Annotated in this window: 49 protein-coding genes and 1 riboswitch; of the genes, 29 read left to right on the top strand and 20 right to left on the bottom strand. The window is 60.0% G+C overall.

Annotated elements, in window-relative coordinates; translation table 11 throughout:
- The first annotated feature begins 276 nt into the window (after positions 1–276).
- The 3 genes from DW003_RS06525 (at position 277) to ettA (ending at position 3,116) form a co-directional block, all read left to right on the top strand.
- The gene (locus DW003_RS06525; protein WP_022094448.1) at positions 277–555 is read left to right on the top strand and encodes an autorepressor SdpR family transcription factor; all 279 of its coding nucleotides are present in this window, start codon (positions 277–279) and stop codon (positions 553–555) included.
- On the top strand, positions 548–1,252 hold the full coding sequence (locus tag DW003_RS06520; protein ID WP_117655297.1) for an SdpI family protein: 705 nt from the start codon (positions 548–550) through the stop codon (positions 1,250–1,252). The genes DW003_RS06525 and DW003_RS06520 overlap by 8 nt, the downstream gene beginning before the upstream one ends.
- Before the next feature lie 184 nt (positions 1,253–1,436).
- Positions 1,437–3,116 (top strand): energy-dependent translational throttle protein EttA, encoded by a 1,680-nt coding sequence (gene ettA, locus DW003_RS06515; RefSeq protein WP_055251458.1) that lies wholly within the window; start codon positions 1,437–1,439, stop codon positions 3,114–3,116.
- A gap of 103 nt (positions 3,117–3,219) precedes the next feature.
- Here the strand turns inward: ettA and DW003_RS06510 are convergent, their stop codons facing one another.
- The 3 genes from DW003_RS06510 to DW003_RS06500 all read right to left on the bottom strand — a co-directional run bounded on the left by DW003_RS06510 (position 3,220) and on the right by DW003_RS06500 (position 5,625).
- A complete protein-coding gene (locus DW003_RS06510) occupies positions 3,220–4,167 on the bottom strand; it encodes a hypothetical protein (protein ID WP_118388180.1) in 948 nt (315 codons plus the stop codon).
- A 5-nt stretch (positions 4,168–4,172) separates the two neighbouring features.
- Complete coding sequence (locus tag DW003_RS06505; protein WP_118388178.1) at positions 4,173–4,526, bottom strand: hypothetical protein; 354 nt, start codon at positions 4,524–4,526, stop codon at positions 4,173–4,175.
- A 139-nt stretch (positions 4,527–4,665) separates the two neighbouring features.
- Positions 4,666–5,625, bottom strand: coding sequence for a hypothetical protein (locus DW003_RS06500; RefSeq protein WP_118388176.1), 960 nt, complete (start codon positions 5,623–5,625; stop codon positions 4,666–4,668).
- A 203-nt stretch (positions 5,626–5,828) separates the two neighbouring features.
- On the opposite strand from DW003_RS06500, the gene DW003_RS06495 reads away from it, so the two are divergent.
- From DW003_RS06495 to DW003_RS06475, 5 genes are all read left to right on the top strand, one after another.
- Entirely contained in the window at positions 5,829–7,808 is a 1,980-nt protein-coding gene (locus DW003_RS06495; RefSeq protein WP_233545536.1) for an NAD(+) synthase, read from the top strand.
- A 117-nt stretch (positions 7,809–7,925) separates the two neighbouring features.
- Entirely contained in the window at positions 7,926–9,089 is a 1,164-nt protein-coding gene (locus DW003_RS06490; RefSeq protein ID WP_006234344.1) for a pyridoxal phosphate-dependent aminotransferase, read from the top strand.
- Positions 9,090–9,289: 200 nt separating this feature from the next.
- On the top strand, positions 9,290–10,240 hold the full coding sequence (locus DW003_RS06485; protein WP_006234343.1) for an L-lactate dehydrogenase: 951 nt from the start codon (positions 9,290–9,292) through the stop codon (positions 10,238–10,240).
- Positions 10,241–10,373: 133 nt separating this feature from the next.
- A complete protein-coding gene (locus DW003_RS06480) occupies positions 10,374–11,534 on the top strand; it encodes an Mbeg1-like protein (protein ID WP_117583912.1) in 1,161 nt (386 codons plus the stop codon).
- Between the two features lie 111 nt (positions 11,535–11,645).
- Positions 11,646–12,650 carry a nucleoid-associated protein gene (locus DW003_RS06475; RefSeq protein WP_117583913.1) on the top strand — a complete coding sequence of 335 codons (1,005 nt, stop codon included), beginning with the start codon at positions 11,646–11,648 and terminating at the stop codon, positions 12,648–12,650.
- Positions 12,651–12,894: 244 nt separating this feature from the next.
- On the opposite strand, the gene dapD is transcribed toward DW003_RS06475, so the two are convergent.
- Genes dapD through dapA form a run of 3 tightly spaced genes read right to left on the bottom strand, consistent with a single transcriptional unit; the run spans position 12,895 to position 16,696 of the window.
- Complete coding sequence (gene dapD / locus DW003_RS06470; protein ID WP_082437754.1) at positions 12,895–13,614, bottom strand: 2,3,4,5-tetrahydropyridine-2,6-dicarboxylate N-acetyltransferase; 720 nt, start codon at positions 13,612–13,614, stop codon at positions 12,895–12,897.
- A gap of 39 nt (positions 13,615–13,653) precedes the next feature.
- Entirely contained in the window at positions 13,654–14,394 is a 741-nt protein-coding gene (gene dapB, locus DW003_RS06465; protein ID WP_233545535.1) for a 4-hydroxy-tetrahydrodipicolinate reductase, read from the bottom strand.
- A complete protein-coding gene (gene dapA / locus DW003_RS10070) occupies positions 14,387–16,696 on the bottom strand; it encodes a 4-hydroxy-tetrahydrodipicolinate synthase (protein ID WP_118388172.1) in 2,310 nt (769 codons plus the stop codon). The genes dapB and dapA overlap by 8 nt, the downstream gene beginning before the upstream one ends.
- A gap of 65 nt (positions 16,697–16,761) precedes the next feature.
- Positions 16,762–16,930, bottom strand: a riboswitch (Lysine riboswitch).
- Positions 16,931–17,075: 145 nt separating this feature from the next.
- On the opposite strand from dapA, the gene DW003_RS06455 reads away from it, so the two are divergent.
- The 5 genes from DW003_RS06455 (at position 17,076) to DW003_RS06435 (ending at position 21,128) form a co-directional block, all read left to right on the top strand.
- Positions 17,076–18,263, top strand: a complete 1,188-nt coding sequence (locus DW003_RS06455) for an amidohydrolase (protein ID WP_118388170.1) — start codon at positions 17,076–17,078, stop codon at positions 18,261–18,263.
- A gap of 2 nt (positions 18,264–18,265) precedes the next feature.
- Positions 18,266–18,586 (top strand): hypothetical protein, encoded by a 321-nt coding sequence (locus tag DW003_RS06450; RefSeq protein WP_118388168.1) that lies wholly within the window; start codon positions 18,266–18,268, stop codon positions 18,584–18,586.
- A 164-nt stretch (positions 18,587–18,750) separates the two neighbouring features.
- Positions 18,751–19,194, top strand: coding sequence for an FxLYD domain-containing protein (locus DW003_RS06445; RefSeq protein WP_055309781.1), 444 nt, complete (start codon positions 18,751–18,753; stop codon positions 19,192–19,194).
- Between the two features lie 33 nt (positions 19,195–19,227).
- Entirely contained in the window at positions 19,228–19,650 is a 423-nt protein-coding gene (locus DW003_RS06440) for an XRE family transcriptional regulator (RefSeq protein WP_117637494.1), read from the top strand.
- Positions 19,651–19,748: 98 nt separating this feature from the next.
- Complete coding sequence (locus tag DW003_RS06435) at positions 19,749–21,128, top strand: protein kinase (RefSeq protein WP_158573192.1); 1,380 nt, start codon at positions 19,749–19,751, stop codon at positions 21,126–21,128.
- Between the two features lie 37 nt (positions 21,129–21,165).
- Here DW003_RS06435 and DW003_RS06430 read toward each other — a convergent pair whose 3' ends face one another.
- Positions 21,166–22,299, bottom strand: coding sequence for a glucosaminidase domain-containing protein (locus DW003_RS06430; RefSeq protein ID WP_117776421.1), 1,134 nt, complete (start codon positions 22,297–22,299; stop codon positions 21,166–21,168).
- A gap of 234 nt (positions 22,300–22,533) precedes the next feature.
- Positions 22,534–23,166, bottom strand: a complete 633-nt coding sequence (locus DW003_RS06425; protein ID WP_118388164.1) for an MOSC domain-containing protein — start codon at positions 23,164–23,166, stop codon at positions 22,534–22,536.
- 223 nt (positions 23,167–23,389) lie between these two features.
- On the opposite strand from DW003_RS06425, the gene DW003_RS06420 reads away from it, so the two are divergent.
- Complete coding sequence (locus DW003_RS06420; RefSeq protein ID WP_099431498.1) at positions 23,390–24,646, top strand: ATP-grasp domain-containing protein; 1,257 nt, start codon at positions 23,390–23,392, stop codon at positions 24,644–24,646.
- 84 nt (positions 24,647–24,730) lie between these two features.
- Positions 24,731–25,477: an aspartate/glutamate racemase family protein gene (locus tag DW003_RS06415; RefSeq protein ID WP_233502622.1), complete on the top strand. Its 747-nt coding sequence runs from the start codon at positions 24,731–24,733 to the stop codon at positions 25,475–25,477.
- Positions 25,478–25,602: 125 nt separating this feature from the next.
- Here the strand turns inward: DW003_RS06415 and DW003_RS06410 are convergent, their stop codons facing one another.
- From DW003_RS06410 to DW003_RS06390, 5 genes are all read right to left on the bottom strand, one after another.
- Positions 25,603–26,349, bottom strand: a complete 747-nt coding sequence (locus DW003_RS06410; protein WP_117770124.1) for an energy-coupling factor transporter transmembrane protein EcfT — start codon at positions 26,347–26,349, stop codon at positions 25,603–25,605.
- Positions 26,342–28,093, bottom strand: coding sequence for an ABC transporter ATP-binding protein (locus tag DW003_RS06405; RefSeq protein WP_118388162.1), 1,752 nt, complete (start codon positions 28,091–28,093; stop codon positions 26,342–26,344). Before DW003_RS06405 ends, DW003_RS06410 begins: the two co-directional genes overlap by 8 nt.
- Before the next feature lie 106 nt (positions 28,094–28,199).
- A complete protein-coding gene (locus tag DW003_RS06400) occupies positions 28,200–28,772 on the bottom strand; it encodes a hypothetical protein (RefSeq protein WP_118388161.1) in 573 nt (190 codons plus the stop codon).
- A 408-nt stretch (positions 28,773–29,180) separates the two neighbouring features.
- Positions 29,181–30,983, bottom strand: coding sequence for a C69 family dipeptidase (locus DW003_RS06395; RefSeq protein WP_158573191.1), 1,803 nt, complete (start codon positions 30,981–30,983; stop codon positions 29,181–29,183).
- A 410-nt stretch (positions 30,984–31,393) separates the two neighbouring features.
- Positions 31,394–32,311, bottom strand: coding sequence for a diacylglycerol kinase family protein (locus tag DW003_RS06390; RefSeq protein ID WP_117637502.1), 918 nt, complete (start codon positions 32,309–32,311; stop codon positions 31,394–31,396).
- Between the two features lie 98 nt (positions 32,312–32,409).
- Between DW003_RS06390 and rnd the strand changes: the two genes are divergently transcribed.
- The 9 genes from rnd to DW003_RS06345 all read left to right on the top strand — a co-directional run bounded on the left by rnd (position 32,410) and on the right by DW003_RS06345 (position 41,601).
- Positions 32,410–33,543: a ribonuclease D gene (gene rnd, locus DW003_RS06385; protein ID WP_118388157.1), complete on the top strand. Its 1,134-nt coding sequence runs from the start codon at positions 32,410–32,412 to the stop codon at positions 33,541–33,543.
- A 238-nt stretch (positions 33,544–33,781) separates the two neighbouring features.
- Complete coding sequence (locus tag DW003_RS06380; protein ID WP_118388155.1) at positions 33,782–34,486, top strand: zinc metallopeptidase; 705 nt, start codon at positions 33,782–33,784, stop codon at positions 34,484–34,486.
- 115 nt (positions 34,487–34,601) lie between these two features.
- Complete coding sequence (gene xseA, locus DW003_RS06375) at positions 34,602–36,053, top strand: exodeoxyribonuclease VII large subunit (RefSeq protein ID WP_316242815.1); 1,452 nt, start codon at positions 34,602–34,604, stop codon at positions 36,051–36,053.
- 42 nt (positions 36,054–36,095) lie between these two features.
- The gene (gene xseB / locus DW003_RS06370; protein ID WP_006234311.1) at positions 36,096–36,362 is read left to right on the top strand and encodes an exodeoxyribonuclease VII small subunit; all 267 of its coding nucleotides are present in this window, start codon (positions 36,096–36,098) and stop codon (positions 36,360–36,362) included.
- Between the two features lie 49 nt (positions 36,363–36,411).
- A complete protein-coding gene (locus DW003_RS06365; RefSeq protein WP_117637504.1) occupies positions 36,412–36,747 on the top strand; it encodes a histidine triad nucleotide-binding protein in 336 nt (111 codons plus the stop codon).
- Positions 36,748–36,788: 41 nt separating this feature from the next.
- Positions 36,789–37,679 (top strand): LysR family transcriptional regulator, encoded by an 891-nt coding sequence (locus tag DW003_RS06360; protein ID WP_117637505.1) that lies wholly within the window; start codon positions 36,789–36,791, stop codon positions 37,677–37,679.
- Between the two features lie 119 nt (positions 37,680–37,798).
- Positions 37,799–38,959, top strand: a complete 1,161-nt coding sequence (locus DW003_RS06355; protein ID WP_118388153.1) for an MFS transporter — start codon at positions 37,799–37,801, stop codon at positions 38,957–38,959.
- Positions 38,960–39,079: 120 nt separating this feature from the next.
- The gene (locus DW003_RS06350; protein ID WP_117583927.1) at positions 39,080–40,258 is read left to right on the top strand and encodes an acetate/propionate family kinase; all 1,179 of its coding nucleotides are present in this window, start codon (positions 39,080–39,082) and stop codon (positions 40,256–40,258) included.
- A 164-nt stretch (positions 40,259–40,422) separates the two neighbouring features.
- Positions 40,423–41,601 carry an acetate/propionate family kinase gene (locus DW003_RS06345; protein WP_117637507.1) on the top strand — a complete coding sequence of 393 codons (1,179 nt, stop codon included), beginning with the start codon at positions 40,423–40,425 and terminating at the stop codon, positions 41,599–41,601.
- A 352-nt stretch (positions 41,602–41,953) separates the two neighbouring features.
- Here the strand turns inward: DW003_RS06345 and pta are convergent, their stop codons facing one another.
- Positions 41,954–42,934, bottom strand: coding sequence for a phosphate acetyltransferase (gene pta, locus DW003_RS06340; RefSeq protein WP_089573084.1), 981 nt, complete (start codon positions 42,932–42,934; stop codon positions 41,954–41,956).
- A 231-nt stretch (positions 42,935–43,165) separates the two neighbouring features.
- Here pta and glf point away from each other — a divergent pair, with 231 nt between their 5' ends.
- A complete protein-coding gene (gene glf, locus DW003_RS06335) occupies positions 43,166–44,368 on the top strand; it encodes a UDP-galactopyranose mutase (protein ID WP_117637508.1) in 1,203 nt (400 codons plus the stop codon).
- A complete protein-coding gene (locus DW003_RS06330; protein ID WP_118388151.1) occupies positions 44,361–45,392 on the top strand; it encodes a glycosyltransferase family 2 protein in 1,032 nt (343 codons plus the stop codon). Before glf ends, DW003_RS06330 begins: the two co-directional genes overlap by 8 nt.
- A gap of 376 nt (positions 45,393–45,768) precedes the next feature.
- On the opposite strand, the gene DW003_RS06325 is transcribed toward DW003_RS06330, so the two are convergent.
- The 3 genes from DW003_RS06325 to DW003_RS06315 form a co-directional block, all read right to left on the bottom strand.
- On the bottom strand, positions 45,769–46,770 hold the full coding sequence (locus DW003_RS06325; protein ID WP_117855644.1) for a P1 family peptidase: 1,002 nt from the start codon (positions 46,768–46,770) through the stop codon (positions 45,769–45,771).
- A 100-nt stretch (positions 46,771–46,870) separates the two neighbouring features.
- Positions 46,871–47,452: a nucleoside triphosphate pyrophosphatase gene (locus tag DW003_RS06320; protein ID WP_117638208.1), complete on the bottom strand. Its 582-nt coding sequence runs from the start codon at positions 47,450–47,452 to the stop codon at positions 46,871–46,873.
- Positions 47,449–47,991 (bottom strand): DJ-1 family glyoxalase III, encoded by a 543-nt coding sequence (locus DW003_RS06315; protein WP_117638209.1) that lies wholly within the window; start codon positions 47,989–47,991, stop codon positions 47,449–47,451. Before DW003_RS06315 ends, DW003_RS06320 begins: the two co-directional genes overlap by 4 nt.
- A 626-nt stretch (positions 47,992–48,617) precedes the next feature.
- Here DW003_RS06315 and DW003_RS06310 point away from each other — a divergent pair.
- The 3 genes from DW003_RS06310 (at position 48,618) to DW003_RS06300 (ending at position 52,631) form a co-directional block, all read left to right on the top strand.
- Positions 48,618–49,598, top strand: a complete 981-nt coding sequence (locus tag DW003_RS06310; protein WP_117638210.1) for an EamA family transporter — start codon at positions 48,618–48,620, stop codon at positions 49,596–49,598.
- Between the two features lie 122 nt (positions 49,599–49,720).
- Positions 49,721–51,151: a 6-phospho-beta-glucosidase gene (locus tag DW003_RS06305; protein WP_117638211.1), complete on the top strand. Its 1,431-nt coding sequence runs from the start codon at positions 49,721–49,723 to the stop codon at positions 51,149–51,151.
- A gap of 31 nt (positions 51,152–51,182) precedes the next feature.
- Positions 51,183–52,631, top strand: coding sequence for a PTS transporter subunit EIIC (locus DW003_RS06300; RefSeq protein WP_118377168.1), 1,449 nt, complete (start codon positions 51,183–51,185; stop codon positions 52,629–52,631).
- Between the two features lie 175 nt (positions 52,632–52,806).
- On the opposite strand, the gene DW003_RS10120 is transcribed toward DW003_RS06300, so the two are convergent.
- From DW003_RS10120 to ppk1, 3 genes are all read right to left on the bottom strand, one after another.
- Positions 52,807–53,085 (bottom strand): IS3 family transposase, encoded by a 279-nt coding sequence (locus DW003_RS10120; RefSeq protein WP_199407134.1) that lies wholly within the window; start codon positions 53,083–53,085, stop codon positions 52,807–52,809.
- Positions 53,086–53,263: 178 nt separating this feature from the next.
- Complete coding sequence (gene rlmD / locus DW003_RS06290; protein ID WP_118388149.1) at positions 53,264–54,592, bottom strand: 23S rRNA (uracil(1939)-C(5))-methyltransferase RlmD; 1,329 nt, start codon at positions 54,590–54,592, stop codon at positions 53,264–53,266.
- Positions 54,593–54,677: 85 nt separating this feature from the next.
- Complete coding sequence (gene ppk1 / locus DW003_RS06285; RefSeq protein WP_118388147.1) at positions 54,678–57,104, bottom strand: polyphosphate kinase 1; 2,427 nt, start codon at positions 57,102–57,104, stop codon at positions 54,678–54,680.
- Positions 57,105–57,671 lie beyond the last annotated feature (567 nt).

Raw genomic sequence — 57,671 nt, 5'->3', positions numbered from 1 at the left:
TCTTCGCATTACGCGGGGGCGGCTATTTCATTCGACCTCCAATGTGGATGCCGAGCTCCACAGCCGCGATTACAAGCAACAACAACGTCAGGACATCGTTAATACTCATAGTCCATCTCCTTCTTGGGAAGAGGGAGCTGGCCCATCTGCTTCTGGACCCATTGTATCTAAAAACGAACGAATGTTCTATACATAACATTGCTATTAGATAATTAGACAAACATCTAAATATCGAGTATAGTGTGCACGTCGCGAGAGATAGCGAGAGGAGGTTCTATGCCGGGAGAAGGTTTTAAGGCGCTGGCGGATCCAACGCGGCGGCGCATTTTAGAACTGCTGCGCGAGGGCAATTGCACGGCGGGGGAGCTCGCCGAGCATTTCGACATAAGCAAACCGTCGCTCAGCCATCATCTGGCAACGCTTAAAAACGCCGGGCTGGTGACCGATGAGCGCCATGGCCAAAACATCGTTTACAGCTTAAATACCACCGTCATGCAGGACTTGATTGGCTGGTTTATGGGCTTTACAAACACTGAAGGTGATAAGGATGAATAACGAAAACAAGGGCATTCACGCCACGGGGGTATCGTCGCGCGTGTGGATTGCACTGGTCGCTCTGTGCGTTGCCAATGTCGCAGCGCATCTGATAGTGATGCCGAGCCTGCCGGCGCAGATTCCCACGCACTGGGGCGCGAATGGCGCCGTCGACGGTTGGGGCCCTAGCTGGATGGCCTCCGCGCTCGGCGTGTTGCCTCTGGCACTTCTCGCGATGTTCTACGTCGTGCCACGCATTGACCCCAAGGGCGAGGCGTATCGGACCTCGGGTAAGTTCTATCAGGGCTTCGTAATCGCCTTCACGCTGCTCATGTGTGCCATAAGCTGGCTGGGGGAGCTAACGGTGTGGGGCATCGTGCCGGTGGTAGGAACGGTCAATTTGCTGGTATCAGGCGCTATCGGCTTGCTCTTTATTGGTATGGGCAACTACTTACCGCGCGTAAAGCAGAACTACACGCTCGGTATCAAGACGCCCTGGGCGCTTGCCGATCCCGAGAACTGGCGCCGTACGCAGCGTTTTGGCGGTGCCTGCTTTATGGTGCTGGGCGTTGGCCTGATTGTGATGGGCGTGGCGGGTAGCGTGCTTTCGAGTGAAGTCGTCGCCGCGGTGATTGCGGTTCTGGCGTTTGGTTCAGCTGGAGCTGCCTACGTCTATTCGTATCTGCTGTGGCGCAAATCGCAGCGAGCCGCTCGTTAAGGTTGCGGAAAACTAGCGTACGCAGTTCATAGTATGTTCCGGGGGATTTTTCCCAGGTAGTATTAGGGGGTGTGGGCAACCATGCCCCTTTTTCGTTTAGTTTCAGAGCTGGTTTCCTCATTTCGTTTCCACTAAAGCGAATCAAGAATAGGGAAACAGAAGGTAGAAAGGATAAAACAGGCAAATGGCGGAGTTTATCTACCAGATGTATCAGGCTCGTAAGGCCCATGGCGACAAGGTAATCCTTGACGACGTGACCTTGAGCTTCTACCCCGGTGCCAAGATCGGCGTCGTGGGCCCCAACGGCATGGGTAAGTCGACCCTGCTCAAGATCATGGCCGGTATCGAGGAAGTCTCCAACGGCGATGCCAGGCTTACCCCCGGCTACACCGTGGGCATCCTGCAGCAGGAGCCGCCGCTCGATGACGACAAGACCGTCATCGAGAACGTGCGCATGGCGTTTGGCGATATGATTGCCAAGGTCGATCGCTTCAACAAGATCGGCGAGGAGATGTGCGACCCGGATTGCGATATGGACGCCCTCATGGCCGAGATGGGCAAGCTCCAGGACGAGATCGACGCCGCCGACGGCTGGGATATCGATTCCAAGCTCGGTCAGGCCATGGACGCCCTGCAGCTGCCCGATTCCGACATGCCGGTCAACGTGCTTTCCGGCGGCGAGCGCCGTCGCGTGGCCCTGTGCAAGCTGCTGCTCGAGGCTCCCGACCTGCTGCTGCTCGACGAGCCCACGAACCACCTGGACGCCGAATCGATCCTGTGGCTCGAGCACTTCCTGCACAACTATCAGGGCGCGGTGCTTGCCGTCACGCATGATCGCTACTTCCTGGATAACGTTGCCGAGTGGATCTGCGAGGTCGACCGCGGCCACCTTTATCCCTACAAGGGCAACTACTCCACGTATCTGGAGACCAAGGCCGCCCGTATCGAGGCTCAGGGCAACCGCGACGCCAAGCTCGCCAAGCGCATGGAGGCCGAGCTCGAGTGGGTACGCAGCTCGCCCAAGGCTCGCCAGGCCAAGAACAAGGCCCGTCTGGCTCGCTACGAGGAGATGGAGGCCGAGGCCCGCGCCAGCCAGAAACTCGACTGGACCGACATCCGCATCCCTGTGGGCCCGCGTCTGGGCAACAAGGTGCTCGAGGCCCATCATCTGCACAAGGAGTTCGATGGCCGCGTGCTCATCGATGACCTTTCGTTCACCCTGCCGCGCAACGGCATCGTGGGCGTTATCGGCCCCAACGGTGTCGGTAAGACCACGCTGTTCAAGACGATTGTGGGCCTGGAGCCGCTGACTTCGGGCGAGCTCGAGGTGGGCGAGACCGTCAAGATTTCTTACGTCGACCAGAACCGTTCCGGCATCGACCCCGATAAGAACCTGTGGGAGGTCGTCTCGGACGGCCTGGACCACATGATGGTCGGCGAGACCGAGGTTCCGAGCCGCGCGTACGTGGCGAGCTTTGGCTTTAAGGGCCAGGACCAGCAGAAGCGCGCTGGCGTGCTCTCCGGTGGCGAGCGCAACCGTCTGAACTTGGCGCTTACGCTCAAGCAGGGCGGCAACCTGCTGCTCCTCGACGAGCCCACGAACGACCTCGACGTCGAGACGCTGTCCTCGCTCGAGGCGGCGCTGCTCGAGTTCCCGGGCTGCTCGGTGGTCATTAGCCACGACCGTATGTTCTTGGACCGCGTCGCCACGCACATCCTGGCGTGGGAAGGCACCGACGAGAACCCGGGCAACTGGTATTGGTTTGAGGGCAACTTTGAGGCCTATCAGGCCAACCGTATCGAGCGCCTGGGCGAGGACGCAGCCCAGCCGCATCGTATCCACAGGAAACTTACCAGGGACTAGTTTGATGTGGCAAAGGGACAGCCCCTTTGTCACACGAACTTATGCTCAACCTGGGAAAATAAAAAAATGCGGCGAACGTTTTTGTGACGTTCGCCGCATTTTGCTATTCGTTGGATTCTTCAACCTTGTCGACGGTCCAGGTGGCTCCGAGGCCTCCGGTGGTGTTGCGGCGGATGCGCACGGTGACTTCGTGGCGCTCGCCGGCCTGCGTGTAGCGCAGGGGGAAGATTGCGCGGTTTCGCGCGGCCTCGATGGTGCCGCGTTCGCGGGCGATCCAGTAGTACTCGCCGACGATGCCGAGCGTGTCGGCGCCGTAGGGGAGATAGGTCGACAGCTGGTGTAGCAACGGGCCGGGGCAGAAGACCTCGGTTGCGAAATCGACGGGGAAGTCCTCGGGGATGGTCGGTGCTGTGGGTGCGGGGGCCGGTGCTGCTGCGGGTACCGAAGCCGGTACCGGTGCGGGAATTTGGTCATTGACAGGTGCGGATGCGGACTCGATGACGGGTGCAGACTCGGGCGCCGGTTCTGGCTTAACTGCGGAATCTGTCGGTTCCACGGAGACGGATGTGTCTTCAGTCTCGGTTTTGGCGTCGGCTTGCGGGGCGTCCTCTGCCTCGACAGACGGCTTTGTCTCGACCGGCGTGGATGCCATGGTGGTGATGCCGGCGTTGGCGTTCTCGGGGTCATAGACGACCGTGAGCGAGATGGCGGGCTGCGGTGCCTCGGGCTCCGATGCCGCCTCGGTAGCGTCCTGTTCTGCGAGTTCTTCGGGCTGATCGTCCTCGGCCTCGTTGCCAAAGACATCGCTGTTTTGGAGCGCAGGCGTCTCGGGTTGGTCAGCGGCTTCTTCGGTTGTCGACTTGGGCGCTTCGTTGAGCTCCACAGTTGCTTTCTGCTCGGATATGACTTCGGGATCGGTCGTGGCGGCGATTTCGGGTTCGGCTTCTGCTGCTGCCTCAATAGCGACTTCGATCTCTGCCTCGGGCTCGGGCTTCGGCACAGCTTCAACCACGGGCTCGGGCTCAGGACGCTTAACGTGCTTGGGGCGCACGGCCTTCAGGTCCTTCTCGCCGCGCTTTTTCTTTTGTAGGACTGCTTGGCGCCCTTGGCTGCCTTGGGCTTGTCCTCGCCCTTGGCAAGGGCGGCATCCCAGGCCTCGTTGGCGATGACGGTGGCATACAGGCGACCGCCCTTAAAGACGGTCAGCTTAATGCAGTCGTCGAGCTCCTCGAGCAGCTCGCGCGTGGACTCGAAGCCCAGGTCATAAGCGGCCATGTCGCCAGCGGCGAGTGCCTCTTCGACCTGCGTCATAAACGTTTGCTTGCCGCATCCAATCGCATCGCGCAGCAGGCGATACAGATAGATGTGGTTGCCCAGCGAAAGCGTGGGCGTAACCATTGTCTTGCTCATGGCAAATCTCCTCTTTACACATGTAAAGCATCTTACCATCGCATGGCGCTCGCCATGACGGCGCCCAAGGCAAACGGGCGCGACCGTTGCCGGTTCGCGCCCGTTGTACAGGTCGGTTATCTGTGAGAGGCAAATGTGCTTAGTTGCCCGATGCCGTGCCTTGGCTCGAGTTGCCAGATGCCGTGCCGGACGCGGTTCCGCTCGAGCTGTTCGAGCTGTTGGTGTTACTGCTGTCTGCTGTGCCCGTTCCCGAAGTGGTGTCGCTCGTCTGGTCGCCCGTGCTCGACTGCGAACCGTCAGCCGTTTGGCTTGAGTTGGTCGTGCCGGACGGCGAGCTACTGTTGGCCGTAGAGGAATCGGTGCCCTGCGATTGGTTTTGGGTGTTCGAGGACGAATTGGCAGAGGCAGAGCTGTCTTGCGTGTCGTCCGTCTGTGCCTGCTGATCCTGCGACTGGGTGTTGCCATTTGCATCGCTCTCGGTCGTGCGCGACGACAGGATTGGCTCGGGACGCTCGCCCAGACCCTCACCGGCAGTGGTGATAAGGATGGCACCGGCGCAGGCGATGACCGCGACGATGGCGATGGCGATCGAGAAGATGATGACCTTCTTTTGCGTCTGGCTGCGCTCTGCCGCCGCCTTGGCGCGCAGGCTGTTGGGGGCGACGCGCGCCGTGGTCGCGCGCCCCGCAATCTGGCGCATCTCCTGTGTAGTCGCGGCGCCCAGGTGCTCCTCGGCATCAAACTCAACGGGCTCATAGGCGCCGGCGGGGTAGTCGACGGCGGTGTGCGTGCCTTTGAGGGCTTCGGCGCTGGCAGAGATAAAGTGGCGGTAGACCTGCGAGGACACAACGGTGATGACCGAGCTCACGGCGGCGCCGATCACCGATCCGGCGATACCGATCTTGGAGGCAAGCGCGACGCTCGTGGCAGCAGCTGCGGCGCCGGCGATGATTTGGGGAATGGAAATGTCGTCGAACAGGCCCTTTTTGGGCGCGATGGCCATGGTCTGTCCGATGGAATGGTTCTCGTGCACGCCGTTGTTGAGCGCGGCCGGTGTCATGACGCGCGTGCGCGGCGCGTCGGTGTACTTGGTTGTCATACGGGGTCCTCCCGGTGTAAATCTGCTTCGTTTCGTTTAGCCATCAGGGTACCCACCAGATGTGAATCGTACATGACATTTAACAGATACCATCAACTCATCAATAGCTCACCAAGTTGGTGGGATGCGGTTACACCTGGCGGTTGAACTACAATAGGGCTTGCTAATTGTTGTGAATGACGTCTACGCACGGGAGCATTCTTATGAATCTTCACCTTTCTCAGTCTGATGGCTTTTTGCGTGTGGCGGCGGCGTCGCCGCGGATTCGCGTGGCCGATGTCGAGGGCAATGCCGAGGTTGCGCTGGCGGCTGTTCGCGAGGCTACCGAGCGCGGCGTTCGCGCGCTGGCGCTGCCCGAGCTTAACCTGACCGGCTATACCGCGGCCGATCTGTTCCATAACCGCACATTGCTGCATGCCTGCGAGGCTGCTCTGGTGCATATCCTCGATGAAACCCGCGAGCTGCCGATTGTCTTTACCGTCGGCCTTCCCGTTGCGGTGGCCGAAAACATCTACAACTGCGCGGCCGTGTGCTGTGCGGGCGAGCTTTTGGGCCTTACGGCTAAGAAGTATCTGCCCAACTATGGCGAGTTCTACGAGCGCCGCTGGTTTGCCCCGGCGCCTGCCGATCCCGTGTGGGTTGAATTTGCCGGTCAGGGTCCGGTGCCGCTTGGCTCGGGGCTTGTCTACCGCTGCTGTGATGAGGGCGCCGAGGACCTGGTGCTGGGCGTTGAGGTCTGTGAGGACCTGTGGGTGCCGGCGCCCCCTTCGACCGAGATGGCGCTTGCCGGTGCGACGGTGATTCTCAACCCGTCGGCTTCTGACGAAATCATCGGTAAGGCAGATTACCGCCGCAGCCTTATCTCTAACCAAAGCGCGCGCCTGTACTGTGCCTATGCCTACGCGGATGCGAGTGAGGGCGAGTCCACGACCGACATGGTCTTTGCGGGCGAGAACCTCGTCTACGAAAACGGCTCGAAGCTCGCCGCGACCAAACTGCTTACCTGCGATATGGCCATCGTCGACGTTGACCTTGACCGTCTGGTTGCCGAGCGCCGTCGCTCGACGACGTGGACGCGCGCGGACGATGCGCCGGAGGCCACGACCGTTGAGTTTTCGTTTGAGGGCGTGTTGGCCGAAGAGCCTGTCCTGCGCGATGCACTCGGCATCGACCGTGTCTTCCCCCGCGCACCCTTTGTTCCGGCCGACCATGGTGACCTGGCCGAGCGTTGCGAGACCATCCTCGACCTGCAGACCGCGGGCCTCAAGACCCGTCTTGCCCATACGGGTACCAAGGCGGCTGTCATCGGTCTTTCAGGCGGTCTGGACTCCACGCTGGCGCTGCTTGTGACCGTGCGTGCCTTCGATGCGCTGGGGCTGCCGCGCACGGGTATCACGGCGGTTTCCATGCCTGGCTTTGGCACGACGCATCGCACTAAGTCGAATGCCGAGTCGCTCGCTCGCGACCTGGGCGTGAGCTTCCGCGAGGTTTCGATCCACGCGGCTGTGGAGCAGCACTTCAAGGACATTGAGCACGATCCGACCGTGCAGGACGTGACCTACGAGAACAGCCAGGCCCGCGAGCGTACGCAGATTCTGATGGATCTGGCCAACCAGGCTGGCGGTTTTGTCATCGGCACGGGCGACCTGTCGGAGCTGGCGCTCGGCTGGGCTACCTATAACGGCGACCACATGAGCATGTACGCCGTCAACGCGAGCGTGCCCAAGACGCTTGTGCGCCATCTGGTGCGCTATGCGGCCGATGTCTTTGGCGGGCGTATTGCCGAGGTTTTGCTCGATATCCTCGATACGCCGGTGTCCCCCGAGCTCCTGCCGCCTACGGGCGACGGCGAGATTGCGCAGAAGACTGAGGACCTGGTGGGCCCGTACGAGCTGCACGACTACTTCCTCTACTACCTGCTGCGTTTTGGCTTTGAGCCGGGCAAGATCTACCGCATGGCGCTCAAGAGCTTCGAGGGCGTCTACGACGTCAAGACCATTCACACGTGGCTACGCACGTTCTACCGTCGCTTCTTTGCCCAGCAGTTTAAGCGCAGCTGCCTGCCCGATGGCCCCAAGGTGGGCTCGGTCACGCTCAGCCCGCGCGGCGATTGGCGCATGCCGAGTGACGCCAGCTCGCGCCTGTGGCTCGCCCAGATTGACGCGCTCAATCCGATGGACTAAGGTTGCCAAATTGAACCAAAACAGCGGGTGCAAGCGTTACACTTTTGCAATCTGATGGCCCGTATCGCGCGGCGCTCTTGTCGGAGCGCCGCGTTTTTCATATCGAAAGGTGGCACCATGCAGGCATCGCAGCGTCTCGACCGCTTTGGCGCGGAGGTCTTCGCCTCGCTCAACAACAAACTGCTTGCGCTGAAGGCTCAGGGCAAGACCATTTACAACATGAGCGTGGGCACGCCCGACTTTAAGCCGTACGACCACGTGGTCGAGGCGCTCACGCAAGCGGCCCAGGACCCCGAGATGTGGAAGTATGCCCTGCGCGACCTGCCCGAACTCAAGCAAGCCGTGTGCGATTACTATGAGCGCCGCTTTGGCGTTTCGGGCATTACGCCGTCTATGGTGCAGTCGTGCAACGGCACGCAGGAGGGCGTGGGCCATTTGGGCCTGGCCCTGCTCGATCCGGGTGACACCATTTTGGTTCCCGATCCGTGCTACCCGGTCTTTGAGGCGGGCGCCAAGATTGCCGATGCCAAGCTCGAGTACTATCCGTTGGTCGCCGAGCATAATTACCTGCCCTATGTGGCGGGCATCGATCCCGAGGTGGCCGATCGTGCCAAGTATATGATCGTGTCGTTGCCCGCCAACCCGGTCGGCTCGGTGGGCACGCCCGAGGTCTACGAGGAGATCATCGCTTTCGCCCGCGAGCACGACCTGCTCATCGTCCATGACAACGCGTACTCCGACATCGTGTTCGACGGCGAGCCGGGCGGAAGCTTCTTGCAGTATCCTGGTGCGCTTGAGGTGGGCGTGGAGTTCTTCTCGCTTTCCAAGTCGTTTAACGTTACCGGTGCGCGTATCGGCTTTTTGGTCGGCCGCGAGGACGTGGTCTCTGCCTTTGCCAAGCTGCGCGGCCAGATCGACTTTGGTATGTTCTTCCCGATCCAGAAGGCTGCTATCGCCTGCCTGAACGGTCCGCGCGATGAGGTCGAGGCGCAGCGTCTGAAGTACCAGGAGCGCCGCGATGCCCTGTGCGACGGTCTTGAGGGCTTGGGCTGGGAGCGTCCCAACGCGCATGGCTCTATGTTTGTGTGGGCCAAGCTTCCCGGTGGTCGCACCGATTCCATGGCGTTTTGCGAGGAGCTTATGGAGAAGGCCGGCGTTGTGGTGACGCCGGGCGCGAGCTTTGGTCCTTCGGGTGAGGGGCATGTGCGCATGGCGCTGGTCCTGCCGCCCGATCAGATCGCTTTGGCTGTCGAGGCCATTCGCGAGGCGGGCCTGTATTAGAAAGCTATTCCGCTCGTCAATAGCTCGAAACCGATTTCGTGCAGTTATTTTACGAATCCTGCAAACAATTTCGGCAAACGGTCGATTTTTGGCTGCGAATAGGAGCATAATCAAAGTCCCGATTGGATGTATTGGGATTACGGCAAGCCGCTCGGGTCGTTCCCGGGCGGCTTGTTTGTGGAGAGAGATGGGAGTTTCTAATGGTTAACGAGAAGAAGGTCGCTATTGTCGGCTGCGGTTTCGTTGGTTCGTCTTCGGCGTTCGCGCTGATGCAGAGTGGTCTGTTCTCCGAGATGGTCCTCATCGACGTGGACAAGAACCGCGCCGAGGGTGAGGCCCTGGATATCGCGCACGGCATGACGTTTGCCGAGCCGATGAAGATCTACGCCGGCGATTATTCCGATGTCGCCGACGCCGCCATGATCGTCGTCACCGCTGGCGCTGCCCAGAAGCCCGGTGAGACTCGCCTGGACCTGGTCAACAAGAACGTCAACATCTTTAAGTCCATCATTCCCGAAATTAAGAAGTCTGGCTTCGACGGCATTCTGCTCATTGTCTCCAACCCGGTCGATGTTCTGACCTATGCCGCCATCAAGATGTCCGGCCTGCCCGAGGGCCATGTCATCGGCTCCGGCACCGTGCTCGACACTGGCCGTCTGCAGCAGATGCTTGGTGCCCACGTCGAGGTTGACCCGCGCGATGTCCAGGCCTATGTCATGGGTGAGCACGGCGACTCTGAGTTTGTCGCTTGGTCCAGCGCCCAGGTTGCCGGCGTGCCGCTGAACACTTTCTGCGAGCTTCACGGTCATCTGGAGCATGAGGCTGCCGAGAAGCGCATCGCCGAGGACGTCAAGAACTCCGCCTACACCATCATCGAGAAGAAGCACGCCACCTACTATGGCGTCGCCATGGCCGTCAAGCGCATCTGCACCGCCGTCATGCGCGATGAGCAGACCGTTCTGCCCGTCTCCTCGCTCATGGTGGGCGAGTATGGCCTGTCCGATCTTGCCATCTCCATGCCGACGGTCGTTGGCCGCGACGGCGTCGTCTGTCGCGTCCCCGTGCCGCTGAACGATGACGAGCAGCATGAGCTCACCGCCTCCGCCAAGGCCCTCAAGGATATCATCGACAGCGTCGACTTCTCCTGCTAAATCAAGCTCGCTAGAGCGAAAAGCTACAATGAAGGCGTCCGGGTCCACACGGCCCGGGCGCCTTTTTGGTGCAAAGTAACCTGACCCCAATGCACCATAGTTGCCCCAATGCACCATAGTTGATGGGAGGGCCATGTCGGATTCGCCTAATTTTTTAACCTATGCCCAGACGGCGTTTGATCCGTTTGAGGAGAGGCCGTTCTGCGCGGTGGATAGCCTCGTCTTTGCGTGGTTGTCCTATTTGCGTTTGCCGGGTGATATGGCGGAGCTGACGAACTGGCAGGGCCTAGACGTACGCGAGCTGCTGCGTGCCGAGTGCTACCGGGACATGATTGACGACTTGTGGGACCCGGAGGGGAGCAAGGCCTTGCTGGAGGCCGTGGCAGCAAGTCCTCGCTACCGTGGCGTGCACGTTTGCGGCTATCGTGCCGTGAGCGATGTGGTGGCGACAGAGCAGTTTGCAGCCATGGCGTTCCGGTTTCCGGCGGGGTTTAGCTATCTTTCCTTCCGGGGGACCGACAGCACGATTGTGGGCTGGAAAGAGGACTTTAACATGGCGTTCCGGTATCCTGTGCCGGCCCAGGAATCCGCGGCGCGTTATGTGGACGAGGCGGCGGATGCGATTGACGGGCCGCTTTTGTGCGGAGGTCATTCCAAGGGTGGAAACCTTGCGGTGTACGGTGCGGCGATGTGCTCCGATGTCGCCCGTGCGCGAATCGAACAGGCGTATTCCCATGATGGTCCGGGTTTCGTCGAGGAGTTTCTGAACGGCAACGCCTTTGCCGATCTTTCCGGTCGAATCGACAAGACGCTACCTCGGTCGTCGATCTTTGGCATGATGTTCGAGACGCAGGAGGACTATGCCATCGTTGAGAGCACCGAGTTCAGCCTGCTGCAGCACAATCCCTTTAGCTGGGTGGTTGATGGTCGCGACTTCGTGTACTGTGAGCGCCTGTCCGCCGGTGCTCGATACGTTGATGGCTCCATTCGCGAGATGCTGCTTGCAGTTTCGCCTAGCGAGCGCGAGCGTTTTGTAGATGCGTTGTTCTCCGTGTTTGAGGCTACGGGTGCTGAGCGGTTTGCGGATATCGCTGGGAATCTGCGCGAGAGCCTGCCCGTGATGCTCCAGGCTGCGCAAGGGTTTGACAAGGATACGCGACGCTTTGTCTCGCAGACCATCGTGGCAATTCTTAAGTGTGCGCTGCTGCCCAAACGTCCCGAGTTCAGCGTGCCTTCTAGTGGTAAGAGCCTGGCAGAACAGCTCGAGGTATGGCAGTCCGAGCTCCTGCGCTAGCCATTGGTGCAAAGCAACCTGTCCCCGATGCACCAATCTTCGATGCGCCTGGGGCGGGCTCGACCGCTATACTGGTTCGTGCTCAATTCAATCTAGAACGGAATGCCGTATATGAAAATCAATCATGCGATTCTGCATATCCTGGACTTTGACTCTGCCGTCAACGTTATGAGCCAGCGCGAGCTCGATATCGAGAGCCGTACCGTGCGCAACTTCGTGACCACGCATCTGCGCCGCGCACGTACCTCGGCCGACAATAAACGCGCCGCGTTTGCCGAGAACTCTGCGTTTGGCGGCGAGCTCAAGGGCTATTTCTTTGGCGAGCGCGAGTTCGTAGACCTGTCGCAGCAGATTGCGGAGTTCATTTCCTCCGAGCTTACCAAGGCCGAAAAAGCCGAGTCCACCGATGTGCTCGTGGCCGACTTTGACGACGATGAGGATGCCCGCTGGTTTGCCGTGATGCTGCTGGGCTCCAAGCAGGCCTTTATGCACGAGGTGGGCCGCGAGGAGGGCGAGGTACGCAACGACATCGCGCGCCACTATGCTATCCTGCCGAATCCTTCCCAAAAGGTGCCAAGCTATGCCATCGTGCGTGCGAGCACCATGGAGATCGGCTATGTGGACAAGAAGCGCAAGATTGCCGGCGAAGACCGCATGCTCATTCCCGACGGTCTGCTGCAGTGCGATACGGGCGTGTCGGGCAAGGAGGTCATCGACACCGTGACGCGCGTGGTCGAGGAAGTCGCCGAGGAGCACGGTGCCAATACGGCCGTAGCGCTCGCTAAGGTTAAGGCTGCCGTTGCCGAGAAGGTTGAGGATGACGAGGAGCTGCCGCCCTGGGATATCGTCGATGAGGTCTTTGAGGACGAGCCGGTCATCAAGGAGAGCGTACGCGCGGCGCTGACCGAAGAGAAGGTGCCCGAGCGTGTGCCCGTGGAGCGCAAGCAGGTCGAGCGTGCGGCCGTGCGCAACCACAAGATTCGTACCGATACGGGCATCGAGATCAGCTTTCCGGCCGAGATGGGCTCGAACTCCGAGTACATCGAGTTCGTCAACGAGCCCAACGGCCTCATTTCCATCGAGCTCAAAAACATCGGCAGCATCGAGAATAGATAAACTGCGCTTGGACGCTGCAGAAAAACAAAGGTCGAAACCCTTCGGGACTTCGGCCTTTTTGCTTGGAGCTGAATTGAGTTGCAGACTGAGCATACGTCAGCGAAAACGCCCCTAGGCGAGCAAGGTGACGTGAAAGAGGAGGGAAGCGTACTTCGGTACGCGACCGACGATTGAACGTCAGATTGCCGCTTAGGGGCGTTTGCAGCGTCGAGCCGTTACGCGGTTTGGTAAAACCGCGTAACAATTACAGCTGGCGCAGACCTTCCTCGAGGCCGGTCTTGCTGTCGGTCTTCTCGTCGCGCATCTTGATGACGCGGGCGGGGACACCGGCCACGACGGCGCCGGCGGGGACGTCCTCGACGCACACGGCGCCGGCGGCGACAACAGCGCCCTTGCCCACGCGCACGCCTTCCAGGACCACGGCGTTTGCGCCGATCATGACATCGTCCTCGATGATGACGGGCGTGGCGCTTGCGGGCTCCACGACACCTGCCAGCACGGTGCCGGCGCCGATGTGGCAGTTCTTGCCCACGGTGGCGCGGCCGCCCAGCACGGCGCCCATGTCGATCATGGAGCCTTCACCAATGACGGAGCCGATGTTGATGATGGCGCCCATCATGATGACGGCGCGGTCGCCGATTTCGACGCGATCGCGGATGATCGCGCCCGGCTCAATGCGGGCGTTGATGCCCTTGAGGTCGAGCATGGGCACGGCGGAGTTGCGGCAATCGTTCTCTACGTCGTAGTAGTCGATGGAGTCGGCGTTAGCGTCGAGGATTGCCTTGAGCTCATCCCAGTCGCCAAAGACGGTCTTGCCGCGACGGCCGCCGTAGACGTGCGCATCGCCCCAGGCAACCTTCATGCCGGGCTTCTCGCGCACATACAGCTTGACGGGCGTCTTTTTAGGCGCGGTGGCGATGTAATTGATGATCTCCTGGGCATCCATCTCGGCTGCGTTACTCATATGCTGTTTCTCCTTTGCGTGGGTACGGTAGATAGTTGGTTAGGCAAACATGACCTGGTCGAACGTATAGAAGCCGTGCTCGCGGGTGACGAGCTTCTGCGCGGCTGCCAGGGCGCCGTTGACAAAGATCTGACGGCTCGTGGCGCGATGCGCGAGCGTGACCTCCTCGTCCTGACCAAAGAAGCTCACCTCGTGAACGCCGGCAACGGTGCCACCGCGCAGCGAGTGCATGCCGATCTCCTTGGGGTCGCGCGCGCCGCACATGCCCTCGCGGCCATAGACGGGGTGGTAGCCTGCCTCGGGCTCGGCTTCGACAACGGCATCGAGCAGCAGCTTGGCGGTACCGCTGGGGGCATCGACCTTTTGGTTGTGGTGCGTCTCGACGATCTCGCAGTCAAAGCCGGGCAGTTCGCGCGTGGCCTGTGCCACCAGATGACGCAGGGCCGCGATGCCGATGGAGTAGTTGCCGGAGTGCATGACACGGGCGCTCTGACCTAGCTCGCGCAGGCGATCCATCTGCTCGGGCGTATAGCCCGTGGTGCCCGAGACCAACGCCGCGCCTGTACGCTCGACATAGGCAACGACGGCATCGAAGGTCACGACATTCGAGAAGTCGATGATGACGTCGGCTGCCGGGGCGCTTTCGAGCTCAGACAGGTCAAAACCGATCTGGGCCACAATGTCGAAAACGGGCTGTCCGGCGGTATCGACAATACCCTCGGCAGTGGTGCGGATGAGCGAGCCCATGCGACCCGTTCCCATAATGACGGTCTTAATCAAGCAGACCAGCTCCCTTCAGAGCATCGGTAAGTGCGGCACGCGTATCGTCGGCCATGGGGCACAGCGGCATGCGGTAGTTTGCCTCGATCATACCCATCTGGGCGAGCGCTTCTTTAACGGGGATGGGGTTGACCTCGCTAAAGAGGGCGTTGATGAGCGGCTGGCCGGCAATCTGGATATCGCGGGCGCGCGCTACGTCACCGTCCAGATAGGCGCGGCACATGTCGTGCACGAGCTGCGGCTGTACGTCGGCCCACACGCTGATGGCACCCGAAGCGCCTAGGCTCATGAGCGGCACGGTGAGTGCATCCTCGCCCGAGTACATGCGGAAGTCATCGGACAGCAGGTGGGCGATCTTGGCCGCGTAGGCGACGTTGCCCGAGGCCTCCTTGATGCCCATGATGTTGGGGTGTGCGGCCAAGCGCTCTACGTTGTGCTCGCTGATACCGCAGCCACAGCGGCCGGGGATGTTGTACAGAATGCAGGGGATGTCCACGGCGTCGGCCACGGTCTTAAAGTGCTGGTAGACGCCCTCTTCGTTAGACTTGTTGTAGTAGGGGGTAATGAGCAGCAGACCATCGGCACCCAGGCCCTGGTAGGTGAGCGACTTGGTGAGCATGGTCTGCGTGGAGTTGGAGCCCGAGCCGGCGATGACGGGGACGCGGCCCGCAACCTGCTTGACAACTGCGGCGACAACGGAGTTGTCCTCGTCGTCGGTCATCGTGGCACTCTCTCCGGTGGTACCCAGGGTGAGGATGGCGTCAGTGCCATTTTGCAGGTGGAAATCGATAAGGCGCTCGAGTGCGTCAAAGTCGACGCTGCCGTCCTTTTTAAACGGCGTAACAAGGGCGACGATTGAGCCCTCGAGGTTGCGGATATCCATGTTCTTCACCTTCGCTTCCGCGATCTGGATGCGCTTATTCCATTGGGCGGCGACGGTCAAGCGCTCGTCCTGAGCGCGACGGCGAGCACTTTCGGCGCGCGACTTGGCCAGCAGCTCTCGGCCGCACGGCAGCACATCGAGTGTGGCAAAATAATCGCCCGGGCGCTCGGCGCGGCGGATGAGGTCGGCCGAGCCGTCGGGGCGCAGCAGCACCTCGGCGGAGCGCAGGCGTCCGTTGTAGTTGTAGCCCATGGAGTAGCCATGCGCGCCGGTATCGTGGATCACAAGCAGGTCGCCCATGTCGATATGCGGCAGCTCACGATCGATGGCGAACTTGTCGTTGTTCTCGCACAGATTGCCCGTAATGTCGTACGTGTTTGTGACAGGCGCCGCGGTCTTGTCGGAGCCACCCGGCTGGCCCATCACCGTAATGTGGTGGTAGGCGCCATACATGGCAGGGCGGATCAGATCGACCGCGCTTGCGTCGACACCGATATAGTCCTTGTAGATCTGCTTTTCGTGGATGGCCTTGGTGACCAGACAGCCGTAGGGGCCCATCATAAAGCGGCCCATCTCGGTGCAGATGGCCACATCGTCCATGCCGGCGGGAACCAAGATCTCGTCGTATGCCGCGTGCACTCCCTCGCCGATGGCATGGATGTCGTTAGCCTGCTGCTCGGGCAGGTAGGGGATGCCGACGCCGCCGGATAAGTTGATGAAGGCGACGTGTGCACCGGTCTCGCGCTCCAGGCGCACGGCAAGCTCAAAGAGAATGCGCGCGAGTTTGGGATAGTAGTCGTTGGTGACGGTGTTGCTGGCAAGGAATGCGTGGATGCCAAAGTCCTCAGCGCCCTTGGCCTTGAGCATGCGGAGGGCCTCGAAGAGCTGCTCGGTGGTCATGCCATATTTGGAGTCGCCCGGGTTGTCCATGATGCCGTTGGAGAGCTGGAACAGGCCGCCCGGATTAAAGCGGCAGCTGACCGTCTTGGGAATGGGCCCCGCAACGCGCTCAAAGAATTCAATGTGGCTGACGTCGTCGAAGTTGACGATAGCGCCCAGCTTGTCGGCGAGCTCAAAGTCCGCCGCGGGCGTGTCGTTGGACGAGAACATGATGTCGTGCCCCGTGATGCCCAGCGAGCGGGCGATCATGAGCTCGGTATAGCTCGAGCAATCGCAGCCGCAGCCGTATTCGTTGAGAATGGAGATGAGCGCTGGGTTGGGGTTGGCCTTGACGGCAAAGTATTCCTTAAAGCCCGGGTTCCAGGCAAAGGCGTCGCGCACTTCTTGCATGTTGCGGCGGATGCCCGCCTCGTCATATAGATGAAACGGCGTGGGGAATTGCTCGACGATATGCTCGAGCGTCTCCTTGTCCACAAACGGCTGCTTTGCCGCATATGCCTCGTTGGGAGTCAGTGACATGTCCCGTAAACCTCGCTATCCAGACGGCGCTACCTGCGCATCGAATCCGCATAGCGTGGACCCCATGTCCGGATAGCGCTCCCGCATTGCTGCAGACAGTCCTGCGGGTGTTTCCCGCAGGCCCACCAGGTTGTTCGTGCCCGAAAAACCCAGTTCGGCGGGTTTCGCCTCCCCACGGGGTCAAAGCCTGCCGGCTCGCCCGCGGTTCTTCGTGCCCGCGCCTCTATCAAGTGGTAAAGACCCTACCACGTTGCACTTTACCAAACAAGAGTATTCGTATATAACGTTTAAAAAATGCAAGGATATGCTGGAAATAAGGGTGTGACAATCTTGCGGCACAATAGATGGCAACCGACGCGCACCCATGAAAGGAACCTCTATGACCGAGCTCCAAGAACTCCGTCGTTATCGTCGCGACCTGCACCGCATTCCGGAGCTCGACTTCGATCTTCCGCAGACTATCGCCTATATTGAGGGCGTGTTGGCGCCGCTCGCCTGCGAGGTGACCCATCCGTGTCCCAGCTGCGTCTGCGCTTTCTTCGATGCCGGCACGGGCGCCGCGCATGCCACGGCGATTCGCGCCGATATGGACGCCCTGCCCATTGCGGAGGCGACGGGCGCGGCCTTTGCCTCGACGCATCCCGGAAAGATGCACGCTTGCGGACACGATGGACACATGGCCATGGCGCTTGCGGCGGCAACCTTCGTCGACCGTACGATCCGTGAGCAGCCGGGCGCCATTAAGCGCAATGTGCTCTTTGTGTTTCAGCCGGCCGAGGAGACGACTGGTGGCGCCAAGACGGTGTGCGAGAGCGGCGTATTCGAGCGCTACGGGGCGGATCGCATCTTTGGCTTCCACGTATGGCCCGATTTACCCGCCGGCACGTTGGCGAGCTGTTCCGGTCCGCTGCTGGCGCGCTCAAGCGAGACGCACATTCATATCCATGGCGCGAGCATCCATATCGCCAAGACCTACGGCGTTCCAGTCGAGGAATCGCATGATGCCGCGCTGGCAGCGGCCAAGTTCTTGGTTTCCGAGCGCAAGCTCATGGACGAGTTAGGTGCCGACGAGCCCTGCATTGGTAAGTTCGGCCTGCTGCAGGCTGGCACCGTCTGCAATGCGGTGGCGGGGGAGGCCCATGTGGCTGGCAGCCTCCGCGTATTTACGGACGGTATGTTCGACCGTGCGCGCGAGGGCGTGCGCCGCGTGTTGGACGAGGTCTGCGCCGCAACAGGCTGTACGTACGACCTCGACTTTGCCGAGGGCTATCCGCCGGTCGATAACGACCCCGAGCTGTTCGCCCACATTGCGCCTGCCTTGTCCGAGCTGCAACTTGTGGACGAGCCACTGCTAATCGCCGAGGACTTCGCCTTCTATCAGCGCCATCTGCCGGGTGTGTTCTTCCTGCTGGGTACGGGCATGCCGGAGGGACAAGAAAACCCGATCGATTCGGATGGCTGCCCCGCCTATGCCACGAGCGCCCTGCATACCGATACCATGCTCTTTGACGAGGAAATCCTGCTCAAAGGTCTCGATGTCTACAAACGATTGCTTAACTTGGAGTGACGATGAAGCGCCGACAGTCTTCCGTATATAGTCCGGGTGGATGCGGGTGTGGCTTGCTGCTGCTTCCGGTTATTGCTGTGAGCATTGGCGTGATGTTTGCGCTTGCCGGGTTGGCCGCGGCGGCGCTCGTGCTGCTGATTGTGGCCATTGGCGTGACGGTCTGGCTGTGCCGTTCTCGCGAGCAACGTCGTGCCGATGGTAAGACCAATGTCGGATGGACCATCTTTTTAGTCGTCGCCTACCTATTGAGCATCAGCTATTTAGTTTTCTTTATCCTGTTGCTTGTGAGTACCTTTACCGGGGAATCCGTCACGTTGGGTTGATGCACTGCCAGCAGACGGTCGCGCAAAGTGCGTTTGCTCGGCGTTCGGATAACCGCATTGGCCGTTTACCGCAACTTTAGCTCTCAGCTAATGAATTCAAGTTTAATCCTTCCTACGATGTGCTGTGTGCCGGCGCGGTAGCCGGATCATAGGAAGGATGCATAATGGCAAAAGAGGGAAAGAAGCCGATCGGCAAGATTGTCCTAGGCGTCATCGTGGTGCTGGTTATCGTCGGTGCCGTGGGCTCTATGGGTGGCAATTCAACCGATTCGTCTGCGAGCGATTCGGCAAAACCTGCCGAGGCGACACAGCAGGCTGAGGAGCAAAAAGAACCGCAAGAACCGTATACCATTGCTGACGAGGCTGAAGACACCTCCAATCAGTTTGCCTATAAGATCACGGGCACGCTGACCAATAACACGGACAAGGAAAAGAGCTATATTCAGATTGAGTATGTTCTGTATGATGCCGATGGCAACCAGGTTGGAACGGCTCTTGCAAACACCAATCATCTGAAGGCGGGCGGCTCCTGGAAGTTCGAGGCGCTGGGTACGGTGTCTCCTGACCAGGTTGCTAGCTGGGAGCGTTCGGATGTAAGCGGTTTTTAGCATGTTGCATGCACTGGGGGGAGGTGAAGTCGTATGCCCGATAAAAAGCTGACCGAGGAGCTGCTCAATGAGCTTCTCGATGCGCCGAACATCGATGGCTATATCAGGGAGCACGACTTTGCCGCCCCGTCGCTTTCGGACTACCTGAAGCAGCTGCTGCAGGAAAAGGGCTTGGAGCGCTCGCGCGTGGTTCGTATGGCCGATCTCAATGAGACCTTCGGCTATCAGATCTTTACCGGTGCGCGTCACCCGAGTCGCAATAAGGTGCTGCAGATTGCCTTTGCGATGGCGCTGACGCTCAAAGAGGCCAACCGTGCACTGACGGCTGCCGGGGTAAGCGTCCTCAACTGCAAGGATCGCCGTGATGCGATTATCATCTTTTGCATCGATCGCGGGTGCAGCCTCCAAAAGGTCAACGAGGAGCTGTATCGCTTTGGCGAGGAGACGGTGAGTTAGCGGCTGATATCTGAGCCGGCGGAGCTGCCGAACAACGATGCAAACGAACGGGGCGCGGATGCCATGGGGTGTCTGCGCCCTGCGCTATGATGGAGGCTATGGATACTCAGACCACAACATATTCCAATGACGAGCTGACCGCAGCGCTTGCCGAACATCTGGCGTCGCTCGATCGCGACGACAGCTATCGCGTGGAGCGTGTACTTAAGCGCTCGTCCGTTGAAACAACCGAGCTCGTGTACTTTGAAGGAACCGGCGGTGGTTCGCTCGGCCCCTTTGTCCGTAAACGCATCGATGCTTCGGCTCAAATCGGCGGGGCATACGGGCGTCTGTTTGCCGCCCAGCGGGCAGGCAGGCGTTTTGAGCACCTGCCCAGAATCGTCGATTGTCATCGTGTGGGCGACGAGCTCAACGTGGTTATGGAATACATCGAAGGGGAGACGCTCAGGGCGCTGGTGGACCGTCTGGGAGCCACCCCCGATTATGCGCGTGAATTGTATCCTGCCCTATGCGATGCCGTGGGCGAGCTCCACGCCGGTTTTGCAATGGCGGGGGAGACGTCGGCGCCGGTGATCCATCGCGACCTCAAACCGTCGAATATCATCGTGACGGGTGCGAACTGTACGCTCGATGAGGGCCTGACGTTTTCGTCGCTGGTGATTATCGACTTGGGGATCGCGCGCGTATGGCGCGATGGCGCCGATGCCGACACCGTCAAGTTTGGCACGCGACCCTATGCGCCGCCCGAGCAGTATGGGTTTGGGCAGACGAGTGTGCGCAGCGACGTCTACGCACTGGGCGCCCTGTTGTTCTTCTGCTTGACGGGAGTCGACCCTAAACCAGGGCTCGACATGCGCGAGCAATGCGAGGCGCGTGGCATTCCCACTCCACTTGCCGATGCCGTCTGCATGTCGATGGCGCTCGACCCGGCCAAGCGTTTTGCGAGTGCGGAAGCGTTGGGACGGGCGACGCGCTCGGCATACGATCTGAGCCGCCCCGTGCGGCCTCCTACACCTGCGCCTGTCCGTACTCCGGCCTCGGAGACGGTGTTGACGCTCCAAGGGCTCCAGAACCCCGCAGGGCTTCCTAGGCCTGCCGCCTCCGCTGCATGCGGTCCGCTCTCTCGCGTTCCGGAGTCTCTGGGGCGCATTTGGAATGCGCTCGTCTGCTTCTCGCTACTTGTGTTCTTTGCCGGAAGTCACTTTGCCGTCTTTCACCCCACGGGAGCAAACCAAAGCTACCCGACGTGGCTTCTCATAATCGAGTATTTTTTCTTTGTCGATGGCCTTATGGTGCTTATGCATTTTGCGCTGCTCGATAAGCGCCGTCTTCGTCGGCGATTCGCACTGCTCGACAGCTATCGCGGCAAGAAACTCGCGAAACTTTGGCTCAAGGCATTGGGTGTGCTGCTCCTATGCATGATCGTCATAGTCGCGGTTGCCAATGCGACCGGCGTCGTCGATACCTCCGCTACCTAAAAGAAAAGGGCCCCATTGGGGCCCTTTGCAGTTGCACCTAGATGCGGTTCATCTGAGCGGCGACTTTGTTGTACCAGTCCTGCCACGTGGGCGGGCAGTACTTTTTGGCCGCTGCCGGGGTAAGGGTGGAGCCGTAGTTGGCGCCCAGATAGGCAACGTGAGCGGAGATGCCCTCGCTCCAGCTGCCAAAGCTGCGCCAACCGCCGCCACGGGCACTCCAGCCCCAGGCGTTGTAAGAATTGGCGCAATAAGCACCCTTGGTGCTCTCGATGCAGGCGATGGCGGGGGACCAACGGGGGTCGACACCGGTATTCCAAGCGGCGACGGCAAAGTTATAGCCCTGGCCTGCCATGGGGGAGCCGGCGAGATAATTGTCGATGCGGCTCGTCCACTCATTAATGAACGAATCGTAATCGGAGCTACCGGTATTGGCGTTGTTCACCGTGGTGTCGATGGTGGTGTTGGTGTTGGTGGCCTGGCTGCTGGAATTGTTGCCGCTTACGCCCTCGCCCGAGATCTTCTCGGCGGCAGCGGCCTTATCGGCCTCAAGCTTGGCAAGCTCGGCGGCATTTTCCTGCTCGGCTTTTGCCTGCGCCTCGCTGCGGAGCTGCTGGGCCTGAGCCAACGCATCCTCGGCGTTTTTCTGCTCTGCCTCAAGCTGAGACTTGGCCTGCTGGAGCTCAGCCTTGTTCTGCTCGAGTTCGGTTTGCATGTTATTGAGCTGTTCGATCTCGTCGACGCTCGAGCTCGTGATCTGGTTGGTGTATTTGCAGGTCGTGATGAACTCACCCAGGCTCTGCGCGTTGACCAGGAAGCTCACGATGGGGTTGGTGCCCTTCTGATACTTGTACAGATCGCGCATGGCGGAGCTTGCCTTGGCCTGCTGCTCGGGAAGCTTAGCCTCGATTTCCTCGATGCTTGCCTCATTGGAGTCAATCTGCTTTTGCAGGTCATCGAGTTTGGTGCGGGCGTCGTTGTAGGCGCTCGTGGCGGCTTCGATCTTCTGCTGGGCTGCGGAAAGCTGGTCCTGCGTTGCCTGCGAGGCGGCATACGCCGCAACGGGGGAGAGCATCGGCGTGGCCGTCAGCGCAACGGCGAGCGCGGCGCTCGTGATGATACGAGCCGGCTTCGACGCAATGAGCGCTGCGGCGCGATGATTCGAATGCTGCATCCAGTCCCTCTGCAATCAATCGTGGGTTATGGTTCGAACGGTATTCTACTACTGCTTTCGACCTCAACTTGAACCTTAAAGGTTCCAAAGGGTCAAGTTGAACTTGAGGCTTTGGCTTTGACCTGCAGTTATGATGAATTGTTGAGAAACCATAGAGTTCAACTTTAACGTTACGGAGCCCTATTTGAGAGGTGTTTTGGGCTGTAAAAGCTATCTCAACGTGGGGTTTTACAACTACAGCGTGCCCTCCTGACGAGCCCGCTCAATCTCTTCGAGGGCCTCGGCAGGGGTGAACGAGCAGGTGCCGTCGCCGAGCTTGACCACCTGGATGTCGTCGCCGATATGGACCTCTCCGCCCTTTAGCACCACGCCAAAAACGCCCTCGTGGGGAAAGATGCAGTCGCCGGCGAGATAGTAGATGGCACAGCGTGTGTGGCAGACCTTGCCGATTTGGCTGATTTCGACAAGCACCTCGCTGCCAAGCTTGAGCTGCGTGCCCATGGGGAGCGAGAGTAGATTGATGCCTTGCGTGGTGAAATTCTCCCCAAAGTCACCCTTGCGCACATCGAGCCCGCGGGCCTGCGCCGTCTGGATGGACTCTGCGGCCAAAAAGGAAACCTGACGGTGCCAATGCCCGGCGTGTGCGTCGGAGGCGAGGCCAAATTGTTCTATAACGGTGTCGTGTCCATCGGCGACGGGCGACTTGCGTGTGCCCTTGTGCGCCGACGTGTTGATTGAGACGATGCGGGCGGGCCTGTCGTAGGCATCGTTTGTCGTGCGTAGGGGAACGGCCGTTTGTGCGCGTTCCGCCAGCTCGCGCTTCGTGGCATTGAGGATAGGATTATCGGTCGGATGGTCTTGGGGCACGTGCGCGCCTTTCGTTCGAGGATGTCAATACGCTGAATCCTACAACAATGGTAGGTTCATTGCCCATTGTCATACAACGGTGAGCGCCGTCTTCGTGCTGGACGATTGCGTCGATTGCCATAGATACGGTGGAGCTTTGGGCGCCGGCGGCTTGGCACGCTAGAATAAATCAGTTGCGCAAAGACCGCCCCGTTGTGTGGGCAGTTCATGATAGGAAGTTTCCATGGCATTGCAGTTTACAGAGCGCGAGTTCATTCCCGTGCTGCTCGGTGGCGACATCAACGCCTATTCGGTGGCGCGCGCCTTCTATGAGGAGTACCAGGTCAAGAGTCTGGTCTTTGGCAAGTATCAGACGGGTCCCGCGTACCGCAGCCAGATTATCGACTACACGCCCAACGTGGATATCGATACCATGCCCGTGATGCTCAGGACCGTCAACGGCATTGCCCAAGCGCATGCCGATAAGACGATTGTCCTTGTGGGCTGTGGCGATAACTATGTTGCCCTCGTGGCTCAGGCCAAGGATGCCCATGAGTTGGCGGATAACATCGTCGCGCCTTACGCTCCCTATAGCATGCTTGAGCAGTGTCAGAAGAAGGAGATCTTCTACGAGCTGTGCGAGAAGCATGGCGTGCCCTATCCGCATACCTTTACCTTCACCATGGCGATGCTGAACGCCCAAGGCGAGGCGCCTGCCGAAGTGCTCGACCAGATCGATTTTCCCTACCCGATGATTCTGAAGCCTTCTGACGGCATCATGTGGTGGCAGCACGAGTTCGAGGGCCAGAAAAAGGCCTATGAGATTGCCGACCGTGCCGAGCTGGAACAGGTCATTCGCGACTCGTATGCCAGCGGCTACACCGACGACCTGATCTTGCAGGATCGCGTGCCCGGCAATGACGAGTACATGCGCGTGCTCACCAGTTATTCCGACCGCAACGGCAAGGTGCGCATGATGTGCCTGGGTCACGTGCTGCTCGAGGAGCATCAGCCTCACGGTGTCGGCAACCACGCCTGTATCATCACCGAGCCCAATGACGAGCTCATGGGCGGCGTGCGCAAGTTGCTCGAGGACCTTCACTTTGTGGGCTATTCCAACTTTGACGTTAAGTACGACGAGCGCGACGGCTCGTTTAAGTTCTTCGATTTCAACACGCGCCAAGGTCGCAGCAACTACTACGTCACTAACAGCGGCTTTAACGTTGCCAAGTATGTGGTGGACGAGTATGTGTTCAACCGCCCGTTTGAGCCGGAGTTTGTGACGGCGCAGGACGAGGCGCTGTGGATGGTCGTCCCCATGGGCGTCGTCGACAAGTACGTCAAGGATCCCGAGCTGCGCGCTAAGGTGCATCGCCTGGACAAGGAAGGCAAGGGCGCCGACCCTTCGTTTATGAAGGGCGACTTTGTCTTTAACCGCTGGCTGCGCATGTGGCACACCAAGCTGCGCCACTTTAAGCTGTTCAAGACGTATTACAAGTAGATGAGTGCGGCGCCCGTCCGGTTTACATCGGGCGGGCGCGGGTATGATACGCGCAATTGCGCAAGCGTCACCAAGGAGGCGGCGATGGAAAAGCTGGGAGTTATCGGCGGCATGGGCGCCGAGGCCACGTCGTATTACTACGACCAGGTAGTGCGTCATACGGCTGCTGCCTGCGATCAGGATCATATCGACATGGTGGTGCTCTCCAAGTCGACCATGCCCGACCGCACGCTGGCCATTAAGACCGGCGAGCACGCCAAGCTGCTGGCGACCATGAAAGAGTGTGCCCAGGCACTCGAGTCGCTGGGCTGTGCGCACATTGCCATTCCCTGCAACACGTCACACTACTTCTACGACCAGATCCAGTCGTTTACGAAGGTGCCGATTATCCACATGCCGCGTGAGTCGGTGCGCTATGCCCTTGCGGGTGCGGTGATGGGGGAGTGCGAGTTCGACCCCAACCTGAGCATGCCGGCCGAGCCGGTGCGCAAGATTGGCATCATGGGCACCGACGGAACCGTGGGCGCGGGCGTCTACGGCCGCGAATGCGAGGCTGCGGGTGTTGAGGTCGTCTATCCCAGCGAGAAACGTCAGAACGATGTGATGTCGCTTATCTACGATGATGTGAAAGCCGGACGTGAGCCCGATATGGATAAGTTCGACCGCGTGATGTGGGAGTTCGCCCGTAGCGGCTGCGACCGTGTCATTCTGGCCTGCACCGAGCTATCGGTGCTGCAGAAGTATCGAGAGATGCCCGAGATCACCCTCGATGCCATGGATGTCTTGGTGCGCGAATCCATCATCCGCAGCGGCGCCCCCTACCGCCTCTAGCTTCCGACCTGTCAAAAAGGGACAGGTTAATTTTGGTAGGTTTTATCTGGTGAAACAGTAAAGGCCTCGGCTCGTTTGGTGCGAGCCGAGGCCTTTTGCGTTGGGCGGTTGCTGCCGGTGGCGAACTAGAACAGGAAGCCGATGGCGATGAGGGCGATGCTGACGATGAGCACGGCGATGTCCAGGCCCTTGATGGGGTAGCGCTTGTACGAGCTGGCGCGTGTACGCAGATAGAAGCCGCGCTGTTCTGCCGCCAAGGCTGTGGCATCGGTCTTGCCCACGCTCGAGATGAGCAGTGGCACGCACAGTGGCAGCATGAGCTTAAGCTTCTTGATGGGGTTCTTGGTGTCGTACTCGACGCCGCGTGCGGTCTGCGCTTCCATGATGGCGTTCATCTCCTGACCAAACACCGGCACAAAGCGTAGCGCCGTGGTAAAGGTGAAGGCATAGCGATACGGCACGTGCAGCACCTCAACGCAGGCGTTGGCGAGGTCGTTGAGCTTGGTCACCATAAGCATGAGGATGAGTGGCAGCGCCACGCCCAACAGGCGTAGGCAGGCCTTCGATCCGGTAATGAGGCCCGTGTCGGTGATAAAGCCCCACACTATGTTGCCGTCGCGCATAAAGGCCAGCTGAAGCACCAGCATGATAAGTGCGAGCGGAATCAGCAGCTTGAGTAGCGAGAGCAGACGGTCGACGACACCGGCATAGGCGCCCAGTGCGAGGGTGAGTGCCAAAAAGCCCAACAGCGCCACGTAGGTGTCGGACAGGAAGATGCCGATGATGATGGCGGCGGCAAGGCCCAGTTTGACGACCGGGTTCAAGCGGTGCAGCAGTGTGTCGCCCGGCATATAGTCGATGACGTTAACCACGGTGGACCATCTCCTCGGTAATGCGAACGATATCGGTGACCTCGCTCACCTGTGCAAAGACGGGAGAGACGGAGGATGCCAGACGATGAGAAAGCTCTATGACCTGAGGTGGCTCAACGTAGGCTTGCTGCATGAGCTCGATGTTCGAGAATAGCTCGTGCGTGCGGCCGCGGTCGAGGATACGACCGTCGGCCATTACTACGATACGCTCGGCAAAGTCGGAAACGACTTCCATGTCGTGACAGACCATAATCACGGCGCAGCCGCGCTCGGCCATGGTGCGCACCGTTTCCATGACGGTCATGCACTCGCGGTAATCAAGGCCGCTCGTGGGCTCGTCGAGCACGACGATCTTGGGCTCAACAACTACGACGGAGGCAAGCGCCACCATTTGTCGCTGGCCGCGCGAAAGCGAGAAAGGTGCCTCATCGGCAGGCAGGCCAAAGCGGTCGATAACGAGTCGAGCGCGACGCAGAGCCTCGGCACGGTCGATGCCGGCAAGCTCCAGGCCAAAAGCGACCTCGTCGAGTACGGTATCCTTGCAGATCTGGCGGTCGGGGTTTTGGAAGAGGGTTGCGACTTCGCGGGCGATGCGGCTCGTGGGAACGGCTGCGGTGTCCAGCCCCGTAACGCGCACGCTGCCCGAGGCGGGCTTAAGCAGGCCTGTGAGCAGCTTGGTGAGCGTGGTCTTGCCGGCACCGTTCTGGCCGACGATGCCCACGAGCTCGCCGGGATAGAGGGTCAGGTTGAGGTCGTGTACGGCGGCGCCGCCATTGGGATAGGCAAACTCAACGTGATCGAAGGTGAGCACGGGCTCGGCGTCCTTGGCGTGCGGGCGCAACGACGGTGCATGCGGGGAGCCGGCGGGCGCCTGGGCTTCGCTGGCCGCGTGTGCGGGGTCGACAATGCCCGAAATCAGGCGCTCGGCCTCATCGACATCCAAGCAAGGGGTACCGCTTACCAGGCCATCGGCCTCGAGGCTATTGAAGATACGCGTGACGCGAGGGCAGTCGACGCCGATGGCACGGAGCTCGTCGGTATGCGCGAAGACCTCGTGTGGCTCGCCCTGCAGCGCGATTTCGCCATGGTTGAGCACGAGCACGCGGTTGCAGTACTCCGAGAGTAGGGCGACCTTTTGCTCAACGACGACGATGGTGATTCCAAGCGCGCGGTTTGCCTCACGCAGCGTCTCGAAGACCAACGTGGAGCTGGCGGGGTCGAGTGCCGCGGTGGGCTCGTCGAGAACCAAGACGCGCGGACGCATGGCGAGGATGGCAGCGATGGCCACCTTTTGCTTCTGTCCGCCCGAGAGGGTGGCGATCTCGCGGTCACGCAGGTCGCTGATGCCGACGGTCTCGAGCGTTTCACTCACGCGCCGCTCGATCTGGTCGTGGGGAACGCCAAAGTTCTCGAGGCCAAAGAGCATCTCGTCCTCGACGACCGAGGCGACCATCTGCGTGTCGATATCCTGCAGCACGCTGCCGACGATTTGCGACACGTCGGTCAACGAGACCTCGCAGGTGTCGTGGCCGTCAACCATGACGGCCCCAAAGAACGTGCCGGTGTAGTGGTGGGGCACGGCACCCGACAGGCAGGCGGCAAGCGTGGACTTGCCGGCGCCCGAGGGCCCGATGATGCCGATGAAATCTCCCTTGTTCACGCTGAGCGAGATGTGGCTGAGCGCCTGCTCGGTCTGCGTGCCATAGGAGAACGAGACATCGTCGACGTTGATGATCGTTTCCATGGATACCTTTCATGGTCATTGGGGACGTTCTTTAATGACTAGTCGTTTAAGAACGTCCCCAAGAGCTAGTTGTTTGGGACGGTCTTTACCGATGGGGCACTGTGGGTTAGTTGAGCTTCAGGGCCTTCTGGATGGGCAGGTAGAGGGCGCCGACCAGAATGGCGTTAAAGACGGCGGTCATGGCGACGACGGGCAACATGGCGGCGGCGAGCTCGCCGACCACGCCGAGCATGGCCATCTTGATGACCATGAAGATGGCGCCGGAGACAAAGGTGGTCAGGAAGGTTGCGACGATGGCGATGGCGGGCTTGACCTGACCGTTCTTGCCGGCGGCGTTGACGATGCCGGCCATGAGCATGGCGGCGATGCCCTCGGCGGCAAAATCGACGAACGGCGAAGTGGTGGTGATCTGGATCACGGCAGCCGAGATGAGGCCAATGACGAGCGCCTGGCCGATGTTGGGGCGAACGACCAGGATGGTGAGGCAGAAGGCCGAGATGATGAACTCGGGGCTGATCATGCCGCCCGAGATGCCCGAGATTGCCTTGCCGACGGTGAAGTTGAGGATGAAGCCGGCGGCGAGTAGGATGGCGAGCAGGACGAGGGCGCGGACATCGAGTTTGCCGCGATCGGCGGTATGGACGGTGCGGGGCTGGGTGGCGGTGGTGTTCTGAGACATGGTGAAAATCCTTTCGGAAGGGGATTGCAAGAGAAAAGCGGAGGCGCGTGATGCGAATGCGATCGGGCTCGAGATAGAAAAAGGCCCCCGGTCGAAACCGGAGGCCTTCCAATCACCTAGAGCGCAAAAACAGGCGTGAGGGACTCACTGTCGACCGATCGTATTCGCATCACGCCACCACCAGTTGTTGAGAGGTTTCATCGTGTTCTTCATGTTGGTGGCTCCTTTCGTGATGCCGTGGCGCGGTCGCACCTAGTTGCTGTTGCGCTGCACTATAGCACAGCGAAGTGTGTGCGGGGAAATCTTTTTTAAAAAGATTTCAGGCGGGTTTCCCGTCGGTCAAAAGAGCGGGCTAAGCGGGCGAGGCTGCCATTGCTGCCTTGTCCGCTCAGCTAAGACATGAGGGCCTTAGGCCTTCTTGCGACGATAGATCACGTAGGCGCAGACACCGATGATGACGACGGCGCCAACGGCCATGGCGGCCATGTTGTTGCCCTCGGACTTCTCCTCGGTGACCTCTTCCTCTTCGGCCTCGGGCTCGGCCACGTCCTCATCGGAAAGGGCCTCGTCGGCGTAGGTGATGGACTCGACCAGGCAGTCGTTGTCAGCATCGTAGTCACTCGGGACGAACTCCTCGGAGAAATCGCCCTCCTGGAGGTAGTCGCGCATCTCCTCGAGCATGGCCTTGCACTTAACATAGGTGTTCTTGGTTGCAGCCTTGCCGGCCTTGTTGGCCAGGGCGGTGCGGGCTTCGGTGCCTTCTTCGGCCTGCATGGCCTCGTCGACGGTCAGGTTCTGCTCGATGAGCTCCTTCTGCAGGGCGTCGAGATAGGCGCGGACGCCGGTGGCGCAGTGGTCGCGGTTCTCATAGGCGAGCGTGTTGATGTCCATGAGGACGTAGTTGATGGAGTTCTTGGGCTCCTCGTTGTTCACGACGTCTTCCTCTTCGCAGTGATCGAAGGAGACATCCTGATCGCTGAAGTAGGGGCTGACCTCGGTGAGCAGTGCGGAATAGAGGGGGATAGCGACGGAGAACTCGGCGTTGGAGAGCATCTCCCACTGGATGGTCGCGATCTCGGGGTCCATGCCGTGACGGATCTGGAAGGTGTGGATTTCGGTGTTGCGGTTGGAGCCGATGGCATACGCGCCATCGGTGTTGGCGTTGAGGCCGGCGACATTCTCGCCGCGAGCGGCGAAGGAACGAATCATCTCAAAGGTGTTCCAGTCGGACTTGCCGGGCGTAAAGAACAGCGGCTGCATTTCGTGGACCAGGGCGCCGGTCGTCGCGCGAGCGTCTTCGCGCTCGTCCTTGACGATCTTGTAGTCGGTGCCCTCAGCAAGCGGAGCCATGAAGTAATCGCGGCCCTGGATATAGCGCGACCACTGGTGCATGCCGGCCTCGCCAATCTCCTCGCCGTAGGTCTTGGCGACGTCGAACTTGCCGTCGGTGTACTCGGCAAAGCCCTTCTCCTTAGGCATAGACTCGATGCCCTCGGAGTGGAGGCAGTTCTCGGTGTCGTCGAGGTCGACGTCATAGGTGAGGTTGCCGATGTTGGGGTTGAGCGAGGCGATATCGTCAGTGAGCCTCATGGCGATCCACTGATGGCCGGAAAGCGCTGCAAACAACCAGGTCTCGTTGTTGTCGGCAATGATGATCTGGTCGTTGGAGCAGACGCCCTGCTCGTCAATCAGGCTGCCGAGGAGCTCGACACCCTCGCGGGCCGTGGCACTCTCGCCCAGAATGACGCTGGCGTAGTTGTATTCGCCAATGCCAGTCTCCTCGGTGATGGGGTCGGCCTCTTCGGCCTTCTCGTTATAGGAGGTGCTCAACGTGGCAGAGCAGGAGACACCCTTCTCGTTGATGCCTGCCTCGGAATATGCGTCGTAGCGATCTTCCCACTGCGAGGGGTTGTCGCGAACGAAGGTGTAGCGGTAGGTTGCGCCCTTGGACTTGTACTCAAAACCGGACTCGACCGAGGTGTACTCGTTGCCGTCCTTGTGTGCGGGCTCAATGCCAAAGTGCTTGATGTAGCGCGGACCGAAGTCCTCGGAACGGCCGTAGTACGTGTTGCCGTCTGCCGTGAGCTTGCTGCCCATGTAGATCTGGGTGCAGGCGAGTGCCGAAGTCGGCATGGCCATGATAGCCGCTGCTCCAAACGCAAGGCCGCAGCCGAGCTTCTTGAGCGTGTTGACAGGATGAGTAAACCTCATAATCCCTCCCAACTGTTGAAACCCCGCGAAACCGTACGGAGTTTCAGCTAATAAATACATCTACTAGCCTAAAGGAAGTGTAAAGAGTATTCACTCGACAACAGCCTTTGCTCGATGAGCGTGAAGAAATATACGATGAACGGATAATAATACTCATTTTATGGCTTTAGTTAAATAAAGGCGCCCTGCATTTACTGTAGCTGAATAAAGCATTAGACGGCGGTCAAAAAGAAAACTCTCCCGCTGTTTAGGATTTGCATAAACAGCGGGAGAGTCGATAACTGGATGAATATCATACCAATGTGGATTTACTTCTTTCGGCGGTGAATCACGTTGATGGCGTAACCGACGAGCATGGCCAAGACGATGACAATAAAGCCGATCAGGGGATTGTCGTTCATGGGGTCCTCCTATTTTCCGAGTGGGGAGAATTCGTCGACGATGAGGTCGAGGCATTGCGGAAGTGCGCGGGCTCCAAAGACGCCCGAGTTGCTGGAGATGATTTCGCCATCGAACTGCATGCCCAGCGACGGGGTGCAGGTGATCTTGGCTTCTTTGGTCTGGATGATCTTGAACTGCGGACGGCCGAGCACCTTGCCGGCGGGGTCAAGCGCAGCGGTGATCACAGTAGGCAGCAGCTGAACGGTGCGCACGGGTTCGATGACCGCGATGTCGACCATGCCGTCGTTCATGCGGCAATCGGGGAACAGGTTGATGTCGTTTTGGATAACCGAGGTGTTGCCGGCCATGCAGCAGATGCCATCGAGCTCCTCGACAATGCCGTCATGCTCAATCGTAAAGTGCGCCACCGTGGGGTTGGGTGTGGCGAGCGCCGACAGGAAATAGGCGATCTCGCCGATATCGTTTTTGGTGGGGGCGGCCTTCATCATGATCTCGGCGTCGAAGCCCGAGCCGGCGATGATGATAAAGCCGTGGCGCTTCTCGTTGCCGTTCTCGTCGAGCCAAAAGAGTTCGCCCATGTCCACTTTGACCGTGCGACCGGCGCGGCAAGCCTTGGCAAGCGCCGCTGCCTCGGGGGCATTACCGATGTTGTTAAAGAACAGGCAGGCCGTGCCGGAGGGGAAGACGAGCGTGGGGACACCGCATCCGCGCATCTGGTCGAGCACGTTGGAGACGGTACCGTCGCCGCCCGAAATCACCACGCGATCAAACTCGCGCACGTCTGCCACGGCGTCCTCGGGCTCCATGCCATCGCCGATAAAACGCATCACGACCTCGTCGCCGCCTTGCGCGAGGGCGTGCGTGAACGCGTAGATTTCATCTGAGCTGGGGCCCGATGCCGGGTTGTGGATGATAAGGCAGCGCATACTTACGTTCCCGTTCTGTGACTAACCGAGTATAGTTGTAAGGCAATGCCGATATCCTACCCGTGTTTTTCGGGCCTAACCTTATTCGATGGGTTGATATGTACATTTCCACACATCAGGCTCTACTCGACTTTTGTCAGCGCGCCCGTGAGTTTGACGCGATTGCCGTCGATACCGAGTTTTTGCGCGAGCGCACGTTCCATCCGCGCCTGTGCCTGGTCCAGATTGCCACTCCTGCCGAGAGCGTCGCGGTTGATCCGCTGGTGATCGACGACCTGTCTCCCTTGGCCGAACTCATGGCCGACGAGAGCGTGACCAAGGTGTTCCATGCTTGCTCGCAGGACATGGAAGTTATGCTTCATACCGTAGGCGTGCTGCCGCGTCCGATTTTTGACACGCAGGTGGCCGCCGCCTTTTTGGGCGAGCGCCAGCAGATTTCCTACGGCGCGCTCGTGCAGACGTTTTGCGGCGTCTCGCTGCCCAAGACCGAGTCGCTGACCGACTGGTCGCGTCGCCCGCTGACCGATAAGCAGATTGAGTACGCGATCGATGACGTCAAGTACCTGATCGTCGCCTATACCGAGATGATGAGCCGCCTGCGCGAGCTGGGCCGCGTGGACTGGGTGCTCGACGAGCTTCGCCCGCTGGCTGACGAGTCGCACTATCGCGCCGATCGCCACGAGGCGTTCCGTAAGGTCAAACGCATCAATTCGTGCAGCCGTCACCAGTTGGGCATCGCGCGCGAGCTCGCCGCCTGGCGCGAGGATCGCGCCGAGCGCCGTAACATCCCGCGCAAGTGGGTCATGTCCGATGACACGCTGCTTGCACTCGTTAAGCGCAATCCCGTGCGCGTTGAGGAGTTCCGTAGCATTCGCGGTACCGATCAGCTGGGGGAGCGCGACGTGGACGGTGCGCTCATGGCCATCAAGCGCGGTGCGAGCTGCCCGCACGATCGCCTGCCGCTCATGTTGCGTGGGCATCGCCAGATTTCGCCGGAGCTGGAGAGCGTGACCGACCTCATGTGCGCGCTCATCCGCCTGGTTGCCGAACGCTCGGGAGTGGCGACCTCGGTCATTGCCTCGCGCGATGACCTGGCTGACTACATTGAGCATCCCGAGCAGAGCCCCCTGCGTGAAGGCTGGCGTTTTGAGCTTGTGGGCTCGCGTCTGGACGATCTGCTTTCCGGCAATATGGGGCTCACCGTGAAGGACGGAAAGATTGAGTTGTTATAGGTATATAGTTACGCGGTTTTACCAAACCGCGTAACAGCTCGACGCTGCAAACGGCCGAGAGCGGCAATCTGACGTTCAATCGTCGCTCGCGTACCAAAGTACGCGTCGCTTCTCTTTCACGTCACCTTGCTCGCTCTCGGCCGTTTTCGCTGACATTGCCAAAACATCGATGTTGATTTGCCTGCTGGGCGAGTGGGTAGAATGCCTCCAACGTGTAACTCGATTTGGAGGAATTCGCATGCCCTATTACTATGGATATGGCTTTGGCATCGACCCGCTGTACCTGCTGGTTGTTCTTGTCTGCACGGTGCTTGGCCTTGCTGCGCAGAGCTATATCAATTCGACGTACAAGACGTGGTCCAAGGTTCGCTCGGACGGCGACACGGGTGCCACGGTCGCTCGCCGCATGCTCGACGCCAACGGTTGCAACGCCGTGGGTATCAAGGGCGTCGCCGGTGAGCTCACCGACCATTACAGCCCGCAGGACAATAACCTGTATCTGTCGGATTCCAACCGTTCGGGCGGCTCGGTCGCAAGCGTTGCTGTCGCTTGTCACGAGGCAGGCCATGCCGCGCAGCGTCAAAGCGGCTATGCCATGATGAAGGTACGCACCGCCCTCGTGCCGGTCGTCAACTTTACCCAGAACACTTGGACCATCGTGCTGCTCATGGGCCTGTTTATGAACATCGCGGGACTCACGACCCTCGCACTGATCTTCTTCTCGTTTAGCGTGCTGTTCCAACTGGTTACGCTACCGGTCGAGATTGATGCTAGTCGGCGCGCCGTGGCGTATATTGAGCAGTCGGGTATGAGCTCCCAGCAGGTCAACGGTGCCAAGAAGGTGCTGACGGCCGCCGCGCTTACCTATGTGGCTGCGGCGCTCACCTCGATTATTCAGCTGCTCTATCTTATGGCTCGATACAACAGAAACTCCAACCGATAACAAATGGGACAGGCAGGCGCCGCGGGGATTCGTGTCCTCGCGGCGCTGTACTATGTGTTGGACTTGAATTTGCGCAGGGCCGGAGCCCTTGTGCACGATGACGAAAGGAGGCTGCGTGGCAGGCTGGAATCTAACCGGCAATGCCGTTTCCGCCGAGTTCGACGGTTCGGACGAGCAGGAGCGTAAGGAGCTCAGCGTGAGCCAGGCGGTAGAGATCGCCGCCGGTGCGCTCGATGCCATTCCGCAGCTGAGTGTCCTGGGCGAGGTCACGGGTTTCCGTGGTCCCAACGCCCGAAGCGGCCACTGCTACTTCCAGATTAAAGACGACTCGGCCGCCGTCGACTGCATCATCTGGAAGGGCGCCTATCTCAAGCGCACCTTCGATTTGCGCGACGGCATGCAGGTGAGCTTTAAGGGCAGCTTCAATCTCTATAAGGCCACGGGCCGCATGAGCTTTGTTGCCCGCTCGTTTTCGTTGGCGGGGGAGGGCCTGCTGCGTCAACAAGTGGCGCAACTGGCCGAAAAGCTACGCCGCGAGGGCCTGATGGACGAAGCGCGCAAGCGCCGCATCCCGGTGTTCTGCTCCTGCGTGGCGGTCGTCACCTCGCTTTCGGGTGCCGTAATCGACGACGTCAAGCGCACGTTGCGTCGTCGCAACCCGCTCGTCGAGCTCGTTTGCGTGGGCGCCAAGGTTCAAGGCGAGGGTGCGCCGGCCGAGCTCATTGAGGGCTTGCGCCGCGCCGCTTCCATTACGCCGGCGCCCGACTGTATTTTGCTGGTGCGCGGCGGCGGTTCCTTTGAGGACCTCATGACCTTTAATGACGAGGAGCTTGCCCGCGCGGTGGCGGCTTGTCCTGTGCCCGTGGTGACCGGCATTGGCCATGAGCCCGATACCTCGATTTGCGACATGGTGAGCGACCGACGCGCCTCCACGCCCACGGCGGCGGCAGAATCGGTGGCGCCGGCTATGACGGAGTTGGCCGATGTGCTCGAGGCGCGCCATCAGCGTCTGGGTGCCGCGATGGCATCGATGATTGGGTCGGCCCAGGTCGACCTGGAGATGCTCGATCAGCGCGGTCGCCGTGCCTGGGATACCTATACGGCTCGCTTGGGTGATGCGCTCGATGCCGCTGCGTGTCGCCCGTGCCTCAACGACCCCACATTTATGGTCGAGCGTCGCGAATCGGAGCTTGCGCTGACTGCCGATCGCCTGTCGGGCGCCATAGTACGCTCGGTCGGGACATTCCGCTCCAACTTTGAGCGCTTGCCCGAGCGTCTGATTACAAGCACCTCGGGGCTCGATGGTAAGCGCCATGCGCTCACGCTTGCGAGTTCCCGCCTAGAGCATCAAGGGCGCACGATGCTCAGCAAGCCAGCGTCCGACCTGAGCCGTGCGGCAGCGTCGCTCGATGCCCTGTCGCCGCTCAAAGTGCTTGCTCGCGGCTATTCCATCGCGTACAGCGATGATGGTGTGGCTACGAGTGCCAAGACCTTTAAGCCTGGCGACGCCATTCGCGTGCGCATGGCAGACGGCAACGTGGCAGCAACGGTCGATACGGTCGAGTAGACCGCGTTTCGCAGTGATAGACCCTTAGGAAAGGAAACAGATATGGCAGAGAAGACCCCGGTAGAGCAGCTTACGTACAAGCAGGCCTCGCAGGAGCTGGAGCTCATCATCCGCAGCCTGGAGTCGGGCGATATGGAGCTCGAGGAGTCGCTCGAGAGCTACACCCGCGGCGTCGAGCTCCTCAAAAGCCTGCGCACCCGCCTGTCCGATGCCGAGCAGAAGGTCTCGGTGCTCCTTAAGGACGTCGACGGCAACGACGTGCTCGCCGACGGCGAGGCCGCCAACACCGATGATAACCTTTCGTTCTAAGCATCTCGACCAAATATAATTACCTTGGTCTGTAAGAAAGGAACCAGCTATGTGCGATTGCATCTTCTGTAAAATTGCCAACCACGAGATCCCCTCGACCGTTGTCTATGAGGACGACCAGGTCATCGCCTTCGACGACCTCAACCCGCAGGCGCCGGTCCACACGCTCGTGATCCCCAAGAAGCACTACAGCGACATCGCCGACAACGTGCCTGCCGAGACCATGGGCGCCATGGCTCACGCCATCCAGGAGGTCGCCAAGGCCAAGGGACTGGAGGACGGTTTCCGCGTCATTTCCAACAAGGGCGTTAACGCCGGCCAGACCGTCATGCACTTCCATATGCACGTCCTCGGCGGCAAAAACCTGGACGAGAACCTCATCTGAGGGCGCGTAGCCCGTCGACTTGGCTGCCTTTGGAGTAATCTATGCAGCTTTCTCAACTCGAATACCTTCAAGCGGTAGCGAACTATGGCGGCGTGCGCAAAGCAGCTCGCGCCGTTCATGTGAGTCCGCAGGCTGTTTCGTCGGCAATCAAAAAGTTGGAATCTGAGTATCAGATTGTTTTGCTCGACCGATCGGCGGGGGAGGCTGTTTTGTCTTCGGCGGGCAGAGAATTTGCGCGTCGTGCACGCGTGATCCTGGCACAAGTCGACGATCTCAAAAAGTACGCTCAATCGGGGAGCGACGGCGTTTCGCCCGATGGCCACTTTCGTCTTTACGCCCCCTGCCTTCATGGGCGGGGGCGCCTTTTTGCCGAAAACTGGTATGACTCGTTTGAACGCTCGCATCCTCAGATTCACCTTGATGTGTGGCATCAGCCAACGGCTACATGCTTTGAATCACTTGTGCTTGGTATTTCGGATGCGGCCATCTCATTTGAGGAACCAAGGGACAGTGTCCTTTCTTCGAAATACTTGGGTGAAAAGGAGCTCAAGGTTCTTTCATGCCCAGCGGGTCATCAATCTGTGGGCGCCATGACCATTCGCGAGTTACTGGGCGGCCGGCTCGCTGTTCCCATTAATTTGTCACCCTGTCTCAATGCAATCAATCAATGTCCCGAAGCCCAGCTCGTCAATTTTCGCTTCCGTGATGTTGAATACGGAAGCAGGGCTCAGACTGAGTTTCTTCAAGCCGGGGGATTGATATTGAGTTTGTCTGGGTCCTCTCTCGCATCGGATGGGTCAGAAGTGAGTGAGTGCTCCATTGAAGGTTCGCGTGATGTAACCTTGCCTATCTACTTTTGCTATCGGCAAAATTCCTGGACTGATCGACACCAGACGGTTTTTCTGCACCTATTGCGTCATCTTGCTTCGTGAGATTAATTGGCTTCGAGGCATCAAGTGATTATTGACGCCTTGTAACACATAGCTGACAGCTTTGCCCTCATGCTTTTCCAAGATTCCGATTTAGATTGCTGACTCTTGGAGGGCGGAGCATGAAAAACCGTACGGTTTTGCTTTATATGACGTTCGTTTTTCTGTCGAACTTCAGCACCATCTTGTATTTTCTAACTGTCTACCTTGAGTTCGTCGGACTTTCGATGGTGGCGATTTCTAGCATGATGATTGCATATCAAGTGAGCAAGTTCATCCTTGAAGTTCCCACTGGCTATATTGCTGATAGGTTTGGACGAAAGACAAGCGGTCTCGTTGGCGTCGTGGGAATGCTTGGATACTACGCCGCCCTGCTTCTCGTCCGTTCTCCCCTGCTTTTAATCGGTGCGTTCGCTCTCAAGGGTTTTGCCGTTGCGTGTGTGAGCGGATCCATCGAAGCGATTTACATTGACAGCGTCTCTCAGGACCAGCTCGTAAGACTTAATGTCGTTGAGCGATTTGTTTTCTATGCCTCTTATGCCATCTCCGCTTGCGTGGGCGGTTTCATTTCGTCTGTCGGTGCATATCTCATTGGTCTTTCGGCAGATATCATCGCAATGGTGTTGACGTTGCTTGTCGTTGTCTGCATTCCTGAGATGCGAAGAGGGGGCACTGCGACGACACCTGAACATGGGATTAGCCCGAAGATGATCGGTGCCGCTATTGCGGGTAATGGCATTCTTCGTTCAGCGTTCATCATGGACTGTTCTCAGGCATTTGCTTTTGTCGCCCTGGAAGACTTTTTCTCACTGCTGCTTGCGGGTCGCGGAATGAATGCCGTCGCTTCGGGTGTGACCATTGCGGTCCAGCTCCTTGTCTCGGCCTCCATGGGACTTATTGTGCCCTGTGCGATTGCTCATGTCGACAAGGGCCGCTTTGCGCGTATTTGCGGCATCGTGCGCCTTTTCCTGACAGCTTTGTTTTTGATTCCCCTTACTCCGGCTAATTTGCTGCCCGTGTTCTATGTGCTGCAGACGGTTGCGTACTCGTTATTTGCTCCAATTAAATACTCAATTTTTCAAAAGGCAGCCGATTCTTCGATGCGCTGTTCACTGATTTCGGTTCAAAGCCAGATGGTGGCGGTGGGTGCCGTTCTTTTCTATCTGCTCAACGCTGTGTTGAGTAGCGTTGCGGGCATTCGAGTCGTATTGCTTGTCGCGCTCGGGATTTCTTCCCTTGTGTATATCCCCGCGCTCTTTCGTCTTACACGCCAAAGGTCATGAGTATTTGGGCACCGATAACTTATATATCAACGCAATAAACCCGAGCGCGAGGGCGTTTGGGTTTATTATTGAAGCGTATGTAACCTGGCGGCGCCACACCGCCTGTTAGTAGGGAGACACATGAACGTTCTGGTCGTCAACGCAGGATCTTCGACCCTTAAGTATCAGGTCATCGATACCAAGTCCCACAAGGTGTCCGCAAAGGGCTCCTGCGAGCGCGTCTGCTTTACCGGCGGCACCTTCACCCACGCTGCCAACGGCTCCAAGAAGGTGACCGAGAACATCGAGTTCCCCGACCACAAGGTCGCCATCGAGGTCGTCCTGAAGGACCTTGAGGCCAACGGCGTCAAGATCGAGGGTATCGGCCACCGTATCGTTCAGGGCGGTTGGTACTTCGGTGATTCCTCCCTCGTCGACGAGGACGTCCTCGCCAAGATCCGCGAGGTTGCTCCGCTCGCCCCGCTGCACAATAACCCCGAGGCCAACGTTATCGAGTACTGCCTGGAGCAGTATCCCGACCTGCCCAACGTCACGGTCTATGACACCGCTTTCCACTTCAACATGCCCGAGGTCGCCAAGACTTACGCTCTGCCCAAGGATGTTTGCGACAAGCTGCACATCCGTAAGTACGGCGCCCACGGCACCAGCTACCGCTACATCTCCAAGAAGGTCGCCGAGATGACCAACGGCGGGGCCCGCAAGGTCGTCGTGTGCCATATCGGCTCCGGCGCTTCCCTGTGCGCCATCGAGGACGGCAAGTGCATGGACACCACCATGGGCTTGACGCCGCTCGACGGCGTCATGATGGGCACCCGCTGCGGCTCCATCGACCCGGCTACCGTGTGCTACCTGCAGCGCGAGGGCGGCTACACCTTCGACGAGGTCGACGAGATGATGAACAAGAAGTCCGGCCTTTTGGCTGTGACCGGCGGCAAGACCAACGACTGCCGCAACGTCGAGGAGCTCGCTGCCGCTGGCGACCCCGAGGCTCAGCTCGCCTTCGACATGTTTGTCTACAAGATTGCCGCCAAGGCTGCCGAGATGGCCACTTCTATGTGCGGTATGGACACCCTGGTCTTTACCGCCGGCATCGGCGAGCACGCTCCGGCCGTCCGCGCCGGCGTTGCCGACCGTCTGGCCTTTATGGGCGTCAAGATGGATCATGCCCGCAACGCCCTGCGTGGTGACGGCGCTTGGTGCCTGTCTGCCAAGGATTCCAAGGTTAAGATTTTCGTTATCCCCACGGACGAGGAGTTCATGATCGCTTCCGACGTCGAGCGCATCGTCAACGGCAAGTAATTGCAAAAGGGGAGGGGCTGGACGACCGAGCGCCGTTCGGCCCCTCTTTTGTGCTCGTTGGGCGATATGCCTGATAGTTATTTATTAAGTTGTGATAACTTCTTATTAACATGCGGCCGCCTTAAGGGGTCTGCGCCGACCGTATCGCACTGCAAAGGAGTCTCATGAACGTACTTGTTGTCAACGCCGGTAGCTCAAGCCTTAAATATCAGCTTTTGGATACCGATACCCGCGAGGTTTTCGCCAAGGGCAACTGCGAACGTATCGGTTCGGACGTGGGCATCTTTGGCCACTCCGAGAACGGTGGCGCCAAGCAAACCGAGGAGGCCCCCTTCCCGGATCACCGTTCGGCTATCGCACGCGTGCTCGAAGAGCTCGAGAAGACCGACTTTACGATCGATGGCATTGGGCATCGTATTGTTCAGGGTGGCTGGTACTTTGACGATTCCGCGGTCGTTGACGATGAGGTCATGGCTAAGATCCTCGAGGTGGCACCGCTTGCCCCGCTACACAACTACGGCGAGGCAGCGGCAATCGAGTATTGTCGCGAGAAGTATCCGGAGCTGCCCAACGTGGCCGTCTTCGACACCTCGTTCCACATGACTATGCCCGAGGTCGCCTACACCTACGCCCTGCCCAAGGACGTGCGTGACAAGTATCACGTGCGCAAGTACGGCGCCCACGGCACAAGCCACCGCTATGAGTGGATGATGGCCAAGGAGATCCTGGGTTCGCGCTGCCACCGTCTGCTTTCGTGTCATCTGGGCAACGGCGCTTCGCTCGCCGCCATCGAGGACGGTGTATGCCGCGATACCACGATGGGTCTCACGCCGCTCGACGGCCTGATGATGGGCACCCGTTGTGGTTCCATTGACCCGGCTACCGTGTGCTACCTGCAGCGCGAGGGCGGCTACAGCTACCAGGAAGTCGATGACATGATGAACAAGCAGTCTGGTCTGCTTGCCATCTCGGGCATCTCCAACGACGCCCGTGACATCCGTACGCGCGCCTCCGAGGGCGACGAGCGCTGCCTGCTCGCCTTCGATATGTTCGCCTACAAGGCCATGCAGCAGGCCGGCTCCATGATTGCCTCCATGGCGGGCGTGGACACCATTACCTTTACCGCCGGCATTGGCGAGAACGACTGGTCGATCCGCAAGGCTTTCTGCGACTGCTTCGAGTGGCTGGGCGTGCGCATCGACAACAACAAGAACCGCGAGGCCGTGGGTAACGGCCCGCAGGTCATCAGCGCCGCCGGCTCTTCCGTCACGGTCATGGTCATCCCCACCGACGAGGAATACATGATCGCCCACGACGTCGAGCGTCTGACCGCGAATAACTAGTGCGTTCGCTTGCGATTGAACGAAAGGCCTCCTGAGCAGCAGCTCAGGAGGCCTTTTTGCTAGCAGGCGGAAATTCCAGTCCCAAAGTGATCATCACCAGTAACGCCTGCGCTCCCAGCAATGACACCCATCCATTCAGATCCTCAGCCCCAGCTCGTAGCCAAGCCGCCGTCCACTCCAGATGCTCTGAATGCTTCGTAGCAGTAGAAGGCCGTACGGGCTAACCCCTGAAAACATTCCGCAGACCAGAAACGCCCCCGTTCGTAGCTCCGAAGGAGCAGAACGGGGGCGTTTCATTGGTCGAGGACGTTTTCAGGGGTTAGCCCGTACGGCCTTCGGGCGAGTGCGTCCGCTACTCAGCCATCTGAGCCTGGACGGCGGTGATGGCCACGACACCCACGATGTCGTCGGCAGAGCAGCCGCGCGAAAGGTCATTGACCGGCTTGGCGATGCCCTGCAGGATGGGGCCGTAAGCGTCGGCGCCAGCGAAGCGCTGAACCAGCTTGTAGCCGATGTTGCCGGCCTCGAGGTCGGGGAACACGAGCACGTTGGCCTTGCCGGCAACGGAGGAGCCGGGAGCCTTGAGCTGGGCGACGGTGGGGACGATAGCGGCATCGAGCTGCAGGTCGCCGTCGATGGCGAGCTCGGGAGCCTTCTCTTTGCAGAACTTCACGGCCTCTTGGACCTTCTTGGCGACCTCGCCGCCGGCGGAGCCCATGGTGGAGTAGGAGAGCATGGCCACGTGCGGCTCAACGTTGCCCATGAAGGTGGACCAGGAGTGAGCGGAGGCGATGGCGATCTCGGAGAGCTCGTCGGAGGACGGGTTGATGTTGAGGCCGCAGTCGGCGAAGATCAGCGTACCGTCAGTGCCGAACTGCGGGGTGTCGGTGCACATCACGAAGAAGGCCGAGACCAGCTTGGTGCCCGGGGCGGTCTTGAGGATCTGCAGCGCGGGGCGCAGGGTGTCGGCGGTGGAGTGGCAGGCGCCGGAGACCAGGCCGTCGGCGTCGCCCATCTTGACCATCATGGTGCCAAAGTAGGTGGCGTCCATCACCTGGGCGCGAGCCTGCTCGATGGTGACACCCTTCTTGGCACGGAGCTCGGCAAACTTCTGCGCGTACTCCTCGTGCTTCTCGGCATTGCGCGGATCGATGACGGTGGCGCCGGGAACGTTGATCTCGTTGGGATCGCCCAGGATGACGATGTTGGCCAGGCCTTCTTCGATGATCTTGTTGGCCGCGACGATGGTACGCGGATCCTCGCCCTCGGGCAGGACGATGGTCTTAAGGTCGGCCTTGGCGGCAGACTTCATACGGTTTAGGAAATCGCTCATGTTACTCCTTGCAAGCGTTTCGCTAAGCTCCAGGCGCCCGGCTGTTTACGAATAAACCCGCTGCTTGCGGGTTTACCTTTCAATTATGTACGCCGCGGTGCTTGAGCTTTCCTTGTGTGGCAAGCTCATTATAGGACGCATTAGCGCTATAATCGCTCTGATAAATATGTCTCGAAGAATGTTCGAGAAAAGCCCAGCTAACGAGCCCGTGGCTTTTGACAAGGAGTATCGATGCAGATTACCTCAGGCCTGCCTGAAGGCTTTAACGCCGGCGCGTACGACATGATTGTCGTCGGTGCTGGATATGCCGGTGCCGTTTGCGCCCGCCGTCTTGCCGAGACCATCGGCTATCGTGTTGCCGTTTTGGAGCGCCGTAGCCACATTGCGGGCAATGCCTATGATTGCACTGACGAGGCCGGAATCCTGGTCCACGAGTACGGTCCGCATATCTATCACACCTTTAACGAGCGCGTGCACAATTTCCTGTCGCGCTTTACCAAGTGGATGGATTATCAGCACAAGGTGCTCGCCAACATCAACGGCACCCTTATGCCCGTGCCTTTTAACCATGCGAGTCTCAAGCTCGCCTTTGGTGACGAGCGCGGCGAGGAGCTGTATCAGAAGCTCGTGGAGACCTTTGGCAAGGATGTCAAGGTGCCCATCATGGAGCTGCGTAAGAAGAACGACCCGGATCTTGCCGAGGTCGCCGATTACGTCTACGAGAACGTCTTTTTGCATTACACCATGAAGCAGTGGGGCCAGACGCCCGATCAGATCGACCCCTCGATCACCGGCCGCGTTCCCATCTTTGTGGGCGATGATGACCGCTACTTCCCGCAGGCTCCCTTCCAGGGTATGCCGCAGGACGGCTACACGGCGTTGTTCGAGCATATGCTCGACCACGACCTGATCGACGTGTTCTGCGACGTGGACGCCCGCGATCTCTTTGAGATCGATGAGACCACCGTCAAGATCGGTGGCAAGGTCTACGGCGGCGAGATCGTTTATACCGGTCCGCTCGATGAGCTGTTCAACCTCGACCTGGGCGCTCTTCCGTACCGTACGCTCGACATGAAGTTCGAGACGCTCGATATGGATCAGTTCCAGCCCGTGGGCACCGTCAACTACACCACGAGCGAGGACTACACCCGCATTACCGAGTTCAAGAACATGACTGGTCAGGTCCTGCCCGGCAAGACCACCATCATGAAGGAGTACTCCAAGGCCTATACGCCCGGCTCGGGCGAGACGCCGTATTACGCCATTCTTGAGCCCGAGAACCGTGAGCTCTATGAGCGCTATCTTGAGCGCGTCCAGAACCTGACAAACTTCCACCCGGTGGGTCGTCTGGCCGAGTATCGTTACTACGATATGGATGCCGTGACCAATTCCGCCCTCGATCTTTCGGATGAGATTATCGCCTGCCATGCATAAAGTCATAACATTCGGTATTCCCTCGTATAACGCCGCCAAGGACATGGACCATTGCATCACCTCCATCTTGGAGGGGAGCAATTACGCCACCGATATCGAGATTATCGTGGTGGACGACGGCTCCAAGGATGAGACGGCCGCCAAGGCCGACGAGTGGGAGGCCCGTTATCCTGGAATCATCCGCGCGGTGCACCAGGAGAATGGCGGCCACGGTATTGCCGTCCTTTCGGGTCTGCGCGAGGCGCAGGGCACCTACTACAAGGTCGTCGACTCGGACGACTGGCTTGACGGCGCTGCCCTTTCGACCATGCTGTCGATTCTGCGCGGCTTTGAAGAGCGCGACCAGCGCGTTGACCTGTTTATCTCGAACTACGTGTACGAGAAGGTTTACGAGGGTACGCATACGGCCATTGGTTACAAGTTTGCCCTGCCTCGAAAAAAGATCTTTACCTGGGACCAGATCGGCCATTTCCGTTTGGACCAGAATCTGCTCATGCACAGCCTGTGCTATCGCACGGATGTGCTGCGCGAGTCCAGCCTGCCCATGCCGCCGCACACGTTCTATGTGGACAACATCTACGCCTACGTGCCGCTGCCGCGTTGTAAGACCATGTACTACGCCGACATCGACCTCTATCGCTACTTTATCGGTCGCGAGGGCCAGAGTGTCAACGAGGCCACGATGGTCAAGCGTCTGGACCAGCAGTTCCGTGTTACGCGTATCATGATGGAGTCGTACCACCTGTACAGCGATGTCGAGTCGTCGCGTCTGCGTTCGTACATGATGGGCTACTTCACCATGATGATGGCGATCTGCTCGGTGCTCACCAAGCTTTCCGACGAGGATTGTGCCGATGAGCGCCTGAAGACGCTGTGGAATGATTTGAAGGCCTATGACGAGCGTATGTATCGTCGTGCACGTTACGGTGTGGTCGGCTTCTTCACTAACCTCCGCGGTCGTGCCGGAGACAAAACCACACTCGGCCTATACCGTCTTGCCTCAAAGATCTTCAAATTCAACTAACTGCCGAGTAATCGCTGCTGTTAGGTTGACTGGGCCCCTTGGCCTTTAGTTTGCTACTGCGAACAGTCCTGCTCGCACGGAAAGCACATTAAGTGCTTTCCGGCTCGTGCGGAACTTGTATCAAACTAAAGGCCAAGGGGCCTCTGCTATAAGAATCGATTGTCAGGTTAGTTGAATTTGAAGACCTTAGACGCGCGGTACACAGGGGCCTGAGCTGAAAAGAATAAGGTTGGAAGTCGGTCGGAGGCGGGCGGGCATTACGTTTGTCGCGAGTTCCGCATGCAAAGAAGGCCACTTAATGTGGCCTTCGTCTTGCATAGGACTGTAGAGCAGCAAACGTAATGCCCGCCCGCCTCCGACCGGCGGACGAGTGAGATTACTTCGCGGCGCCGGGGATGCCGTGGGAGGTTTTGGCGGTTTTGGCTCCGTTTACGATGGCGGTTTGCAAAGCCCTTACGGCGAGCATGCCCAGCAGGTCTAGGGGAACGGCGGCGTTTGCCTGGGCGCCCAGTTTGCCGCTGGCGAGGGTGTAGATGGTGTCGCCGTCGTTGGTGGTGTGCGTGGGACGGATGGCGTGTGCGTAGGCGTCTGCGGCCATCTGGGAGACCTTGGTGGCTTGTGCCTTAGTGAGTTCCACGTTGGTGACGATGCAGCTGATGGTGGTGTTGGTGCGGTCGAGCGGCATCTGCATGGATCCGGCGGCGGCAAAGGCTGCGAGTTCCATATCGACGATTTGGTCGCTATCGGCTGAGGCGCGCATGCCGGCGACCCACTCGCCGGTGAGGGGGTCGACAACGTTGCCGCAGGCGTTGACCGAGACCACGGCGCCCACCTTGATGGGGCCGAGCGCCACGGCGGCAGCGCCAAGGCCGGCCTTCATGCAGGTGGCAGGGCCCATGAGCTTACCTACGGTGGCACCGGTGCCGGCGCCCACATTGCCTTGCTCGAGCATGGTGGGGGTGTTGTCGAGCGCCTCGCGCACGGCGGCGATGCCGGCCTCAATGTCGGGGCGAACGGTGGGGTCGCCAAAGGCAAGGTCGAAGATACAGCTGGAGCACACGATGGGCACCTGCGTGGGGCCGACGGGCAGACCAATGCCGCGGCTCTCGAGTTCGCGGGCCACGCCGCTTGCAGCCTCGAGGCCAAAGGCCGATCCGCCCGAAAGGCAGACGGCGTGGACCTTATCGACGGTGTTTTCGGGACGCAGCAGGTCGGTCTCACGCGAAGCGGGGGCGCCACCACGTACGTCAACGCCACCGGTGGCACCCTCGGGCGCCACGATTACGGTGCAGCCGGTGCCAGCCTCCTCGTCCGTATAGTTGCCAAAGCAAAAGCCATCGACATTGCAAACATCGATGGCTTCGAGCAGTGTGTCCATGTTTTCTCCTATCGGTTTTCCGCCGGGCCTTATGCCCGGTCGGGATCCGTACGGTACGGCAAAATTGTAGGCGCTGGGGGATAACCAGCGCCAGATGCAATTACGAGAGTTTTTGAATCGCGCGTGCGACGCGAGCGATGGGCAAGCCCACCACGTTGTAGAAGTCACCCGAAATATCGTGCACAAGCATGCGGCCGCCTGTGCCTTGGATGCCGTAGGCCCCGGCCTTGTCCATGGGTTCGCCGGAGGCAACATAGCGCTCGATCTGCTCTTCGGTAAGCTCATAGAACGTCACGTCGGTCACATCGACAAACGACAGGCTCTCGGCGGCATGCGGAGCGGCCGTGTCGCCTGCCTTAACGATGCAGACGCCGGTTGCGACCTGGTGCGTGCGGCCCGAAAGCTCGCGGAGCATGGTGCGCGCCTCGTCCTCGGTTGCCGGCTTGCCCAGAATCTTGCCATCGAAGGTGACAATAGTATCGGCCGCGACGGTCAGTTCGTTGGGCTCGGCATGCTCGGCGGCAACGGAGGCGGCTTTGGCGCGTGCTAAGCGTTCAACGAGCGTAAGCGGGGCCTCGCCATCAAAAGGCGTTTCGTCGATATCTGCGGGAATCACGTGAATGTCATAGCCCGCCTCGCGCATCAACTCGATGCGGCGCGGTGATTGCGAAGCCAAAATCATAGCTGAATGCCCTCGGCGACCTTCTCGACGGCCTTGTCGCCGGCGAGTGTGCGCAGCAGCTCAAGCGCAAAGGGGAGCGACTGGGCCATGCCGCTGGCGGTGATGATGTTGCCGTCTTGCGTAACCTTCTCGCCGGTATAGGCGCCTTCGGGGAAGCTTTTCTCAAAGCCAGGGAAGCACGTGGCCTGGCGCCCCTCGAGTAGGTCGAGCTCGCCCAGGATAAACGGGGCGGCGCAGATGGCGGCAACGTGCTTGGTCGCGGCGAACTCGCAGACCACGTCGCAGACGCGCTGATCGGCGCGCAGGTTGGTGGCACCGGGCAGGCCGCCGGGCAGCACGACGCAGTCGTACTCGTCAAAGTTGATCTCATCAAAGAGCGCATCGCAGGTCACGGGGATCTGCAGCGAGCTTACGACCTCACGCGTGGGCATGATCGAGACGAGCGTGGCACGCACGCCGCCGCGACGCATGACATCGACCATGGTCAAGCATTCAATAGTTTCAAAGCCATCGGCGGCGAGAACGGCAACGCTGGGCATGAGGGCTCCTTTCATGGGCGGCATACAATTAGCCGTCTTATACCCCGAAGACCTCCGCTTGCCACGCTCGATTTTCCATTGTTTAAAAAGGGACGGGGCTATTTTAGCTACCCCACTTGCAGGGTAGCTAAAATAGCCCCGTCCGAATTAGCTACCCTCACCCATCCTCAACAATCTCAATCTGTAACATCTAGACCCACTTTTGACCCCTAACTGTTACAGATCAAGACAAACGGAAACCGCCCCGACAAAACGTCTAAATCTGTAACATCTACGGACCAAAACCGGGTCTTACTGTTACAGATCGAGACAGCCCCCAACAGCACCGCCCCGTTCGGGGAAACGACCGCTACAGGTACGGCGGGCAGAGGCTCACTTTTTTCTTCGGTTTTTCTTGACGGAATCTCACCTGTTGTAGTACTTTGTCCCAGTCTAAAAACGCGTGGACTTTTCTGGGCGCTAGCCACCTTTTTGCCACGCAACCGAGCAGTCGGTTGCGTGGCTTTTTTCGTCTTGGCAGCAGGTACCACATGCACCGCCAGAAGACCGCACGAGCCCACCTTCCGACTGCAGGGAACAGACGCACGAGACGTGCATCTGCAAGACAGCAGACGGAAGGGAGCCTAATGGCAGAAACAAACACAATCAAGCAACAGACCGCCGAGGCGGGAGCCGCGGGCGCGGGGCAGGTCAAGGCGGCGCTCCAGGTCTTTGCGGGCGGCGCCTGCTACGGCGCGATGGCCACGACCTACAAGCTCGCCTACGCCGCGGGCTTCACCTCAGCGCAGGTGGTGGCGAGCCAGGCGTGGTTCGGCTGCCTCTTCTTCGCCCTCGCCACGCTCGCAGGGCACGCACTCGGGCACCGCTGGCAGCGCGTGGGCTGGAAGCTCGCCCTCAAGCTCATGGGCCTGGGAGCCCTCACCTGCCTCACCTCAATCCTCTACTGCTACGCCATGAGCGTGCTGCCCGCCCCGGTGGCACTCACGCTCCTCTTCCAGTTCACGTGGCTGGGGCTCGTGTGGCAGACCGTCATGACGCGCCGGCCGCCGAGGCTCCTCCAAGTGGCCTCCGCCCTGGTCATCGTCTTCGGAACGGTGTTCGCCAGCGGCGTCTACAAGACCGGCATCACCGGGTACGACCCCGTGGCCCTGCTCTGCGCGCTGGGGGCGGCCGTGTCCTGCTCCCTCTTTGTCACCCTCTCCGGCAAGGTCGAGGCCCCCTGCTCGTCCGAGCAGCGTGGCGTCATCGTATGCGCGGGCTCCGTGGTCATGTCGCTCACGGTGTGTCCGGACTACGTCGTCTCGGGCGTCCTCGCCCAGGGCATCCTGCCCTTTGCCGTCATCGCCGGCTTCTTTGGCATGCTCTGCCCGGTCCTGCTCTTCGGCATGGGCTCTCCGCACCTGCCCGCGGGCCTGTCCACCGTCATGGCCGCCGCGGAACTCCCCGCCGGCCTGCTCATCGCCATGATCGTCCTCGGCGAGCCGCTCGGCGTCGTCGAGTGGCTGGGCGTCGCCATCATCCTCGCCGGCGTGTGCCTGGCACAGGTCCCCTCCCTGCTTGGAGGCCGGGAGGCACGTCGCGCCGCCGCAGGACAAGCCGTCAGCTAGTCACCCCTTCACAGGCGGCCCGCGCGCATCAGGGAAAGGGCCACGGGCCAGGCGCGCGAGGCCGCAAGGACGTTATAAAGCGTCCCCCGCAGAGATGGGGGCGCCAGAGAGAAGGAGGCACCATGCCATTTCCAAAAGGGTTCCTTTGGGGAGGAGCCACCGCCGCCAACCAATGCGAGGGAGGTTATGACGAGGGCGGCCGCGGCCTTGCCAACGTCGACGTCATCCCACACGGGCCGGAGCGCAACGACGTAAGCCGCGGCCTGAGGCGCATGCTCGACTTCGAGCCCGGGTACTACTACCCGGCCCAGACGGGCATCGACTTCTACCACCACTACCGCGAGGACATAGCCCTCTTCGCGGAGATGGGCTTTAAGGTCTTTCGCCTCTCCATCGCCTGGAGCCGCATCTTCCCCAATGGCGACGAGGAGGAGCCCAACGAGGCCGGGCTCGCCTTCTACGAGGACGTGTTCCGCTGCTGCCGCGAGCACAGGATCGAGCCCCTCGTGACCATCACGCACTTCGACTGCCCCATCCACCTCGTCAAGAAGTACGGCGCCTGGCGAAACCGCGCCCTCATCGAGCTCTACAAGCGGCTCGTGAAGGTGCTCTTCAACCGCTACCGCGGCCTCGTGCATTGGTGGATCACGTTCAACGAGATGAACATGATCTTGCACCGTCCCTTCATGGGCGCCGGCATCGTCCTCGAGCCCGGGGAGAATGCCCGCGAGGCCGAGTACCGCGCCGCGCACAACGAGCTCGTGGCGAGCGCCTGGGCCACCAAGATCGCCCACGAGGTCGACCCGGAGAACAAGGTTGGCTGCATGCTCGCCGCGGGAAGCTACTACCCCTACTCCTGTCGTCCCGAGGACGTCCGTGCAGCGCAGGTCAAGAACCAGGAGGACCTCTTCTTCGTGGACGTGCAGGCACGCGGGCACTACCCCGGCTACGCGCTCAAGATGCTCGAGCGCGAGGGCATCGACGTGGGCATGACCGCCGAGGACGAGCGCATCCTTGCGGAGAACACCGTCGACTTCATCTCGTTTAGCTACTACTCCTCGCGCTGTACCGCGGGCGACCCCGATTCCGTGGGCGGCGTCGCCGAGGGCAACGCCTTCGCCGGCGTGGAGAACCCCTACGTGCGCACGAGCGACTGGGGCTGGGTCATCGACCCGCTGGGGTTCCGCATCACGATCAACGACCTCTGGGACCGCTACCAGAAGCCGCTCTTTGTGGTGGAGAACGGCCTCGGCGCCTATGACGAGGTGCTTCCCGACGGCACGATCGAGGATGACTACCGCATCGCCTACCTGCGCGAGCACATCGAGGCCATGCGCGACGCTATCGAGCAGGACGGCGTCGAGATGCTCGGCTACACCACCTGGGGGCCGATCGACCTCGTGAGCGCGGGCTCCGGCGAGATGGAGAAGCGCTACGGCTTCATCTACGTGGACCGCGACAACCTGGGCAACGGCACGCTCGAGCGCAGGCGCAAGAAGAGCTTCTACTGGTATCAACAGGCCATCGCCACCAACGGAGGCGACCTGGGCTAACCACCCGGGCAATATCACTAAGGAGAAAATAATGGCAGAAAAATACGACGACCTGGCCAGATCCATACTCGAGAACGTAGGCGGCGCCGAGAACGTCGCCAGCGTCGCGCACTGCATCACGCGCGTGCGCTTCAAACTCAAGGACGAGTCCCGCGCCAACACGGCCAAGATCGAGGCCCTCAAGGGCGTCATCCAGGTCATCCAGGCCAACGGCCAGTACCAGGTGGTCGTGGGCAACATCGTCGAGGACGTCTACGACGCGGTCCTGGAGGCCGGCAACTTCTCGGGCGGCGCAAGCGCCGACGACGAGCCCCAGGGCGATAAGACCGTTGCCTCCGTCATCATCGACCTCATCTCTGGCATCTTCCAGCCCATCCTGGGACCGCTTGCCGCCGCAGGCATCATGAAGGGACTGCTTGCCCTCATCACCTACTTCGTCCCGGCCTTTGCAAACGACGGCCTCTACACGCTGCTCTACACCGTGGCTGACGGCTTCTTCTACTTCCTTCCCGTCGCCCTGGCGTTCAGTGCCGCGCGCAAGTTCCGCATGAACGAGTTCACCGGCGTGGCAATCGGCGTGGCGCTCCTCTACCCGACGATGGTCGCCCTGACCTCGGGCGAGGCGCTCGGCAGCATCGACCTCGGCGTGGCCGGCACGTTCTCGTGGTACGCCACCGCCCTCGGGCTCCCCATCATCATGCCCGTGTCCGGCTACGTGAGCTCGGTGATCCCCGTCCTTCTCATGGTGTGGTTCGGCTCTATCCTTGAGCGCTGGCTCAAGAGCTGGATGCCGGCTGCGCTCAAGATGTTCCTTGTCCCGCTCGCCACGATGACGGTCTCCATCGTCTTGGGCTACCTCATCATCGGCCCGGTGGCCACCCTCATCACCAACCTGCTGAGCGCGGCGTTCTCGTTCATCTTCCAGCTCCCCGTGGTTGGTTCCGTCCTGGGCAGCGCCCTAGTCGGCGGACTGTGGATGTGCCTCGTCATCTTCGGCTTCCACTGGAGCCTCATCCCCATCTCCATCATGAACCTGAACACCCTCGGCCACGATAGCGTGCTCGCCGCCACCATCGGCCACGGGTTCGCACTCGGAGCGGTCATCTTTGCCATGTACCTCAGAAACAAGGACGAGCGCTTCCGCGGCATCGCCCTTCCCGCGATGATCTCCGCCTTCTTCTTCGGCGTCACCGAGCCGGGCATCTACGGCATCGCCCTCCCCAACAAGCGCGCGTTCGTCGTGGCATGCCTGAGCTCCGCCGTGGGCGGCGCTATCGTGGGAATGACTGGCGCTCTCATGTACATCTCGGGCGGCCTCGGCGTCTTCAACCTGCTCAACTTCATCGACGGGACCCCTGGTGGCGCCGGGATCTCCCACATGATCTTCGCGATCATCGCCTCGCTCATCTCCGCCGTCCTGGCCTTTGTTATCGAGTTCATCACCTACCGACCCAACGACGAGGAGGAAGGCGCCCACTAGCTTGCGCCCTCCTCAATCAGCTCTATGTAATTGAGGAGCAGTTGAGGTGGGTGAGGGCCGAGGGCGATCAAGGTGGCCGCCCTCGGCCCGGGACAACCTGTCAGAAGGCGTTTAGCTTTCTCGGGCGGCGCTGAAATGAACTGCGCCCCGAAACTTAGACGGGTCAATTAGCGGCCTATGCCGCACATGGGGACTGATTCCGGAACTCCTCCGGGGTCAGTCCCTTTTGCTTAACCTGCCTCCTCTTGTTCCAGTGAACGGTGTAGGCGTGGAGGTCCCGCTTGAACTCCTCGAAGCTCCGCCACGTCCGGTTCCTGTAGAACTCGTCCTTCAGGCGCCCGGGCAGCAGCTCCGTCGCAAGAGCTCGCCCTCGCGCGCCGCCGGCCCCGGCCGGGTCCGGGCGCCCTTCGGCCTTCGGTGCGCCCGTATCCCCTGTCGCAAAACTCTGCTGCAAGAGTCCTCAGCGTGGCGTCGTGTCCGACTTTCCCGTCCATAAAGAAGCCCCCTCATTTCTAATGTCCAAGAAATGAGGGGGCGGTTCAATTTCGGGACGGGGATTAAATAATCATTCAGAACAAATTTTTTTATCCCCGTCCCAGAAAAATCATCGGGCGTGGTCTTGGGCAAACGGTCTAGTTACGCTTGAGGTGGACGACGGTTTCGCAGTGGAAGGTTTGCGGGAATAGGTCGACCGGCGTGATCTTGACGGGGGAGAAGGTGCCCTCCTCGACAAAGCGCTTGAGGTCGCGGGCTAGAGTCGCCGGGTCGCAGCTCACGTAGGCGACATCGCGGGCACTCGTGCTCGCGATGAGGTCGATGGCCTCGGGCGCCAAGCCCGCGCGCGGCGGATCGACTACCAGGACATCGGCGTCCTGATCGGGGAACTCGCGCACCGCGTCGCCGCCGATGACGTCGACGTTATCGATTTTGTTAATCTCCAGGTTACGGCGTAGATCGCGCACGGCCGGGCCATAGGCTTCGACGGCGGCGACAAAATCGCAGCGGCGGGCGAGCGGCAGGGTAAAGGTGCCGGCACCGCAGTACAGGTCCACGGCAAGCTCGTCTTCCTGCGGGTCGAGCGCTTCCATGACAAGCTCGATCAAAATCTCGGCACCCTTGGTGTTGACCTGGAAAAAAGACGGGGCAGACAAGCGCATCTGACCGTCGGCGATGTTCTCGGTCCAGGAGCCCTCGCCGGCGAGCATCTCAACCTTGGAGACGCGGCGGGCCTTCTTTTCACCCTTGCTCATAACGCGCACTATGCTCGTGGGGTGTGCGGCGTCTGCCAGCACGCGCGAGACTTGCGAGCGCGGAAACGACCCCGTGGGCGTCCAGAGCGCGACCTCGAGCGCTTTGGTGCGACGCGAGGCGCGAATGCCCACGCGCTCCAAGCCCAGGTCGTGGCTGCCGCTCAGATAGTTAAGCGCGCCGACGACCGATTTGAGCGCCTTGGGAAAACGCTTATCGAACAGCGGGCACGAATCGACGGTCACGATCTTGCTGGGATCGACGCCGTGCATGCCAAGACGAACGCGGCCGTTAACGACGGTCGGTTCGAGCTCAATTTTATTGCGGTAGCCCCAATCGTCCTTGGTGTGGCGGATGGGCTGCACCAGCTCGTCGACTTGCTCAGGGGTGAACTTGCCGATGCGCTCGAGCGTGGAGCGCAGGTTTTGCTCCTTGGCGGCAAGCTGAGCGGTGCGCGAGAGATTGCCCCACGAGCAGCCACCGCAGACGCCCACGAAGGGGCAGGGAGGCTGAATTCGATCGGGGCTTGGCTCCAGAATCTCGGTGGTGCGGGCGCGCATAAACGATTTGCCGTCCTGCACGATTTCGGCCTCGACGGTATCGCCCGCCACGGCGCCCTGCACAAATACGGCCTTGCCGTTGTCGGCGTGCGCCAGACTATCGGCGCCATACGTCATCGATTCTATGGTGAGCTTCATATTCCTGCCTGTCATTCGCGTTGTTATTCGCACCATGGTAGCAGGGAAAAGCGCCCCGCATCCGAGGCTTTCCTCAAATGCGGGGCGCTTCTACAAACGTCTATTTCGTCTTGCCGGTAATGAGCGTCTTAAGGCCTAAGCCGATCAGGCCCAGACCCATACGCACGCGGCCGGGGCGATGGCGCTCGATGGCCTTGGTCTTGCCGGCGGGTTTCTCGCGGCGGGCGCTTGCATGGGGCGCGGGCTTAGCGGTCTGCGGCTGAGGCTGGGGCTGGGGCGCAGGCTCGGGTTCGGATTCCAGGTCGGGTTCAATGACGGTTGCCTGGACCTTCTGGACCTTGGGTGCTACCGGCTGCGGCTCGGGCTCGGGGGCGGGTTTTGCCTCAATGACGGGCTCGGGCGCGGCCTCGGCGTTGCGATAGGCACGCTCCAGCAGGGCTTCCTGCGAGTTGAAGGGTTTCTCACCCTCTGCACGCTCCACGGGGACCCAGGTGCCGTCGCTCGTGAGGCTGCGGGCCTTCACGTTGTCGCGCAGCTGCATGCCCATGTACTCGTGCACCAGGGCGCGGCAGGTGGGGTCGAGCACGGGGAAGGCAATCTCCACGCGGTGCTCGGTGTTGCGCGTCATCATGTCGGCCGAGCTCAGATAGATCATGTCCGAGTCCACGCCAAAGGCGTAAACGCGTGCATGCTCCAAAAAGCGTCCGACGATGGAGCGGACATACACGTTCTCGGTCTTGCCCGGAACACCGGGCTTGAGGCACGAGATACCGCGGATGATCATGTCTACGCGCACGCCGGCACACGATGCCTCGGCGATCTTGTCGATAACCTCGCGGTCGGTCAGCGAGTTGAGCTTAAAGAACACGCGGGCGAGCTCGCCGGCAAGGGCGCGCTGGATCTCGCGGTCAAGCCCGCGCATGATGAGCGGTTTCAGTCCGACGGGTGCCACACCCAGGAAGCGGTAGTCGCCGCGCAGGTTGCCCAGCGACAGGTTGCGGAAGAACAGGTTGGCGTCCTCGCCGATGCCGGGGTGGGCGGTCATGAGCATAAAGTCGCTGTAGAGTTTGGCCGTCTTCTCGTTAAAGTTGCCGGTGCCCAGCAGCGTCAGGCGCGTTAGCGCCATGCCCTCGCGATAGGTGAGCTGGCAGATCTTGGAGTGGCACTTAAAGCCCTCGGAGCCGTAGATGACGGTGCAGCCGGCCTCTTCCAGGCGCTCGGCCCACTCGATGTTGTTCTGCTCGTCAAAGCGGGCACGGAGCTCCATGAGCACCGTGACCTCTTTGCCGTTCTCGGCGGCATCGATCAGCGACTCGCACAGACGGCTCTGCTTGGCCACGCGGTAGAGCGTGATGCGCAACGAGATGCACTCGGGGTCATAGGCGGCCTCGTGCACCAGGTCCAAGAACGGGTTCATGGCCTCATAGGGATAAAAGAGTAGCTTGTCGTGCTGCAACACCTGTTCGCGGATGGAGCGGGTCATGTCGATGTTGGGGTTGGACTGCGGCCTAAACGGCGTAAAGAGCAGCTCGTTACGCAGGTGCTCGGGAATCTTGCCCTCAATGCCGAAGACGTAGCCCAGGTCGAGTGGGATATCGCAGGTAAAGACAGAGCGGCGCGAAAGCTCGAGCGCCTTGCGGATGGTCTTGAGCGTCGCCTTCTCGAGCGACCCGGAGACGGCAAGCACTACCGGTTGCAGACGCAGGCGCTTCTTAAGGATACGCTTCATGTGCTGGCGGTAGTCCTCTTCCTCTTCGACGCCCTCGCCGTCCGGGTCGATATCGGCATTGCGAGTGACGCGGATCAGCGCGCGATCCAGCGGCTTATAGGAGCCAAAGCAGCTATCCAGGCAGGCGAGGATGACGTCCTCGAGCAAGATGTAGGAGTAGGTGCCGGTGGGCGAGGGGATCTCGACCACGCGGTTCATCGAGGCGGGAATCTCGATAAGGCCCAGCAGGCTCTCCTCGTCGGTGGCGCCGTCCAGACCACAGGCCAGATAGAGCGCGCCATTGCGCAGGTTGGGGAAGGGGTGGCGCGGGTCAATGACCAACGGCGAGATGACCGGCGACACGTAGGCCTGGAAGTAGCGGGTGACAAAGGTGCGTTCCTCGGGCGTAAGCGAGTCGATGCGAGCGCGGTGAACGCCCAGGGCGTCGAGCTTGCCTTCGATGCTCTTGAAGATGGTCTCCCAGCGGGTAAGGAGCCCGGGCATCTCGGCCATGACGGCATCGACCTGTTCAGAGGCGGTCATATTACTCTTGTTGTCCACGGGCTGTTTTTTGAGTTCTGCCAGGTCGGACAGGCCGCCCACGCGCACCATGAGAAACTCGTCGAGGTTGGACTCGAAGATTGACACGAACTTGAGGCGCTCAAACAGCGGAACGGTCTCGTCGAATGCCTCGTCAAGTACGCGGTTGTCAAAGCGCAGCCAGCTAAGCTCTCGGTTTTGCGTATACGAAAAATCACGCGGCGGCTTACGCAGCTTTGCAGCGGCTTGCTTTTTTTCGATTTTGCTCGGCATATGCATCTGTCCGTTCAGTCCCCGCAGGGGACGATAGCCCAACTCTACTTACTATTGTCTCAATTTAGTCGCCCGCTGGCACGGACGTATCGCGCGAACGGTATCTTTACCTACTTCTTACGATGCCCGGCCATAGAACTAACGCTCGCGACACTATTGCTAGCGTTCAATATTCTCACTCAACTGATAAGGATGCGTGAATAAGAATGATGGCAAGCTGAATATCATCGAATTCGGTCCAAAACGTGGGCTAGCTTCATTTATATACATAAAACCGTTTTACCTATGCAATTCTGAATCATGGATTTATAGATGCGATGGGGGATAATTTATAGGAAAAAGAGCGTTTACCTTTGAAAAGGTACTTTAGAGCGCCGAAGTGCGTCATGGGGGAATCACATGCGATATACCGTTCATCGCACTTTGTTGACCGTTCGGGGGCGAGGTGGAATTGCGGGTGGAATTTGGATATAACTAGAGCTGTCAGCAAGCAGTGCCCGTTACGGAAGGGCGCTGATAGATTCGGCCGAAAGGCCCGAAAGAAAGGTAGGAGGCCATGACGAAAGGTCTGCA

The sequence above is a fragment of the Collinsella sp. AF36-3AT genome, from assembly GCF_003475205.1.
Classification (GTDB): domain Bacteria; phylum Actinomycetota; class Coriobacteriia; order Coriobacteriales; family Coriobacteriaceae; genus Collinsella; species Collinsella aerofaciens_AF.
This window is presented reverse-complemented; position numbering and strand designations above follow the sequence as displayed.

Coding starts and splice junctions, on each gene's coding strand:
- DW003_RS06525 (WP_022094448.1), top strand. CDS start 277: ATGCCGGGAGAAGGTTTTAAGGCGCTGGCGGATCCAACGCGGCGGCGC.
- DW003_RS06520 (WP_117655297.1), top strand. CDS start 548: ATGAATAACGAAAACAAGGGCATTCACGCCACGGGGGTATCGTCGCGC.
- ettA (WP_055251458.1), top strand. CDS start 1,437: ATGGCGGAGTTTATCTACCAGATGTATCAGGCTCGTAAGGCCCATGGC.
- DW003_RS06505 (WP_118388178.1), bottom strand. CDS start 4,526: ATGAGCAAGACAATGGTTACGCCCACGCTTTCGCTGGGCAACCACATC.
- DW003_RS06500 (WP_118388176.1), bottom strand. CDS start 5,625: ATGACAACCAAGTACACCGACGCGCCGCGCACGCGCGTCATGACACCG.
- DW003_RS06495 (WP_233545536.1), top strand. CDS start 5,829: ATGAATCTTCACCTTTCTCAGTCTGATGGCTTTTTGCGTGTGGCGGCG.
- DW003_RS06490 (WP_006234344.1), top strand. CDS start 7,926: ATGCAGGCATCGCAGCGTCTCGACCGCTTTGGCGCGGAGGTCTTCGCC.
- DW003_RS06485 (WP_006234343.1), top strand. CDS start 9,290: ATGGTTAACGAGAAGAAGGTCGCTATTGTCGGCTGCGGTTTCGTTGGT.
- DW003_RS06480 (WP_117583912.1), top strand. CDS start 10,374: ATGTCGGATTCGCCTAATTTTTTAACCTATGCCCAGACGGCGTTTGAT.
- DW003_RS06475 (WP_117583913.1), top strand. CDS start 11,646: ATGAAAATCAATCATGCGATTCTGCATATCCTGGACTTTGACTCTGCC.
- dapD (WP_082437754.1), bottom strand. CDS start 13,614: ATGAGTAACGCAGCCGAGATGGATGCCCAGGAGATCATCAATTACATC.
- dapA (WP_118388172.1), bottom strand. CDS start 16,696: ATGTCACTGACTCCCAACGAGGCATATGCGGCAAAGCAGCCGTTTGTG.
- DW003_RS06455 (WP_118388170.1), top strand. CDS start 17,076: ATGACCGAGCTCCAAGAACTCCGTCGTTATCGTCGCGACCTGCACCGC.
- DW003_RS06450 (WP_118388168.1), top strand. CDS start 18,266: ATGAAGCGCCGACAGTCTTCCGTATATAGTCCGGGTGGATGCGGGTGT.
- DW003_RS06445 (WP_055309781.1), top strand. CDS start 18,751: ATGGCAAAAGAGGGAAAGAAGCCGATCGGCAAGATTGTCCTAGGCGTC.
- DW003_RS06440 (WP_117637494.1), top strand. CDS start 19,228: ATGCCCGATAAAAAGCTGACCGAGGAGCTGCTCAATGAGCTTCTCGAT.
- DW003_RS06435 (WP_158573192.1), top strand. CDS start 19,749: ATGGATACTCAGACCACAACATATTCCAATGACGAGCTGACCGCAGCG.
- DW003_RS06430 (WP_117776421.1), bottom strand. CDS start 22,299: ATGCAGCATTCGAATCATCGCGCCGCAGCGCTCATTGCGTCGAAGCCG.
- DW003_RS06420 (WP_099431498.1), top strand. CDS start 23,390: ATGGCATTGCAGTTTACAGAGCGCGAGTTCATTCCCGTGCTGCTCGGT.
- DW003_RS06415 (WP_233502622.1), top strand. CDS start 24,731: ATGGAAAAGCTGGGAGTTATCGGCGGCATGGGCGCCGAGGCCACGTCG.
- DW003_RS06405 (WP_118388162.1), bottom strand. CDS start 28,093: ATGGAAACGATCATCAACGTCGACGATGTCTCGTTCTCCTATGGCACG.
- DW003_RS06400 (WP_118388161.1), bottom strand. CDS start 28,772: ATGTCTCAGAACACCACCGCCACCCAGCCCCGCACCGTCCATACCGCC.
- DW003_RS06395 (WP_158573191.1), bottom strand. CDS start 30,983: ATGAGGTTTACTCATCCTGTCAACACGCTCAAGAAGCTCGGCTGCGGC.
- DW003_RS06390 (WP_117637502.1), bottom strand. CDS start 32,311: ATGCGCTGCCTTATCATCCACAACCCGGCATCGGGCCCCAGCTCAGAT.
- rnd (WP_118388157.1), top strand. CDS start 32,410: ATGTACATTTCCACACATCAGGCTCTACTCGACTTTTGTCAGCGCGCC.
- DW003_RS06380 (WP_118388155.1), top strand. CDS start 33,782: ATGCCCTATTACTATGGATATGGCTTTGGCATCGACCCGCTGTACCTG.
- xseB (WP_006234311.1), top strand. CDS start 36,096: ATGGCAGAGAAGACCCCGGTAGAGCAGCTTACGTACAAGCAGGCCTCG.
- DW003_RS06365 (WP_117637504.1), top strand. CDS start 36,412: ATGTGCGATTGCATCTTCTGTAAAATTGCCAACCACGAGATCCCCTCG.
- DW003_RS06360 (WP_117637505.1), top strand. CDS start 36,789: ATGCAGCTTTCTCAACTCGAATACCTTCAAGCGGTAGCGAACTATGGC.
- DW003_RS06355 (WP_118388153.1), top strand. CDS start 37,799: ATGAAAAACCGTACGGTTTTGCTTTATATGACGTTCGTTTTTCTGTCG.
- DW003_RS06350 (WP_117583927.1), top strand. CDS start 39,080: ATGAACGTTCTGGTCGTCAACGCAGGATCTTCGACCCTTAAGTATCAG.
- DW003_RS06345 (WP_117637507.1), top strand. CDS start 40,423: ATGAACGTACTTGTTGTCAACGCCGGTAGCTCAAGCCTTAAATATCAG.
- pta (WP_089573084.1), bottom strand. CDS start 42,934: ATGAGCGATTTCCTAAACCGTATGAAGTCTGCCGCCAAGGCCGACCTT.
- glf (WP_117637508.1), top strand. CDS start 43,166: ATGCAGATTACCTCAGGCCTGCCTGAAGGCTTTAACGCCGGCGCGTAC.
- DW003_RS06330 (WP_118388151.1), top strand. CDS start 44,361: ATGCATAAAGTCATAACATTCGGTATTCCCTCGTATAACGCCGCCAAG.
- DW003_RS06325 (WP_117855644.1), bottom strand. CDS start 46,770: ATGGACACACTGCTCGAAGCCATCGATGTTTGCAATGTCGATGGCTTT.
- DW003_RS06320 (WP_117638208.1), bottom strand. CDS start 47,452: ATGATTTTGGCTTCGCAATCACCGCGCCGCATCGAGTTGATGCGCGAG.
- DW003_RS06315 (WP_117638209.1), bottom strand. CDS start 47,991: ATGCCCAGCGTTGCCGTTCTCGCCGCCGATGGCTTTGAAACTATTGAA.
- DW003_RS06310 (WP_117638210.1), top strand. CDS start 48,618: ATGGCAGAAACAAACACAATCAAGCAACAGACCGCCGAGGCGGGAGCC.
- DW003_RS06305 (WP_117638211.1), top strand. CDS start 49,721: ATGCCATTTCCAAAAGGGTTCCTTTGGGGAGGAGCCACCGCCGCCAAC.
- DW003_RS06300 (WP_118377168.1), top strand. CDS start 51,183: ATGGCAGAAAAATACGACGACCTGGCCAGATCCATACTCGAGAACGTA.
- rlmD (WP_118388149.1), bottom strand. CDS start 54,592: ATGACAGGCAGGAATATGAAGCTCACCATAGAATCGATGACGTATGGC.
- ppk1 (WP_118388147.1), bottom strand. CDS start 57,104: ATGCATATGCCGAGCAAAATCGAAAAAAAGCAAGCCGCTGCAAAGCTG.